This window comes from Rhodothermales bacterium (genome assembly GCA_041391505.1).
In the GTDB taxonomy this organism is placed as follows: domain Bacteria; phylum Bacteroidota; class Rhodothermia; order Rhodothermales; family JAHQVL01; genus JAWKNW01.
Window position 1 is genome coordinate 57672 of the sequence record JAWKNW010000013.1, and the last position, 57671, is coordinate 115342.

50 protein-coding genes and 1 pseudogene (2 of these 51 cut by a window edge) are annotated in these 57671 nt (G+C 64.3%); 28 read left to right on the plus strand and 23 right to left on the minus strand.

The features are described from left to right. Positions 1-499, plus strand: the 3' portion of a protein-coding gene (gene folK, locus R2834_13630; GenBank protein MEZ4701372.1) for a 2-amino-4-hydroxy-6-hydroxymethyldihydropteridine diphosphokinase. Its footprint begins 29 nt before the window's first position; only the last 499 of its 528 coding nucleotides appear in the window; its start codon lies off the left edge, out of view; the stop codon is at positions 497-499. A 45-nt stretch (positions 500-544) separates the two neighbouring features. Beyond that, positions 545-1267, plus strand: coding sequence for a deoxynucleoside kinase (locus tag R2834_13635; protein MEZ4701373.1), 723 nt, complete (start codon positions 545-547; stop codon positions 1265-1267). A 44-nt stretch (positions 1268-1311) separates the two neighbouring features. Here the strand turns inward: R2834_13635 and R2834_13640 are convergent, their stop codons facing one another. Next, positions 1312-1995: an energy transducer TonB gene (locus R2834_13640; GenBank protein ID MEZ4701374.1), complete on the minus strand. Its 684-nt coding sequence runs from the start codon at positions 1993-1995 to the stop codon at positions 1312-1314. A 379-nt stretch (positions 1996-2374) separates the two neighbouring features. Between R2834_13640 and carA the strand changes: the two genes are divergently transcribed. Beyond that, positions 2375-3532, plus strand: coding sequence for a glutamine-hydrolyzing carbamoyl-phosphate synthase small subunit (gene carA, locus R2834_13645; GenBank protein ID MEZ4701375.1), 1158 nt, complete (start codon positions 2375-2377; stop codon positions 3530-3532). A 103-nt stretch (positions 3533-3635) separates the two neighbouring features. Beyond that, positions 3636-6470, plus strand: coding sequence for a carbamoyl-phosphate synthase large subunit (gene carB, locus R2834_13650; GenBank protein ID MEZ4701376.1), 2835 nt, complete (start codon positions 3636-3638; stop codon positions 6468-6470). Between the two features lie 76 nt (positions 6471-6546). Here carB and R2834_13655 read toward each other — a convergent pair whose 3' ends face one another. From R2834_13655 to mtaB, 7 genes are all read right to left on the minus strand, one after another. After that, on the minus strand, positions 6547-6780 hold the full coding sequence (locus tag R2834_13655; GenBank protein MEZ4701377.1) for a hypothetical protein: 234 nt from the start codon (positions 6778-6780) through the stop codon (positions 6547-6549). Positions 6781-6966: 186 nt separating this feature from the next. Beyond that, positions 6967-7254, minus strand: a complete 288-nt coding sequence (locus R2834_13660; GenBank protein ID MEZ4701378.1) for a hypothetical protein — start codon at positions 7252-7254, stop codon at positions 6967-6969. A 230-nt stretch (positions 7255-7484) separates the two neighbouring features. Continuing rightward, entirely contained in the window at positions 7485-10361 is a 2877-nt protein-coding gene (locus R2834_13665) for a carboxypeptidase regulatory-like domain-containing protein (GenBank protein ID MEZ4701379.1), read from the minus strand. Positions 10362-10373: 12 nt separating this feature from the next. Beyond that, a complete protein-coding gene (locus R2834_13670) occupies positions 10374-11633 on the minus strand; it encodes a serpin family protein (protein ID MEZ4701380.1) in 1260 nt (419 codons plus the stop codon). A gap of 28 nt (positions 11634-11661) precedes the next feature. After that, positions 11662-12636: a FecR domain-containing protein gene (locus R2834_13675; protein ID MEZ4701381.1), complete on the minus strand. Its 975-nt coding sequence runs from the start codon at positions 12634-12636 to the stop codon at positions 11662-11664. Further along, a complete protein-coding gene (locus R2834_13680) occupies positions 12623-13225 on the minus strand; it encodes a sigma-70 family RNA polymerase sigma factor (GenBank protein ID MEZ4701382.1) in 603 nt (200 codons plus the stop codon). The genes R2834_13675 and R2834_13680 overlap by 14 nt, the downstream gene beginning before the upstream one ends. A 108-nt stretch (positions 13226-13333) precedes the next feature. Beyond that, positions 13334-14656, minus strand: a complete 1323-nt coding sequence (mtaB, locus tag R2834_13685) for a tRNA (N(6)-L-threonylcarbamoyladenosine(37)-C(2))-methylthiotransferase MtaB (GenBank protein MEZ4701383.1) — start codon at positions 14654-14656, stop codon at positions 13334-13336. Between the two features lie 101 nt (positions 14657-14757). On the opposite strand from mtaB, the gene R2834_13690 reads away from it, so the two are divergent. From R2834_13690 to R2834_13705, 4 genes are read left to right on the plus strand one after another with little or no spacing between them, the layout of a single operon-like run. Then, positions 14758-15465 carry a phosphatidylserine decarboxylase family protein gene (locus R2834_13690; GenBank protein ID MEZ4701384.1) on the plus strand — a complete coding sequence of 236 codons (708 nt, stop codon included), beginning with the start codon at positions 14758-14760 and terminating at the stop codon, positions 15463-15465. A 42-nt stretch (positions 15466-15507) separates the two neighbouring features. Then, positions 15508-16341 carry a CDP-diacylglycerol--serine O-phosphatidyltransferase gene (gene pssA / locus R2834_13695; GenBank protein ID MEZ4701385.1) on the plus strand — a complete coding sequence of 278 codons (834 nt, stop codon included), beginning with the start codon at positions 15508-15510 and terminating at the stop codon, positions 16339-16341. Positions 16342-16346: 5 nt separating this feature from the next. Next, on the plus strand, positions 16347-16601 hold the full coding sequence (purS, locus tag R2834_13700) for a phosphoribosylformylglycinamidine synthase subunit PurS (protein MEZ4701386.1): 255 nt from the start codon (positions 16347-16349) through the stop codon (positions 16599-16601). 42 nt (positions 16602-16643) lie between these two features. Further along, positions 16644-16943 carry an ATP-dependent Clp protease adaptor ClpS gene (locus R2834_13705; GenBank protein ID MEZ4701387.1) on the plus strand — a complete coding sequence of 100 codons (300 nt, stop codon included), beginning with the start codon at positions 16644-16646 and terminating at the stop codon, positions 16941-16943. A 26-nt stretch (positions 16944-16969) separates the two neighbouring features. Here the strand turns inward: R2834_13705 and R2834_13710 are convergent, their stop codons facing one another. Next, positions 16970-17803 (minus strand): ParA family protein, encoded by an 834-nt coding sequence (locus R2834_13710; GenBank protein MEZ4701388.1) that lies wholly within the window; start codon positions 17801-17803, stop codon positions 16970-16972. A gap of 101 nt (positions 17804-17904) precedes the next feature. Further along, positions 17905-19335 (minus strand): chromosomal replication initiator protein DnaA, encoded by a 1431-nt coding sequence (gene dnaA / locus R2834_13715; protein ID MEZ4701389.1) that lies wholly within the window; start codon positions 19333-19335, stop codon positions 17905-17907. A 317-nt stretch (positions 19336-19652) separates the two neighbouring features. Between dnaA and dinB the strand changes: the two genes are divergently transcribed. The 3 genes from dinB (at position 19653) to R2834_13730 (ending at position 22545) form a co-directional block, all read left to right on the plus strand. Beyond that, positions 19653-20714 (plus strand): DNA polymerase IV, encoded by a 1062-nt coding sequence (dinB, locus tag R2834_13720; GenBank protein ID MEZ4701390.1) that lies wholly within the window; start codon positions 19653-19655, stop codon positions 20712-20714. 35 nt (positions 20715-20749) lie between these two features. Next, a complete protein-coding gene (locus R2834_13725) occupies positions 20750-21832 on the plus strand; it encodes a mechanosensitive ion channel family protein (GenBank protein MEZ4701391.1) in 1083 nt (360 codons plus the stop codon). 104 nt (positions 21833-21936) lie between these two features. After that, positions 21937-22545 (plus strand): YigZ family protein, encoded by a 609-nt coding sequence (locus R2834_13730; protein MEZ4701392.1) that lies wholly within the window; start codon positions 21937-21939, stop codon positions 22543-22545. A gap of 32 nt (positions 22546-22577) precedes the next feature. Here the strand turns inward: R2834_13730 and rnhA are convergent, their stop codons facing one another. After that, positions 22578-23012 (minus strand): ribonuclease HI, encoded by a 435-nt coding sequence (gene rnhA / locus R2834_13735; protein ID MEZ4701393.1) that lies wholly within the window; start codon positions 23010-23012, stop codon positions 22578-22580. 96 nt (positions 23013-23108) lie between these two features. Here rnhA and obgE point away from each other — a divergent pair, with 96 nt between their 5' ends. The 9 genes and pseudogenes from obgE to rlmB all read left to right on the plus strand — a co-directional run bounded on the left by obgE (position 23109) and on the right by rlmB (position 31230). Then, a complete protein-coding gene (obgE, locus tag R2834_13740; GenBank protein MEZ4701394.1) occupies positions 23109-24113 on the plus strand; it encodes a GTPase ObgE in 1005 nt (334 codons plus the stop codon). 22 nt (positions 24114-24135) lie between these two features. Continuing rightward, positions 24136-24935, plus strand: a pseudogene (gene dprA, locus R2834_13745) (DNA-processing protein DprA). Positions 24936-25034: 99 nt separating this feature from the next. After that, positions 25035-25244, plus strand: coding sequence for a hypothetical protein (locus tag R2834_13750; protein ID MEZ4701395.1), 210 nt, complete (start codon positions 25035-25037; stop codon positions 25242-25244). A gap of 8 nt (positions 25245-25252) precedes the next feature. Beyond that, the gene (locus R2834_13755; protein MEZ4701396.1) at positions 25253-26383 is read left to right on the plus strand and encodes an aminotransferase class V-fold PLP-dependent enzyme; all 1131 of its coding nucleotides are present in this window, start codon (positions 25253-25255) and stop codon (positions 26381-26383) included. 122 nt (positions 26384-26505) lie between these two features. Further along, positions 26506-27621: an RluA family pseudouridine synthase gene (locus R2834_13760; protein ID MEZ4701397.1), complete on the plus strand. Its 1116-nt coding sequence runs from the start codon at positions 26506-26508 to the stop codon at positions 27619-27621. A gap of 152 nt (positions 27622-27773) precedes the next feature. Continuing rightward, positions 27774-28241: a PTS sugar transporter subunit IIA gene (locus R2834_13765; protein MEZ4701398.1), complete on the plus strand. Its 468-nt coding sequence runs from the start codon at positions 27774-27776 to the stop codon at positions 28239-28241. Next, positions 28238-29545 (plus strand): histidine--tRNA ligase, encoded by a 1308-nt coding sequence (gene hisS, locus R2834_13770; protein ID MEZ4701399.1) that lies wholly within the window; start codon positions 28238-28240, stop codon positions 29543-29545. Before R2834_13765 ends, hisS begins: the two co-directional genes overlap by 4 nt. Positions 29546-29558: 13 nt before the next feature. Beyond that, positions 29559-30542 carry a prolipoprotein diacylglyceryl transferase gene (locus R2834_13775; protein ID MEZ4701400.1) on the plus strand — a complete coding sequence of 328 codons (984 nt, stop codon included), beginning with the start codon at positions 29559-29561 and terminating at the stop codon, positions 30540-30542. Continuing rightward, positions 30457-31230 (plus strand): 23S rRNA (guanosine(2251)-2'-O)-methyltransferase RlmB, encoded by a 774-nt coding sequence (rlmB, locus tag R2834_13780; protein MEZ4701401.1) that lies wholly within the window; start codon positions 30457-30459, stop codon positions 31228-31230. Before R2834_13775 ends, rlmB begins: the two co-directional genes overlap by 86 nt. 3 nt (positions 31231-31233) lie before the next feature. On the opposite strand, the gene R2834_13785 is transcribed toward rlmB, so the two are convergent. The 9 genes from R2834_13785 to R2834_13825 form a co-directional block, all read right to left on the minus strand. After that, complete coding sequence (locus R2834_13785; protein ID MEZ4701402.1) at positions 31234-31473, minus strand: hypothetical protein; 240 nt, start codon at positions 31471-31473, stop codon at positions 31234-31236. A gap of 352 nt (positions 31474-31825) precedes the next feature. Then, positions 31826-34300 carry a M1 family aminopeptidase gene (locus R2834_13790; GenBank protein ID MEZ4701403.1) on the minus strand — a complete coding sequence of 825 codons (2475 nt, stop codon included), beginning with the start codon at positions 34298-34300 and terminating at the stop codon, positions 31826-31828. Between the two features lie 39 nt (positions 34301-34339). After that, positions 34340-35392, minus strand: a complete 1053-nt coding sequence (locus R2834_13795) for a lysylphosphatidylglycerol synthase transmembrane domain-containing protein (GenBank protein MEZ4701404.1) — start codon at positions 35390-35392, stop codon at positions 34340-34342. A 25-nt stretch (positions 35393-35417) separates the two neighbouring features. Beyond that, positions 35418-36077 (minus strand): outer membrane lipoprotein carrier protein LolA, encoded by a 660-nt coding sequence (locus tag R2834_13800; protein ID MEZ4701405.1) that lies wholly within the window; start codon positions 36075-36077, stop codon positions 35418-35420. A gap of 143 nt (positions 36078-36220) precedes the next feature. Next, positions 36221-37402, minus strand: a complete 1182-nt coding sequence (locus tag R2834_13805; GenBank protein ID MEZ4701406.1) for an aminotransferase class V-fold PLP-dependent enzyme — start codon at positions 37400-37402, stop codon at positions 36221-36223. Between the two features lie 96 nt (positions 37403-37498). Then, positions 37499-38269 carry a 3-ketoacyl-ACP reductase gene (locus tag R2834_13810; protein MEZ4701407.1) on the minus strand — a complete coding sequence of 257 codons (771 nt, stop codon included), beginning with the start codon at positions 38267-38269 and terminating at the stop codon, positions 37499-37501. Then, the gene (locus R2834_13815; protein MEZ4701408.1) at positions 38266-39429 is read right to left on the minus strand and encodes a Gfo/Idh/MocA family oxidoreductase; all 1164 of its coding nucleotides are present in this window, start codon (positions 39427-39429) and stop codon (positions 38266-38268) included. Before R2834_13815 ends, R2834_13810 begins: the two co-directional genes overlap by 4 nt. 57 nt (positions 39430-39486) lie before the next feature. Further along, positions 39487-40314: a sugar phosphate isomerase/epimerase family protein gene (locus R2834_13820; GenBank protein MEZ4701409.1), complete on the minus strand. Its 828-nt coding sequence runs from the start codon at positions 40312-40314 to the stop codon at positions 39487-39489. Positions 40315-40367: 53 nt separating this feature from the next. After that, positions 40368-41750: a hypothetical protein gene (locus R2834_13825; GenBank protein ID MEZ4701410.1), complete on the minus strand. Its 1383-nt coding sequence runs from the start codon at positions 41748-41750 to the stop codon at positions 40368-40370. 228 nt (positions 41751-41978) lie between these two features. On the opposite strand from R2834_13825, the gene R2834_13830 reads away from it, so the two are divergent. Beyond that, on the plus strand, positions 41979-45056 hold the full coding sequence (locus R2834_13830) for a c-type cytochrome (GenBank protein ID MEZ4701411.1): 3078 nt from the start codon (positions 41979-41981) through the stop codon (positions 45054-45056). Between the two features lie 189 nt (positions 45057-45245). Here the strand turns inward: R2834_13830 and R2834_13835 are convergent, their stop codons facing one another. Further along, a complete protein-coding gene (locus R2834_13835; protein ID MEZ4701412.1) occupies positions 45246-45905 on the minus strand; it encodes a sugar transferase in 660 nt (219 codons plus the stop codon). A 311-nt stretch (positions 45906-46216) separates the two neighbouring features. On the opposite strand from R2834_13835, the gene R2834_13840 reads away from it, so the two are divergent. From R2834_13840 to R2834_13850, 3 genes are all read left to right on the plus strand, one after another. Further along, positions 46217-46585, plus strand: a complete 369-nt coding sequence (locus R2834_13840; protein MEZ4701413.1) for a hypothetical protein — start codon at positions 46217-46219, stop codon at positions 46583-46585. 145 nt (positions 46586-46730) lie between these two features. After that, a complete protein-coding gene (locus R2834_13845; protein ID MEZ4701414.1) occupies positions 46731-47714 on the plus strand; it encodes a hypothetical protein in 984 nt (327 codons plus the stop codon). Between the two features lie 47 nt (positions 47715-47761). Continuing rightward, positions 47762-48631 (plus strand): sugar phosphate isomerase/epimerase family protein, encoded by an 870-nt coding sequence (locus tag R2834_13850; GenBank protein ID MEZ4701415.1) that lies wholly within the window; start codon positions 47762-47764, stop codon positions 48629-48631. Between the two features lie 156 nt (positions 48632-48787). Here R2834_13850 and xylB read toward each other — a convergent pair whose 3' ends face one another. Together xylB and R2834_13860 are read right to left on the minus strand one after the other, a co-directional pair. After that, on the minus strand, positions 48788-50287 hold the full coding sequence (gene xylB, locus R2834_13855; protein ID MEZ4701416.1) for a xylulokinase: 1500 nt from the start codon (positions 50285-50287) through the stop codon (positions 48788-48790). Between the two features lie 105 nt (positions 50288-50392). Further along, positions 50393-53215 (minus strand): prolyl oligopeptidase family serine peptidase, encoded by a 2823-nt coding sequence (locus R2834_13860; protein ID MEZ4701417.1) that lies wholly within the window; start codon positions 53213-53215, stop codon positions 50393-50395. A 159-nt stretch (positions 53216-53374) separates the two neighbouring features. Between R2834_13860 and R2834_13865 the strand changes: the two genes are divergently transcribed. From R2834_13865 to R2834_13880, 4 genes are all read left to right on the plus strand, one after another. Then, positions 53375-54388 (plus strand): zinc-binding alcohol dehydrogenase family protein, encoded by a 1014-nt coding sequence (locus tag R2834_13865; GenBank protein ID MEZ4701418.1) that lies wholly within the window; start codon positions 53375-53377, stop codon positions 54386-54388. Between the two features lie 205 nt (positions 54389-54593). Continuing rightward, a complete protein-coding gene (locus R2834_13870; protein MEZ4701419.1) occupies positions 54594-55610 on the plus strand; it encodes a deoxyhypusine synthase family protein in 1017 nt (338 codons plus the stop codon). A gap of 13 nt (positions 55611-55623) precedes the next feature. Then, positions 55624-57603 carry a biosynthetic arginine decarboxylase gene (gene speA / locus R2834_13875; protein MEZ4701420.1) on the plus strand — a complete coding sequence of 660 codons (1980 nt, stop codon included), beginning with the start codon at positions 55624-55626 and terminating at the stop codon, positions 57601-57603. A 13-nt stretch (positions 57604-57616) separates the two neighbouring features. Beyond that, positions 57617-57671 carry the start of a carbon-nitrogen hydrolase gene (locus R2834_13880; protein MEZ4701421.1) on the plus strand. The gene runs 845 nt beyond the window's last position, so the window shows 55 of its 900 coding nt (coding positions 1-55); the start codon lies at positions 57617-57619; the stop codon falls past the right edge of the window.

Sequence of the window (57671 nt, forward strand, 5' to 3'; positions counted from 1 at the left end):
CGCGCTTGGCTCCAATCTGGGCGATCGCCTGGAAATGCTGCGTTTTGCGATACGCCGGCTGGTAGACCACCCGCTCATCTGCGTAACCGGTGGATCGCCGGTGTTCGAGTCGCCGGCTATGACGCTCAGCGGGGGGGAGTCGCAGCCGGACTATCTCAATGCGGTCATCCGGATCTGCACGCCGATGGAGCCCGACGAGGTGCTGGCCTTGCTGCTCGACATCGAGCGGGAAGCCGGCCGGGTCCGGAATGGAACGCGCTGGGCTCCGCGACCCCTCGATCTCGACGTGCTTTCGTTCGGGGACCAGGTCGTCCGCTCGGACGCCCTGACGCTGCCGCATCCCCGCCTTGCCGAGCGACGTTTCGTGCTCGAGCCGTGGGCGCGCATCGCGCCGGATTATGTCGTTCCTGGTCCCACGCCGGCACGCGTCGATGCGCTGCTCGCGCAGTGCGAAGATCCGGGTAAGCTTTCTCTTTTCTCGGAAAGCCTGCTTGACTAGGCGCCCCCGAACGGCCTAGTATAACCGGAAATCCACCATCGACGCATGAACGACGCCGACGCACATACCGACGAAACGCAGGACGCGGTCGAGCCGGAACGGTACCCGCTGCGCGACGATCTGCGCTACATCGTGATCGAAGGGGTGATCGGGGCCGGAAAGACCTCGCTGGCGAAACGGCTCGCCGAGCGCTTCAACGGGCAACTCGTGCTCGAAGAGTTCGAGCAAAACCCCTTTCTGGAGCGTTTTTACGAGGACAAGAAGCGGTGGGCTTTTCAAACCCAGCTCAGCTTTCTGGCCAGCCGGTTCCGCCAGCAGAAGGCGCTCCTCGCGCGCGACCTGTTCCACCAGGTCGTCATCAGCGACTATATCTTCGACAAGGACCGCATCTTCGCCCATCTCAACCTCCAGGGGGATGAGCTGCATCTGTACGAAACCCTGTTCAACCAGATGCAGATGACCACGGCGGTGCCGGATCTGGTCGTCTACCTCCAGTCGAACACCGAACGCCTCATGAAAAACATCGACGAGCGGCAGCGCAGCTATGAGGCGCGCATGAGCCGGTCGTACATCGAGTCGTTGAACGAGGCCTACAACTTTTATTTCTTCCGCTTCACCCGCTGCCCGCTTCTCATCATCAAGGCGACCCACATCGACTTTGTCAACAACCCGGCGCATCTGGACGAGCTGATCCGCGTGATCACCACGCTCCGTCATCCGGGGACGACCTATTTCACGCCCGTCGGCGAGGGCGAGGCGCGCGTGTAGTTCGAAGTGTAAGGCGAACACCGGGAACGCCCGATCTCCTTCCTCTAGACCCCGAAGCGGAACGTGAGGGTCGTATAGCTGCGCACGGGCTGACCATCCTTTCTCGCCGGCTGAAACATCCAGCGCCGGGCGGCGGCGAGGGCGGACTCTTCCAGGCCGTAGTTGAGGGCCGGCACCGCCTGCTTTTCGTCGTTCGAGCCGCTCAGCAAAAACCGCTCGAGCACGGATGCCTCCCTGACGCCTCCCTTTTCGTCCACCAGCACCTGGACGACCACTTCCGCCCGAACCCGGTTGCGCCGCGCGTCGCGGGTGTATTCGGGTTCGACGAACCGGAGCGGTTTCGGGCCGACGGAGGGGGCCTGAAACGAGGGGGGGCCGGCGCCGGCCTGTCCCTCGACGGCGTCTTCATCCTCACCGTACTGCTCCAGGACCAGCATCTGGTCTTCGATCAGGAGTTCCGTTTCGAGCACCACATCGTCCGGCACGACGACCGGAATGGTGGGGGGCGGCGGAGGTGGTTTGCGCTGCTGCTGGCGGGTGGGGAGGATTTCCTCCATCTGAATCACTTCCTGGCCCGAGGTGTGATAGAGGGCCTCCGGATCGGTCGACGGCTGGATGGCCGGCCAGAAGCGGAAGAGCGCCCAGAGGACCAGCTGGCTCGCCAGGATGCTGCATAGCACCCTCAGGCGGTAGGCCGTCGTGTCGTCGTATGTCCGATGGAGACGCAAATCGATGGGGCCCTGGAGGCGTTCTGGGCGCTGGAATCCGAACTACAATCCGAACCAAAATCCGAACTCCAGGCGAGCGATCCATGCGCCGGAGGAGGCGTGCCCGGTAGATACTTCAAAGCAAATCAGCAGTTTCTTGACGAAACGGAATGCGGCTGCCCGCGTTTTGTGGTTGATCGCAATTTGGATGGTTCGTACCTTACGATCCGATCATCAAAACCCACTTACTGGCCTCTTGACGCACGTTTTGCCGATACCGCTGGACAAGTTTAAATGGAAAAGCGGCCGTATTTTTGGCTGAGACCTTCTCGTTTTTTCGGGAGGGTTTTTTTGTATCTGTACGTTCTGGCCCTAACCCTGAATGCTGCCTGACAACGACATGCACCAGATCGCCAATCCCACACAACCGAAACCATGCAAGCTCGCGCTCGCCGACGGAACCGTCGTGTCCGGTTACGCCATCGGACATATCGGCGAAACGGGGGGTGAGCTTTGTTTTAATACAAGTATTACCGGCTACCAGGAGATCATGACCGATCCGTCCTACCACGGTCAGGTCATGATGATGACGTACCCGCATATCGGCAACTACGGCGCGCTCGATATCGACATGGAAGCCCGGCGTCCGATGATCGCCGGCCTGGTGGTGCGCTCCTTTACCTACCGCTACGCGAATCCGCTGGCTGACGAATCCCTGGAAGATTTCATGCGCCGGCACGAGCTGGTCGGGATTTCGGGCATCGACACCCGATTCCTGGTGCGCCACATCCGCGACAAGGGTGTGATGAACGCGATCATCTCGTCCGTCGATCTCGACGACGCCAGCCTGGTCCAGCGCGCCCGCGAATGGCCCTCGATGGATGGCCTCGAACTGGCTTCGCGCGTCACCACGGAATCGCCCTACCTCTTCTGTGAAGGCGACGGGCCCCGCATCGCCGTATTCGATTTCGGCGTCAAGCTGAACATCCTGCGCATGTTCAAGGCGCGCGGCTGCGAAGTGCGCGTCTATCCGGCCAATACGCCGCTGAAAGACGTATTAACCTGGCAGCCCGACGGCCTCTTTTTCTCCAACGGGCCCGGCGACCCGCGCGCCATGGAGGACGTGATCGAAACGGTGAAGGAGGCGACCTCGACGGGCATTCCCATGTTCGGCATCTGCCTCGGGCATCAGCTCATGGCGCTGTCGCAGGGCATCGACGTGTTCAAGATGTTCGTGGGGCACCGCGGCGCCAACCATCCGGTGCAGAACCTCGCTACCCGCCGCGTCGAGGTGACCACGCAGAATCACGGATTCTCCGTCCGCGCCGAATCCGTCGCCGAGCGCGTGGCCCATACGACGCACATAAACCTGAACGATCGCACCGTGGAGGGGCTTCGATTCAAGACGTTCACGGGCTTTTCGGTGCAGTACCACCCGGAGGCGTCGCCCGGCCCGCACGACAGCGCCTACCTGTTCGATGAGTTCATGCAGGACATCGCCGCCAGCGGACGCGCCGGCGCGCGCGCTAAATCGATCGGCGTCTACGCGTCGATGTAAGACACGCACGGCGTGACCTCCTGGCCGCCCAGGACGATTCGTGGCTTTCACCAACCCGCCATGTTGATGGCAACGTGTGCCCGCGCGACGGGCCCTGATACCCATGCCTAAAAGAACGGACATAAAAACCATCCTCCTCATCGGCTCGGGCCCGATCGTCATCGGGCAGGCCTGTGAATTCGATTACTCCGGCACCCAGGCCTGCCGCGCCCTCCGCGCCGAAGGATACCGGGTCGTGCTGATCAATTCGAATCCGGCCACGATCATGACCGACCCGATGACGGCCGACGCCGTGTATCTGCGCGACCTCACGCCGGCTTCCATCAAGGCCATCGTCGAAATCGAAAAACCGGATGCGGTGCTGCCGACGATGGGCGGCCAGACCGGGCTGAACCTCGCCCAGCGGCTTCACGAAGAAGGCTACTGGGAGAAGATGGGGATCGATGTGATCGGCGTCGACATCGACGCGATCGAGATCACGGAGGATCGCCAGAAATTCCGCGACCTGATGGAGCGCATCGGTATCGACCAGGCGCGCAGCCGCGTAGCCAAAAGCCTGCTCGAAGCCAAGGAAATCACGCAGGAGCTGGGCGGCTTGCCCGTCGTCATCAGGCCGTCGTTCACGCTCGGCGGCACGGGCGGCGGCATCGTCTGGTCGATGGACGAATTCGACCGCAAGGTGACGCGCGGCCTCGAAATGTCGCCGGTGCACGAGGTGCTCATGGAAGAGTGCCTCTTCGGCTGGAAAGAGTTCGAGCTGGAGCTGCTGCGCGACGCCAACGACAACGTCATCATCGTCTGCTCGATTGAAAACATCGACCCGATGGGCGTGCACACCGGCGACTCGGTCACCGTGGCGCCGGCGCAGACGCTGAGCGACAAACAATTCCAGTACATGCGTGATTCGGCCATCCGCATGATGCGCTCGATCGGGACGTTCGCCGGCGGCTGCAACGTCCAGTTTGCCGTTCAGCCCGAAACGGGCCGGATGGTGGCCATCGAAATCAACCCGCGCGTATCCCGCTCCTCGGCGCTCGCGTCGAAGGCGACCGGGTACCCCATCGCCAAGGTGGCCTCGCGCCTCGCCGTCGGGTATACGCTGGACGAGTTGCCGAACGATGTGACGGGCACGACCAGTGCGTGTTTCGAGCCGTCGATCGACTATGTCGTCACGAAAATCCCGCGCTTCAACTTCGACAAGTTCGAGGGCGTCGACGAAGAACTGACCACCCAGATGAAGGCGGTGGGCGAAGTGATGGCCATCGGCCGCACCTTCCCCGAAAGCCTCCAGAAAGCCTGGCAAAGCCTGGAGATCGGGTACGCCGGCCTCGGCGGCGACCGCGACGACACCACGCGCGCCGATGTGCGCGAGCGCCTCCAGCGGCCTTACTGGGACAGCACGCTCCAGATCCGGAACGCGTTTAAGCTGGGCGCGTCGGTCGAGGAAGTGTCCGACATCACGAGCATCAACCGCTGGTTCCTCTGCCAGATCGAGGACATCGTCCGCATCGAGGATGAGATCAGCGAACGCATGCTGGACGAGATCGACCAGCCGTTCATGCGGCGCGTGAAGCAGTATGGCTTCTCGGACGTCCAGATCGCCTTTCTGGTCAAGGACGACGTCACGGCGGATCAGGTCCGCGTCCATCGCAAGAGCCTCGGCGTGATCCCGACCTACCAGCTCGTCGACACCTGCGCCGGCGAATTTCCCGCCCAGACGCCGTATTACTACTCCAGCTTCGAATCCGCGAACGAGAGCATCGCGACGGATCGCAGGAAGGTCATCATCCTGGGCAGCGGTCCGAACCGGATCGGGCAGGGGATCGAGTTCGATTACTCGTGCGTCCACGGCGTGCTCGGCGCGCGCGAAATGGGCTATGAGGCGATCATGATCAACTGCAACCCGGAGACGGTGTCCACCGACTTCGACATCGCGGACAAGCTGTATTTCGAGCCGGTATTCTGGGAGCGCGTCCACAACATCATCGAGCACGAGCAGGAAGGCCTGGCCGGCGTGATCGTCCAGTTCGGCGGCCAGACGGCCCTCAAGCTGGCGTCGGACCTCGTGCGCAACGACATCCCGATTCTGGGCACGTCCTTCGAGCGGATGGACGACGCGGAGGATCGCGGCAAGTTTTCCGAGATCCTCAAGGAGCTTGAAATCCCCTACCCGCGGTTCGGCACGGCGCGCAACATCGCCCAGGCCATCGAGGTCGCCGAACGCATCGGATACCCGATCCTGGTCCGCCCGAGCTACGTGCTCGGCGGTCAGGGCATGCGCATCGCGATCAACAAGAAGGAGGTGGAGCAGTATGTCGGCCAGATTCTGAAGTTGATGCCCGACAATCAGATCCTGCTCGATGTGTTTCTGGAGAACGGCGTGGAGATCGACGCCGACGCCGTGCGGGATGGCGACGAGGTGTGGATCTCGGGGATCATGCAGCACATCGAGCCGGCCGGCGTGCACTCCGGCGACTCTACGGCCGTGCTGCCGCCCTTCAGCCTGTCCGAGGAAACGATCGCGACCATCCGGCGCTACGTCACCGAGATCGCGAACCGCCTGAACGTGATCGGTCTGATCAACGTGCAGCTGGTCGTGAAGGATGGCGTAGTGTACGTGATCGAAGCGAATCCGCGCGCATCCCGCACCGTGCCCTTCGTGGCGAAGGCGACCGGGATTCCGATCACCAACATCGCGACGCGTGTGATTCTGGGCGAGAAGCTGGCGGATTTCCGCGCGAAAGGCCTGCTCGATTCGAAGCTCAAGGGCTTCGCCATCAAGGAGCCGGTGTTTTCGTGGGATAAATTCCCGGATGTGCCGAAGGAGCTGGGGCCTGAGATGAAGAGCACGGGCGAGGCGATTGCCTTCGTCGATGCGCTGACGGACGAGCACTTCCAGCGTCCGTACGAGATGCGCAATCTCTATCTGTCCCGCTAAGACAGGAAGGTTCAAGGTTTAGCGGACAGGGGCGCCGATGCGGTCCTGCACGCTGAACCTTGAACCTTCAGCCTGTTCAGGCCCAGAACCAGCCGTGGTCGATGGCCGTTTTGGGCAGTCGGCTCCACCGGCCGGCCTGGCGCGTCAGAAACGTGTCGACGCAGCCGGCGTGCAGATGATAGGTGTTGAGGTCGTCGAGGCCGGCTCCTTCGTCCTGAAGAAGCGTCAGGTCCTCGAAGTGGATCGGTTTGCTGCAGCAATCACACTGGATCGTGGGGGGCGCGGTGTGTTTTGCAGGTAAGGTAACCATGGTCTTTCTCGGTTTTGCATCCACGTCGTACAGGCGGCGCTGGAGGGTGAGACGTTGACCGGAAACTGAACAAAACAGTACGGAAACGCTTCGACGAAGGCCGACGCATTCCTGCGATGCTTCCAGGAGAGAATCACGGGCACCGGGGCTGCAGGCCGGTGCCGGTATCAGGGCGCTGCGAAGCGATCAGCTCACTGTCGCCGTTGGCGCATCGAGCGAATCCAGCAGCGGCACCGTACCCTGCAGCCGGCTCATGATCGTTTCCAGGCGGGCCTGGAGATGGAGCAGGTTGCGGTCGATGTCCGTGCCCGAGCGCTTCGGGGCGGCGTCCTGGCGATGCTTTAACACCGTGCGCGTGCGGTCGGCAATGAACCCGATGTGCTCGCACAGGTTGAGCAGCTCTTCCGTATGGGTATCGGGGGAGCTATCCGAGAACTGAAGTGGATGCGTGGTGTTTTCTGTGGTGATGATCATAGGGCAGGGAGGTCGTATGTGAACACACCCGAAAGGAGGCCGGCGGCATGACGTCCGGCACATTCAGGCATGAATGGGGGGAAGGATGCCTGGAGCAAACGGATGTTTTTAAGATCCGTTTCGGCACTGGGTTTTAATTGTCCAAAAAATACAATTGAAAGCCTTACTAAGTAAAGATAATGTTATTAAGGCTTTAAAATATATTGGACTGATCAGCAGTCGGGAGGGAACTACCAGATCCAACGAACGGCGATCGAGAGATTGCGGGGATAGAGGTAGCGGGCCTCTTTCTCGAAGTGATCTGTATCGAAAACGAAACGCCAGTCTACTTCGTTCCTACGATTTGCAATGTTAAGTAATTCTAATCTGGCTTGCAGTCGATGGCGGCCCAGGGTCTGGATGTACGCCGCGCTGAGATCGATCTGCTGGTAGGGTTTCAGGATGTGCCGGTCGGGGGCGCCGAGGTCGTACGGGGGATACCGGTTTAACGTGCGCGACTGGCCAAAATAATCATAATAAGCCTGGCGGAAGGCCCAGCTGCGCCCCCATTCGGCGTTCCACCGGATGGAAAGAATCAGCGGCCGGATGGCGGACGTCGCGAGGGAAGCCGCTACGCGATGCGGCACGACCCAGGGCAGCGTGGTTTTGCGGTCGTCAAAAAGTTGCGGACTGTGCCGGCGCGCATACGTGTAATCATACACGATGCGGGAGCGCCAGTGGTCGTTCGCATAAGAAAGGCCGGCGGACCCGCCGGCATGGACGGCCTTGCCCTCCGCGAGAAACGGCTGCTGGTCGGCCACATTCCGAAAAGCGGACGCGTTCGTCTCGATGTCGCCGATCTGGTCGATGTAGAGGTAGTTCAGCGAGACGCTCTGCGGGAGCCATTTGTAGTACCCGTCGAGCGTGACCGACCAGCCGTTGCGGGCATCCAGCCTGAGCGATTGAGCGAGATGATAGGCCTTGGGGGGCTGCACGGATTGGTCGACCGGAAGCCATACCCGCATCGAGGGAAGCACCGTGCCGGCGTTGAAGGTGCTGACGTCGTATTGCGAGAGGTACTGGCGGTAGAGCCCCGCCGCGCTGCGCCACGCCAGGGCGCCTCCCCCGGCGAGGGGCCAGTCGAAACGAAGCGACACCCGGGGTTCGGCAAAGGCGGTTTCGTGCGCGGGGAGGTAGGAGAGCCGGATGCCGGCGTCGAGCACGCCGTGGTCGCCCAGGTCCATGCGATCGGACAGGAAGGCGGCGTGCGTCCAGGCGCTCGTCGTGGAGGCCACGCGGTTCTTGAGGAGCTGGTCGGTGGGCACGGACGACACAAAATCCAGCGCGCTATCGGCCTGGGCGGACAGCAGGAGGCGCATCTGGCCCTCGTCGTACACCGCGCTGAGGCCGGCCGTCACGAAGTGCCGATCGAACGCGTGTTCGATGCGCGCCTCGAGCCCGGTCTCGAGGATGCGCGAAAGGTCGGCTTCGTTGTGGGTGGGCAGGATGAAATCGGAGGCCCCGGGCGGCGGTATGCCGGCATCGATGACCGGGATGAGTGTCTCCAGGCTGTCCAGCAGGGTGTAGTCGTGGCGCATCTCGTGGTGGCTGAACCGCGCCTGGAGCGACAGAAAGGTGTGGGCGGATAACACGGCGCTGTAGGTCGCCTGGCCGGCGTTCGTGACCGCATCGTACTGATCGACCACCGCGAGGGCGACGGATTCGGCGAAATTTTCGGGCTGGAACGGCGTGGAGTCTTCCTGAACGCGGGCGCTCAGGCGGGAGGGCAGCGCGCCGCCATACTTCATGTGACCGCTGTAGAACGAAACGTGCAGCGCATTGAGCGGACTCGTCCAGATGCGCGTCGCGGCGTGGACGTCGCGAAACGACCAGGTCGGGTTGGGGTCCTGCTCGATGGCCAGGACATCTTCGAAGATCGAGGAGGCGCCCGGGGGGATGGTGCGGAGCGGAGCCAGAATGAGGAAGGCGTCCGGCTGGGCCCAGCTGTTGAGCGTCTCGCGCAGCCAGTACGGCCGGGAGGCCATGTCGATGCTGTTGCGGAAGGCGCCCATGAAGCTGGCCTTCCGCCGGCTGCGGGCCGGCGTGGCCAGGCTCAGGCGCACGTTGAGCGCGAGGGGGTCCAGCTGCGCATCGAAGGTGTTTTCGGTTTCCAGGGTGTGGGTGACCTCGGTGACGCCGGCCAGGTGGCTTCCGGTGGCGGCATCGAAACCGCTCTTGTGGACGACGATCCGGTCGATGGCGATCGAGCTGAAGGGACCCAGGATGCCGGGCAGCGCGCGCGGCAGAAAGATCGGCACGTTGTCCAGCTTGAGTTGATGGTCGCCGGCCTCGCCGCCCTGGATGTGGATGTCCGCCGTCACATCGTTCATCCGCACCCCCGGGAGGGACGCGAGCTGCATGCCGAAGGGCGCTCCGGCCTCGGTGTGGGCGAGGGAGAGCGTGTCGCCGGCGTAGATTTCGGTGCGCAGAAGCCGCTCGGAAGGCAGCGACCGCTGGATGCCGTCTACGATGACCGGCGAAAAGAGCACCGGTTCGGACGCCATCTCGATGCGGGCGTACCCGCCGGCGCCCGGGTGCACGGTGAGCGTATCCTGCCAGTCCTCATACCCGACGTACGACGACATCACGACATACCGACCGGGCAGCAGCGGTGGAAGGATGAACTGCCCGTCGTCGCGCGAGATGGCGCCGATGCGGCCTTCGGCGCTGGCGAGGTACACGTGCGCATCCGCCAGCGGCCGGCCGCTGCGGCGGTCGATCACCATACCCTGCAGCGTTCCGCGTTGCGCCTGGCGCTCGATGGGCGGGACGACGACATACGTGCCGGAAGAGAGGCGGATGTAATCGAGGTCGGCCGCCCGTAGAATGCACGCCAGCACGGCCTCCGCTCCGGCCTGTTCGATGGCGCAGTAGGTCTCGCGGGCATCCACCAGCCTCGGATCGAACGAGACGGCCTGGCCGGTCAGACGTGAGAAATAGGCGAGCGCTTCATCGAGCGGGATCTGGCGCAGGGACACGGAAAATCCACCCTGGCCGCTCTGGGCGTGGGCCGGCAGGACGAGGAACGCAAACGCGAGGGCGGCAGCCAGGTGAAATCGAATGCGCACGCTCAGGCCATCTTACAGAGAATTCAGGGTGCCGATGAACAGGATGGCGCCCGAATGGGCCTCCCGGATCGCGTAGACGAACGGGCGATCGGCCCGAAAGAAGATCTCCTGGCCATCGTTGGGGCCTACGCTGGTCGTCCCGACTTCGACGGCGGTCACCGCGGCGGCTTCGGTGCCCTCTTCGTTGACTTCAACGAACGACTTGTGCAGTACGCGGCTGATAAACAATTCGCGGCCGCGGTCTTTCTCGATGCCGGAGAAATCGGCCACGCCCCCCTCAAACGCGCGTTCCATGCCGAGCGCCTTCAGGGCGTCGTTGAGCGCCTGCTGATACGCGACGCGAAAGCGGGGGAGCACGACATTGACCTCGGCCGGCGCGAAGCCGTCCACGAGCGCGGACCAGGCATCCGCGTCCAGGCCGGCGATCAGCTCGGGCAGCGAGGCGGTGGAAGCCGGCAGCACCACGGTCATGCGATATTGCCCGTTGCCGTACGGGAGGTCGATGGCGTCGAAGGCGTCGCGCGACTGGTACGGCACCTCGGCTTTCATCCGCATGAGCGGCGCGATCGCCTGCGTCCCGTCCCGGTTTGTAAAGGGTTCGTTCAGCGTGGCCTCTTCCTTGAACTGATAGGTCCACGTCCCCTTGAAATAGATCGCGTTGATCAGGTACATGACCGCCTCGGGTGGGATCGCATCGATGATCTCGTCGATCCGGTCGTTGGTCTTGTCCGCCACCCAGTTGTTGATCGTTTGCACGGACTGAGGGGAGGCAAAATCCAGCGCCTTGACCGTCGCGTCGTAATAGGTCCGGTTTGTTTCGATGAACGCCGCTTCGGGCCGGAACGTCGCTTCGTGCCAGATGGAGTTGGCGATCGAGGTCTGCACGAGGGGATCCAGACCCGTCAGAAAGGCGGTGAGGGATTGCGATGCCTGGTTCAGTTCCGGCAGGGTCATGGAGCCGGTGCCCAGCACGGCGACCATTTCGTCCAGCGTTTCCCCGGCGGCTCCGTTCGCGGTCATCCCGAGCGCCTGCGCGACACTCACGGGTGAAATAAACAGATTGTCCTGCGGCGCATCCGCGGAAAGGGTATGGTAGAGGTCGAGCCCGAACGCGTTGCCGGCGGTCACCAGCGATCGTTCGTTCGCGGTGAGGGCGCGGAGGTCGGGGCTGTCGTCTTCCACCGTGTCGCACGCCGGCATCAGCACCGCGAGGGCGCCTGCGAGGGCGACGACGGGAAGTCGACGGATGAGGGAATGCAACGTTGATTTCATGGCAGGAGTGGGGATGGGCCCGTTGCTATCAGGGGCGGTAGATTTCGTAGCCGTTGGCTGTGCGCCGGTAGGCCAGGTTGACGGAGGCGCAGATATCGGTCAGCACCGATTCGAGGGAGGGCGCGGCCGGCTGCATGTAGCCGATGCTCACGTCGTCCAGGTACGGGGTGATGCGTATATGACGGCCATAACGCCGCCCAAGTTCGTCGGCGGCCAGCCGGAGCGGCAACCCCTGAAAGGCGAGGCCGCCGTGACGCCAGGCCAGCGTGACATCGAGCGCGGTCGATGCCGGCGGGCGGGGCGGGGTGGTGTCCGCGACGACCACGGTCTCCTGGGAGGCCGTGAGTTCGACGCCGGCGCTGGATGCGCGCAGGGCATCGACGCGCACGCGCCCTTCCTCTACTGCGACGCGCGTTTCAGGGGCGGCAAGCCCGGGCCGGGTCGACACGTTGAAGCGCGTTCCCAGCACCTGCACGCGGGCGTTGTGCGTCTGGACGATAAAGGGCGATCCGTCCGATACGACCTGGAAAAACGCCTCGCCGTCGAGGGTGACGAGCCGCGCGGTTCGGGCGAAAAAGGGTCGGTACCGCAGGGTGGACCCGCTGTTGAGTTCGACGGTCGAGCCATCGGGCAGGGTGGCGGTGAGCCGTTCGCCGGGCACGGCCTCGACGGTGCGCGGCGTCGTCCACCAGAGGGCGCCGAAGAGCAGCAGGATCAGCAGCGATGCCGCCATCGCCAGCAGCGGGTAGCTGATGGTGGGGCGAACCAGGCGGAGCCCCGGCGCCGGCAGCGCCTCGATGCGCGCCATGACGGCATCGGTAAAACCGGTGGAGAACGTCGTCTGGCCGGCATCGCGGATGGCGTATCGCATACGGGTATAGGTTTCGTGCTCGGTGCGCGCCGCCGGCGAGTCCTGGAGCAGGGTCGCGAGCCGGGCCTGTTCTTCGGGCGTCAGCTCTTCGTCGAGCGAACGCAGGAGTAATGCGTGGTCAAGCTCGTTCATCGTCGTGGAGGTAAGGGTTGAGCAACTCGCGTAGCCGGGACTGCGCCCGGGAAAGCCGGGAGAGCACCGTGCCCAGCGGGACGTCGAGGACGTCGGCCGTTTCCCGGGTTGAAAAGCCCTCGATGAGCCGCAGTACGATCACGGAGCGAAACGCCGGCGGCAGCTGTTCGATGGCGCCCTGGATAAAACGTCGTTTTTCAATCGCGAGGACGGTGCGGTCGGTCTGATCCGTTGCCGACAGGCTCGCCAGTTCGTCGGGCTCGGCCGGAGCCAGCCGCTGCCGGGCGCGTTGCCGGCGTTTCAGCGCATTCAGCGACAAGTTGACCGCGATCCGATGCAGGTAGGTGGCGATCGATGCGTCGCCGCGAAACGAAGCGATCGACCGGTAAAACCGGATAAACGTCTCCTGGCCGATGTCTTCGGCCTCGTCGCCGGGGCCGATCATGCCGATCACCACCGAGGCCACGCGATCCTTGTAGCGATCGACGATGTCTCGAAACGCCTCGCGCTCGCCGGCGCGGATCCGTTCGATCAGCGCCGCCTCATCGGCATACGCCGGCGTCTCTGGCGTGGATTGGGGTTCAGGCAACGGGTTTACCAAGGCAGGGGCCATGACGGCCGTATCGCTGTGCGTTCAACACCTGGAATGTGCTGCTTGGACATCCTCGGGCAGGGGTTTATTCCCGCATCCCGATCCTCAAAGCAAGGAAATAAACGCCGGGTCGCCGGCGACGACGTGGCCGTTTTCGCCGATGGCGCTGAGGAGGACGTCTTCGATGCGGTCGTCGCGGCCGGATGTGTGCGGCGCCTCGACGCGGATGTAGTTGTCGGTGAAGCCGTGCACGAGCCCTCCGTGCCGGGCGTGCTCCCAGAGCACCGGGCGCCGCTGGCCGAGGTGCTCGCGGTAGAAGGCCTGCCGTTTCTTCTCGGAAAGAAGCCGGAGGCGGCGGTTGCGGCGCGTCCGGGTGGGTACGGGCACGGGCGTCTCGCCGATCCGTTCGAGCCGGTCGACCGCGACGGTGTTGGGGCGTTCGGAATAGGTGAAGACGTGCAGATAGGAAACGGGGAGGTCGGTGAGGTACTGGGCCGTCGTTTCGAAATGCGCGTCGGTTTCCGCCGGGAAGCCGACGATCACGTCGGCCCCGATGCCGGCATGCGGCATGGCGGCCTTGATGCGTTCGACGCGTTCGGTATAGACCGAGCGCCGGTACCGCCGGCGCATCCTGCCCAGCACCTCGTCGTCTCCGCTCTGGAGCGGCAGGTGGAAGTGCGGCTGAAACGCGCGCGACGCGGCGACGAAGTCGATGATCGCGTCGGTCAGGAGGTTGGGTTCGATCGACGAGATGCGGTACCGCGCGATGCCGTCGACCGCGTCGAGCCGGCGGAGCAGGTCGAGCAGGTCCTCGCCGCTATCCGCCCCGAAGAGGCCGATGTTGACGCCGCTCAGCACGATCTCCCGAAACCCGCGGCCGGCGATGGCGTGGGCCTGTTCCACGGTGGCTTCGATGGATTGCGAGCGGCTGCGGCCACGGGCCAGGGGGATGGTGCAGAATGCGCAGGCATAATCGCATCCGTCCTGGATCTTGAGGAAGGCGCGCGTCCGCTCGCCGGCATTATAGGCGGGGCCGAATACCTCGATGTCGTCGATGCAGGAGACGTGGATCTGGCTCGTTTCGCCCTTCTCGAAGGAGGAGAGCACGTCGAACAACCGGAATTTTTCGCCGGCGCCCAGGACGGCGTCGACGCCGGGGATGGCGGCGATCGTATCGGGCTGGAGCTGGGCATAACAGCCGGTGACGATGACGAACGTCTCCGGGTTGGCGCGGAGGGCGCGGCGGATTACCTGCCGGCACTTGCGGTCGGCCTCATCCGTGACGGTGCAGGTATTGACGACGGTCACATCCGCCGGCTCTCCGAAGGCCACGGGGGCGAAACCGCGTTCGGCGAAGGCGTCCTGCAACGCGCCCGTTTCGGCGAAATTGAGCTTGCATCCGAGCGTGTAGAAGGTTACGCGCGCCATGGCGTCTCCGTCTTCTTAATCAATAATCGATGCAGCGGAAACGATGAATCCGTATCTTGCCCTGATCGCATTGCGTCGTATCACTACCCGTTTTACAAGCCTTGATAGCAAAAGAAGGATACTTCATCGTAGCCATGGCCGCCCTCCTGGCCCTCGTGTGCTGGGCGATCGGGTTACAAATGGAATCCAAACTCCGTTTGTTCCTTTTTGCGTTCGGCGCCCTCGCGCTGGCGTTCACCCTCTATTTCTTTCGGGACCCGCAGCGTACGCCCCCCCGGCATCCCGACGCCGACCGGATGATCCTGGCGCCGGCGGACGGGAAGGTCGTCGAGATCGTAGAAGAAACGGATTCCCTGTATCTGAACGGTCCGGTCCGGCGGCTCTCGATTTTTCTTTCGCCCCTCAACGTGCATGTCAACCGCGCGCCGGTGAGCGGGGTGGTGGAGTTCGATCGGTATGTGTCGGGCGACTATCTGGTGGCGTGGCATCCGAAGGCGAGCGAACTCAACGAACGCTCGCAGCTGGGTGTGCGCCACGCCAGCGGGGCGCGCGTGCTGTTCAAGCAGATCGCCGGCGCGGTCGCGCGGCGCATCGTGTATCACATCCGGGTGGGGGATACGGTGACGGCCGGCGAACGCTTCGGGATCGTCAAGTTCGGATCCCGGATGGATGTGATCGTCGCGCCCGAAGTGCAGTTTGATGTCGAGATCGGGCAGATGGTCCGGGCCGGCGAAACCATCATCGGGTTTCTGCCGCCCGCCGAGCCGGCTACCGTTGGCGGCGCCGAACGCGCCGCGGAGCGCGACTGAGCCATGCCCCGCCCGGAAGAACGTCCACCCAAGCCCGCGCGCATGGCCAAGCAGCGACGGTTTCGCGAGCGGCTGTCCGCCTACCGGGCCAGCAAGGGCCCGCGGCCTCGCCGGCAGATCCCGCGCGTCGCCGTGCCGTCGTTCTTCACGCTGATGAACCTGCTGTGCGGGTTCGGCGCCATCATCCAGATCCACGAGGGCCGGTTTGATCTGGCCGGGTGGCTGATCGTCTTCGCCGGCTTTTTTGACGCGCTGGATGGCATGATGGCGCGCCTCACGAACGCGACGAGCATCTTTGGCATCGAATTGGACTCGCTGAGCGACATCGTGTCGTTCGGCGTCGCGCCGGCTTTTCTGGTCTATGTGTTCGGTCTCGAGCGGTTTGGACTGCTCGGCCTGATCGTTTCGGCGCTGCCGGCGTTGTGCGGGGCCGTGCGCCTCGCGCGGTTTAACATCAGCGTGGATACCGAGGGCGACAAGCCGGAGTATTTCAGCGGTCTTCCGATCCCGATTCAGGCCGCGGCCATCGTTGCGCTGATCCTGAACATCGAGAATGCCCGCTGGCTGGATCAGTTCAGTTTCAGCTCGATCTCGCTGCTCATCCCGTTTGTCGCCGCGCTGGCCGGCCTGATGGTGTCGACGATTCCCTTCGACGCGCTGCCCAAGCCGACGCTGCGCTACATCCGGAATCACCCGTACAAGTTCGGCGCCTGCGCGCTGGGCCTGCTGCTTACGATCTTCCTGCAGCAGGTCGGCCTCCTGATTTCCATCATGGTGTACCTGCTGGCCGGCCTTACCAACGCGGCGATGCGTGTGGTGCGGGCCATCATGAACACGCCCACCGAAGCCTCCTTCAACAACGAAGAGTATCCCTGAACATCATGTATAAGGCGACTGTCAACATCACGCTGCGTCCATCCATTCTGGACCCCCAGGGCAAGGCCACGCAACGCGCGCTGCACGACCTCGGAGAGGCGAAGGTCGAAAACGTGCGCATCGGCAAGTTCATCGAGTTGTGGATCGATGCGGCGTCCGAAAAGGAGGCCGAAGACATCGCCACGCGGTCGTGCAAGCAACTGCTGGCCAATGCCGTCATGGAAGATTTTCACCTCAGCGTCGAAGCCCTGCCGGCTTGACCCGATCACCAGCAAGCGATCTCGATGTATTCTGAGCTGCTAATGGAACAGCCCCGAGCCGACGTGGCGCCGGACGAGGAGGTGCTGCTCGAAGAGGAAGTCGAGGAGCGTTTCGACACGCCCTGGCGCGTCATCCTGTACAACGACGACATCCACACGTTCGACGAGGTGATCACACAGCTGGTGAAGGCGACGGGGTGCACGACCAGCCAGGCCGAGGCCCATGCCTGGACGGTACACACCCAGGGCAAGGCGGCCGTTTTCGAAGGGACGTTCGAGGAATGCTTCCGTGTCCAGGGCGTGCTGCGCGAAATCCAGCTGGTGACCGAAATCGAGGGCTGAGCCGGTCGGAAGGATTCTCGCGGGCGTCACGCGCTGCGGCGCAGCGGATTGTTTTCCTGCATGACGTGCACGTGCGGATCCTCCGGCGTGCCGGCGTCGGGTTTTTGGCCGGTGAGGATGGGGAGGAGCGTATCGGTGAGCCGGGCGTAGTCCTGGGCGCCGCGTGAATTCAGGTCGAGGTCGAACACGGTGGCGCCGCCCTTGTAGGAGTTGGCGAGGGAGGAGCAGGTGCGGATCTCCACGTCGAGCACCTGGTCGGGGTAGCGCTTGATGAGGTAGTCGCGGTATTTCTCGTGCACGCGCCGGCGGGCGTCGACCTGCGTCAGCACGAAGTAGGGGAGGTGGAGATCCGGGTTGAGCTTGTCGCGCACGACGCGGATCGTTTCCGCCGTCTGCTCGGCGCCCATCACCGGCTGATACTCCGGCGTGACCGGGATGAGGGTGTAGTTCGAGGCGACAAGGGCGTTGAGGCTGTAGACGGTGATCGCGGCGGCCGTGTCGAAGATGACGAGTTCGTAGTCGTTCGTCCGCGCCATGGCTTCCTTGATGAAGAACACATCCGTCGCCTTGTTCAGGTGGCGCATCTTGCTCGTCATCATGGTGGAGCTGGGCAGTACATCGATCGAGCCCACCCGCGTGAGCTGGATGTCCCGCAGGTTGGCCCCGGGTTCGAACAGTTCCAGGCACGAGCCGGCGCTGGGGCGCTGTTGCAGGCCCAGCATACTCGTGAGAAACCCCTGGGGGTCGAGGTCGATCAACAAGGTGCGGTAGCCGGTCAAACCGAGGGCGGCGGCCAGGTTGACGGCCGTCGTGGTTTTTCCGGTGCCTCCCTTGTGGCTGCAGATCGTAAGAATGTGCATACTGCTTTCGTTAATGGGGTCGCGACCCGTGCGCACACGCTATGCAGGGGTTCGGCGCGACCGATATGCGCGAACGGCCAGGGCCGGGTTCGCCGCCCGGGTCAGTGTCCGTTCATTTTCAGCAGGCGCTCGATCCGGTCGACGCGTGCGCTGAACTGGGGATCCGTTTCCATGTATCCCTCGATCGTGCGCAGCGCGTGGATGACCGTGCTGTGGTCGCGGCCGGCGAAATACGAGCCGATCGACTTCAGCGACTGGTGCGTGAGCGCCTTGGCGAAGTACATCACCGTTTGCCGGGCGAGGACCACCTCGCGTTTCCGGGACTTGCCGATGATGTGCTCGCGCGGGATGCCGAATTCTTCCGATACGACCTCCATGATCCGCTCCAGCGTGATGCGGCTCATGGGGGTGCCCCGCTCGCCGAGCACCTCGCAAACGAGCCGGGCGTCGATCTCTTCCTGATGCAGCAGGCTGTGCGCCAGGAGCTTCGTCAGGATGCCTTCGAGGTCCCGGATGTTCGTCGACACCGACCGGGCGATGGTCTCGATGACCTCTGCCGGCAGGTCGAGGTTATAGCGGCGCGCCTTCTGGAGCAGGATCGCGGCGCGGGTCTCGAAATCTGGCGCGCTGATGTCGGCCGTGAGGCCCCACTGGAAGCGCGACACGAGACGCGCGTGGATGCCCTGGATGTCGCGCGGCGGACGGTCGGCGCAGAGCACGATCTGGCCGCCCGACTGGTGGAGCACGTTGAACAGGTGAAAGAACTCCTCCTGGGTGCGCTCCTTGCCGCTGAGGAACTGGATGTCGTCGACGACGAGGACATCCAGCGCCCGGTAAAAGTTGGCGAACTCGTGGCTCCGGTTGTTGCGGATCGCCGAAATAAACTGGTTGGTGAAGTTGTCGCTCGATACGTACACCACGCGCAGGTCGGGGTGGACGCGCATCGCCTGATGGCAGATCGCCTGGGCGAGATGCGTCTTCCCCAGCCCCACGTTGCCGTAGATGAACAGCGGGTTGAAGCTCGTCGAACCCGGGCGGTGCGCAATCGCCAGCGCCGCGTTGCGCGCAAGACGGTTGCCGTCGCATTCCACGAACTCATCGAACGTGTAATGCTCATTCAACTGGGGCGGCGCTACATTTTCTTCCACGACGACCGGAAGCGGTTGCGGTTCTTGGACATGTACCGGCATTCCGTCGCCGGAGGGCAGTACTTCGGGAGCGGGGGGCGTACGCTGGGCCTCGGGCAGTTCGGGCGCCTCGTCCTGGGCGCGGTAGGCGCCGATCGTATAGGCCGCCCGCGCATCCGGGCCGAGGATGCCGCGGATGCTGTCTGACAGGAGATCCCGATAATGCTCTTCGATCCAGCGCTGGTGAAAGGCGTTCGGTACTTCCAGATTAAGGATTTGCTTTTCTTGACCGTCGAGAGACAGCGCCCGAATAGGACGGATCCAGGTCTCGTAGCTATAGGCGGGCACTCTACTCGAAATCTGCGCAAGACAATCGGTCCATACGGCTTGTGCCCTTGCGTTCATGCGAGTCGCTTGTTTTGGGAAGTGCGATAAAAAAGGGTATTAAGAGTACGCCTCGAAGCGGTTCACTTGCAAACGCGCCATGGCGCTATTTTCCCACACTTTTTTGTACCAGTTACCCACAGTATTTGGCCCTCAAACGGTAGGTTTTCAACAGGTTATCCACAGGGATTCGGGTTCCTCGCCGGGGCTGTGAAATCCATGCGTAGAAACCCTCGGCGCGCCGGCTCCCTGTGGCGGGAAATGCGCCGATGGGATGCCGCGGGCCGCTTGCGACGCCCGGCGAAACCCTCCCGCGCGCCGGCCGTGTATGTACCCCGATGGATCGCAAGATCATTCATATCGACATGGATGCGTTCTTCGCCTCGGTGGAGCAGCGCGACGATCCGTCGCTTCGGGGAAAGCCGGTGGTAGTGGGCGGCAGTCCGACCGGCCGCGGCGTCGTGGCGGCCGCCAGCTACGAGGCCCGGGTGTACGGCATCCACTCCGCCATGCCGGCGCGCACCGCCCTGCGGCTGTGCCCGGACCTCGTCTTCGTGCGCGGCGATTTCGCCCGCTACCGCGAGGCGTCGACCCACATGCGCCGGATTTTGACCGAATACACTGCCCTGATCGAGCCGCTGAGTCTGGACGAGTGTTATCTGGACGTGTCCGATCTCCCCGAGGGGTACCCTACGGCCACCGCGGTCGCCCGGGAGATCCGGGCCCGGATTCGGGACGAGCTCAACCTGACCGCCTCCGCCGGCGTGGCGCCGCTCAAGTTCGTCGCCAAGATGGCGTCGGATTATAAAAAGCCGGACGGCCTCACCGTGGTGCCGCCCGAAAAACTGCTGGCGTTCCTGCATCCGCTCAAGGTGGCGAAGCTGCCCGGCGTGGGGCCGGCGACGGAATCGTACCTGAACGAAAACGGCATTTTCACCATCGGCGACCTGGCCGCGCTCACGCCGGAGCGCGTGGACGGCATGTTCGGGAAATACGGCCGGCGTCTGTGGGAGCGCAGCAACGGCATCGACGAGGGGCAGGTCCGCACCTACCGCAAGCGCAAGTCGCGCAGCGCGGAGCGCACGTTTGCGCAGGACCTCGTCCACCGCCCGGAGATGCACCGGATGCTCGAATCGCTCGCGGCCCGCGTGTGCCAGGAAATGACGCGCGACGCCCTCCTGGCGCGCACCGTGCGGATCAAGGTGCGTTATCGCGATTTTACAACCTTTACCCGCGCCACCACCCTGTTCGACGCGACCGCCGACGAGGGGCTCGTGAGCCGCGTCGCGATCGCGCTGCTCGACCTCGTCGCGCCGGCCCAGCCCGTACGGCTGCTCGGCGTCGGCCTCGCCAACCTGGTCTATCCGGATACGCCGAGACAGCTTCGCCTCGCGTTCTGACCCGCCATCCCCCTTAACCCATTCCCCATTTCCCGATGTTTGAACGACTGCAAGAACTGCTGGCCGACTATCAACTTTTTGGCGTACCCCTCTACGAAATCGCCCTCATCGCCGGCGCGTGGCTGGTGCTGACGTTCGTGCTGTTTTTCGTGCGCAAACAGGTGGGCGGCCGGCTGGAGCGCCTCGCTGCGCGCACGACGAACCTCGTCGACGACGTCCTTTCCGTGATCGTCAACCAGACGAAGAACTATTTCCTGATCGCGATCGCGCTGCTGGGGGCGATGCTGGCCGGCACGCTCCCGGATGCGACGGAGACGACGCTCCGCCGTATCGTGCTGCTCGTGAGCCTCGTGCAGATGGTGGCCTGGGGCTCCAGCCTGATCACGCTGTGGCTGGATAATTACCGCAAGCGCCGTTTCGAGGAGGACCCCGCCGCCGTGACCACGATGCAGGCGGCCGCCCTGTTCGGACGCCTGGTGCTGGGGCTCATCGCGGTGCTGCTGGCGCTGGATAATTTCGGGGTGGATGTGACGGCGCTGGTGGCCGGCCTGGGCATCGGTGGCATAGCCGTCGCCCTCGCCGTCCAGAACATCCTGGGCGATCTCTTTGCCTCGCTCTCGATCATCCTCGACAAGCCGTTCGTCGTGGGCGATTTTCTGATCGTGGGCGACTATCTCGGGTCGGTGGAGAAGGTGGGATTAAAGACGACCCGCCTCCGCAGCCTCTCCGGCGAGCAGATCATCGTATCCAATAGCGACCTGTTATCCAGCCGCATCCGCAACTTCAAGCGGATGTACGAACGCCGCATCGCGTTTACGATCGGCGTCACCTACGAGACCCCGCGCGAACACATCGCGCAGATCCCGGACATGCTCAAGGAGATCGTGCTCGCGCAGGAAAACGTCCGCTTCGACCGCGCGCACTTCAAGGGGTTCGGCGATTTTTCGCTCGACTTCGAGATCGTCTATTTCGTGCTCGTGCCGGACTTTGCGGTGTACATGGACATCCAGCAGGCGATGAATCTGGAAATCATGCGTCGCTTCGAGGAGCTGGGCATCGAGTTCGCGTATCCGACGCAGATGCTGTACGTGCAGCAGCAGGCCGCCGCGGCGTCATGAAGTATGCAATTTGGGTGTCATCCCGACCGGATCCCCACTTGCGTGGGGACAACGCGGAGGGATGACATCATAATAATGACGCAGGCCTGGATGACACCGGGATAATGACCGACACGTACCGCATCATCGCCGGCCCGACGCGGGCCGAGATCAAGGTAAAGGGCTCGCGCTTTATCGCGGAGGCCTTGCCGGCGTCCACGCCGGCGGAGGCCGAGGTGCAGGTCGCCGCCATCCGAAAGCGTGAGTACGATGCGACGCACCATTGCTGGGCCTACCGCATCGGGGTGGACGGCGCCCAGTTCCGCTCCAGCGACGACGGCGAGCCCTCCGGCACGGCCGGCGCGCCCATCCTCCGGCAGATCGACGCGAAGGAGGTCACGAATACGCTGGTCGTGGTCACCCGCTACTACGGCGGCACCAAGCTGGGGACGGGCGGGCTCATCCGCGCTTACGGCGACGCCGCCGCCGCGGCGATGGCGGACGCGGTGGTCCGCGAGGAGATCGTCCGGGTCACGCTGAAGATCCGGTTTCCCTACGACGAGACATCGCCGGCGATGCGGCTCATCGAGGAGATGGAGGCGTCGATGACCGGATCGACGTATGGCGACGATACGGAGCTCGAGGTGGCGGTCCGCGCCTCGCGGGTTGAGGCCTTCCGGGAGGCGTTCGTGGAGCGGCTGCGGGGGCGGGGGGTGATCCGGTTAGGCTCCTGAGACATCCCTGGCGCCTGAAAATTTTTGTGGCCCTACAGGTTCTTCCGGGCGGCGACGGCCAGTTCGTCGCACCGGTTGTTCAATTCGTCGTCGGCGTGGCCCTTTACCTTGGACCATTCGACCTGGTGCTTCTTCTCCAGCTCCAGCAGCCGCTGCCAGAGGTCCTGGTTCTCGACGGGTTTTTTGCTCGCGGTTTTCCAGCCGTTCTTCTGCCACTTCTGGAGCCAGCCCTCGGTGAAGGCGCGGAGCATGTAGGCGCTGTCGGTGTGGATCGTGACGCGGCAGGGCTCCTTGAGCGCTTCGAGGCCCCCGATGGCTCCCATCAGCTCCATCCGGTTGTTGGTGGTGTGCTTTTCCCCTCCGGAGAGTTCGCGTCGGTGGCCGCCGTGGATCAGGATGGCGGCCCATCCGCCGGGGCCCGGGTTGCCGCTGCAGGCCCCGTCGGTGTAGAGGATGACGTGCTTCAAAAGGACGTTGAACGTTTTCGCGTTTGGACGTTTAACGAGGTCCGGTCCCGAATGCGAACCGGCCCACCATGATACGGAATCGTCCGTATACGAACGATGAAATTTGTCGATTACGTCACCATCTCGGTCCGCAGCGGTAAGGGCGGCGCCGGCGCCGTCTCGTTCCGCCGCGCCAAGTACGAGCCCAACGGGGGTCCGGATGGTGGCGACGGCGGAGCCGGCGGCTCCGTCCTGCTCGAGGGCGACGCCCACCTGTACACCCTGCTCGATCTCCGGTACAACCGGCACCACTTCGCCGATAACGGCCGGCCGGGCTCCGGCGCCATGAAGCAGGGACGCAGCGGCGACGACATCGTCCTGCGCGTCCCCATCGGGACCATCGCGCGCAACGCGGAGACCGACGAGATCATGGCCGAGATCATCGAGCCGGGCCAGCGTATCGTGCTCGCCCAGGGTGGGCGCGGCGGCAAGGGCAATACCTTCTTCAAGTCCTCGACGCATCAGACGCCGCGCTACGCGCAGCCCGGCGAGCCGGGGCAGGAGATGGACGTCGTGATGGAGCTCAAGCTCCTGGCTGATGTGGGGCTCGTGGGGTTTCCAAACGCCGGCAAGAGCACGCTCGTCGCCTCGCTCTCCGCCGCGCGTCCGAAAATCGCCGATTACCCCTTTACGACGCTGGAGCCGGCGCTGGGCGTCGTGCGGGTCGAGGACTACAAGTCGTTCGTCATCGCCGACATCCCGGGCATCATCGAGGGGGCGCACGAAGGGCGAGGCCTCGGCGTCCAGTTTCTGAAGCATATCGAACGCAACGCCATCCTGCTTTTCGTCATCCCTTCCACCGATGACGACCCCGCCGCATCCTACCGCATCCTGCTGGCCGAACTGGAGGCGTTCAACCCGGATCTCCTCCGCAAGCCGCGCATGGTCGCGCTCAGCAAGATCGATCTGCTGCCCGTCGACGATCTCGACGAGTGGATCGCCATGATCCGGGAAGGTTTTCCCGACGACCTGCACATCGTACCGATCAGCGCCGTTGCACAAAAAGGGCTCGACAGGTTACGAATGGACCTCTGGAATCGTCTAGAGAAGAGTAAGGCGTAGTTTCATCCTCACTCTGCTGTCCATGCCCCCCACCACCGATGATGCGCTCGACGAGCAGCGCGCGCTGATTGCGTTGTCGCTGGTGCCCGGCGTGGGGCCGGGGCGAATTCGGGGGCTGGTGAATCATTTCGGATCGGCCATCGATGCCCTGGAGGCGCCGCGCGCCCGGCTCGCGACGCTCGAGGGGATCGGGGATGTGACGGCGGACGCCATCGCCCGGTTCGACGGCTACGATGCGGTCGAGGCCCAGTGGCAACGCGCCGGCCAGGTCGAAGCCCGCCTCGTCACCGAATGGGATGCCGGCTACCCCGAGGCGCTGCGCACGATCTACGATCCCCCCGTATTTCTCTGGATGCGGGGGGAAACGACGCGGGAGGACGAACAGGCCATCGCGATCGTCGGGACACGTAAGCCGTCGGAGTACGGCAAGCGCATGGCGGAGCGGTTCGCCGGCGAACTCGCCGAACAGGGGTACACCATCGTGAGCGGTCTCGCGTACGGCGTCGATACCATCGCGCACGCCGCGGCGTTGCAGGCCGGCGGCCGCAGCGTCGCCGTGCTGGGCTCGGGGCCGACTGGATCTATCCCGCGCGCAACCATGCGCTGGCGCTCCGCATGATCGGGGCCGGCGCGCTGCTTTCCGAATACCCGCTGGGGGCGAAGCCGGACGCGGTGCACTTTCCCCGGCGCAACCGCATCGTGAGCGGGCTGGCGCGCGGCACCCTCGTCGTCGAGGCCTACGAAAAAGGGGGCGCGCTCATCACGGCCGGCCTCGCGCTGGAGCAAAATCGCGAGGTGTTCGCCCTGCCCAGCGCGGTCACCAACACCGCCGGCGCGGGGTGCAACCAGCTCATCCAGCGCGGCCACGCGAAGCTGGTGCAGACGGTCGACGACGTGCTGGCGGAGATCGAGCCGGCGCGGATGGGCGAGAAGGCCGCGCCCGCGGCGCTGCCCGATCTGAACCCGGCCGAGCAGGCGCTCTACGATGCGCTCGGCGGCGAGCCGGTTTATATCGATGCGCTGTGCGCGCGCACCGGATTGGATCCCTCCACCGCGCTCGTGTATCTTCTCAGCCTCGAATTCAAGGGCCTCGTTTTCCAGATGGCCGGCAAACAGTTTTACAGGGCGTGACCCGACGTATGACGATCGACGAACTCAGACAGCACTTCCCGCACACGCGACACGGGATCTACATGAACCACGCGGCGGTGGCGCCCATGAGCACCCCCGTCGTGGAGGCGCTGCAGGCTTACATCGCCGAGCGCCACGAGACGCATGTCGAGAACTTCTTCGACATGGAGCCCGTTATTGCAAGTGCGCTCGATCGCGCGGCGGCGGCGATCGGGACCGTGGCAGACCGGGTGGCGTTCGTGCCGAATACCTCCTACGCCCTCAACCTCCTCGCACAGGGGCTCGACTGGCAGCAGGGCGATCGCATCGCGATTCCCGGGTGCGAGTTTCCGGCCAACGTCTATCCGTTCGTCAACCTGCGCGATCGCGGCGTGGAGGTCGATTACATTCCGGATCGCGACGGCGTCTTCACGCTCGAGGATGTCGAGGCGATGCTGACGAAGCGCACCCGCTTGCTGACGGTGAGCTGGGTGCAGTTTCTGTCGGGATTCAAGGCGGATTTGCGCGCGCTCGGCGCGCTGTGCCGCGAGCGAGGCATTCTGTTTTGCGTCGACGCCATCCAGGGGCTCGGGGCATTCGGACTCGATGTGGCCTCCTGCGGCATCGATTTCCTGGCCTGCGGCGGGCACAAATGGCTGATGGCCTCGCAGGGCATCGGTTTTTTGTATGTGACGGAGGCGCTCCAGGATCGGCTGAAGTCGATGGCCGGCTGGCTGCACGGTCCGATCGACTGGAGCCGGCTGACCGACTACGAACTGACGTTCCACCCCACCGCGCGGCGGTATCGGCTGGGCACCATGAACATGATGGGGGTGGTGTCGCTGAACGCGGCGCTGGGGCTTCGCGAACAGTGCGGCGTTGACTGGTGCGCCGAGCAGGTGCTGGACCGGGCCGCGCTGTTGCGGGATGGTTTTCTGGACGCCGGCCACGCCCTCTATGGGTCCAGCGACCCCGAAGCGGCTTCCGGTATCGTGACCCTGCGGCACCCGGATGCCGGCAGGCTGTTCCATCAGCTGCAGGACGAGGGAATCCAGATCGCGCTCCGCAACGGGCTGCTGCGGTTTGCGCCCACGTATTACAACACGCGCGAGGAAGCGTTGGCCGTGGTCGACCGCCTGAAGACCGAAGTGCCGGCCTGAGCACGACCCCGCCCTTGCACATGCCTTTTCAAGGTGGGGGGATGGCCTGAAACCTCGCACCTTCACCGTTGAACCTTTCACGCATCCGATTGGATGATCGTGAACGCAATCTGAATACTGGGATGATGATGGAAACGGAGCGACAGGAAACCGAAATCGTTCTGGACGTGCCCTCCGGCTATGCGGAGGGCGAACGGCTCGATGTGTATATCACCGGCTTCGTCGCCAACGCGACGCGGGCCAAGGTGCAGCAGGCGCTGAAAGAGGAGCGGGTCCGCGTCAACGGGCGCGTCGCCACCAAGCCCTCGTACCGCGTGCAGGGAAACGACCGGATCGTGTGCATCGTGCTGCGGCCCCCGCCGATCGAGGCGGCGCCCGAGGCGATTCCGCTGGAGGTGGTCTACGAGGACGAATGGCTATTGGTGGTCAACAAGCGCGCCGGCATGGTGGTGCACCCTGCTTACGGCAATCGCACCGGGACCCTCGTGAATGCGCTGCTCCATCATCTGGGCGCAGGCCCCATTTCGCTGGAGGAGACGGAGGATGAGGATGACGGCGACGAAACGCCGGCGCCGCTGTCCATGTCCAATGCCCAGCCCCGCAGCGCCGAGGGCATCGACCTGCGCCCCGGCATCGTGCACCGGCTCGACAAGGACACCTCCGGGCTGCTCGTCGTGGCCAAGGACGACGTCACCCATGCGAAACTCGCGCGGCAGTTTTTCGATCGGACGACGCGCCGAACGTACGAGGCACTGGTGTGGGGCGAACCCTCGCCGAGGGAGGGCGTGGTCGAGACGGCGCTGTGGCGGGACAGCCGGGACCGCCGGCGGATGGCCGTCGTGCCCGACGACAAGGGAAAGCGCGCGGTGACCCACTACAGCCTCATCGAGTCCTTCGGCTACACGTCGCACGTGGCCTTCCGCCTTGAGACGGGGCGGACCCATCAGATTCGGGTCCATGCCCTCCATCTCAAACACCCCATTCTGGGCGATACCACGTATGGCGGCACGGAAGTGCGGTTCGGCCCCCAGACCTCCAAACGCGTCGCCTATTTTCGCAACCTGTTCGAACGGATGCCGCGTCAGGGCCTGCATGCCCGAACGCTGGGCTTCAAGCACCCGCAGACCGGAGCAGAGATGGATTTCGAGGCCCCGCTGCCGGACGACATGGCGTGGGTGCTGAACCGCCTCCGCGACATCGACGCGGCGCTGTATCAGGGAGAGGGATGGAATGGATGACACGTAGATTTCATCCAAATCGCGTCGGTCCGGCCCCGATGCGTAGGAACGACTCCGCACATGGGTCGTTCTTGCTTGCCGAATAAAGCGCGCCGATACGCTTCCACACGCCAAGACGGCGCGTCCTGCCCTGTAGAACGTTTTGAGTTGACGTGTTCGAGATCGCCCAACTTCTGACACCCCACACGGTGAGCGTCCATCTGCCGGGCGAAACCAAGGGCGACGTGCTCGACCATTTGATGGCGTTGCTGCAGGGCGATGAGCGGGTGCTCGATTTCGAGAGCGTCCGCCGCGCGGTGCTGGCTCGCGAAGCCATCATGTCCACCGGCGTAGGCAAGGGCCTCGCGCTTCCGCATGCCAAGACGTCGGCCGTGTCCGGGATCGTGGCCGCGTTTGCCACGACGGCCTCGCCCGTTCCCTACGACGCCATTGACGACGAACCAGTGCGGCTGCTCTTCCTGCTGGTAGGTCCGGAGCATGCCAAATCGGAGCACATCAAGACCATGAGCCGGGTCTCGCGGCTGATGAACGAGGCCGGCTTCCGGGCGCGGCTCCTGACCGCGAAATCCACGGCGGAAATCATTGCCCTCTTTGTAGAAAGCGAACGAAATCTGGGATGAGTACGTCCATCAAGAATATCACCGGCACCTTCGATATCCTGCCGGCCGGATCCACGCGCGAGGGCGTACATCCCCAGGGTACGGCCGAGTGGCAGTATGTCGAGCGGCAAATCCGGGACGTGTTCGAGCGCTTCCAGTTTTCCGAGATCCGCACGCCGATCCTCGAACCGACCGAACTGATCGCCCGCGGCATCGGGCAGCTGACGGATATCGTCTCGAAAGAGATGTTCGCGTTCGAGCGCGAGGATACGCATTACGTGCTTCGTCCGGAGGTTACGGCCCCGGTCATGCGCGCCTACCTGCAGCATCACATGGACCAGCTGGGCGGCGCCCAGAAGGTGTTCTACATCGGCCCCTGCTTCCGCGCGGAACGCCCGCAGAAGGGGCGTTACCGCCAGTTTCATCAGTTCGGCGCCGAGGTCATCGGCGTGGACCATCCGATGGCGGATGCCGAGACGATCGCAGTGATGATGGCCGTATACGACGCGTTCGGCGTCACCAACCAGACGCTGCGCATCAATACGCTCGGCGATACGGAGAGCCGGCCGCGCTACCGGGAGGCGCTCCGTGCGTATTTCGAACCCTACGCCTCGGAGCTGACAGAGACCAGCCTCGCCCGGCTCGAAAAGAATCCCATGCGGATTCTCGACACAAAAAACGAGCGCGAACGCAAGCTCCTCGCGGATGCGCCGCGCCTTATCGATTATGTGGATGCGGCCAGCCTGGCCCATTACGATGCCGTAAAGGCCTTCCTGGTCGACGTGGGCGTGACGTTCGTGGAAGACCCGTTCCTGGTGCGCGGGCTCGACTATTACACCCGGACGGCATTCGAGCTGGAAAGCGGCGACCTCGGCGCGCAGAGCGCGCTCGCCGGCGGGGGACGTTACGACCTCCTCGCCCGCGAGATCGGCAACGACGACGGCGTGCCGGCTGTGGGCTTCGCGGCCGGCATCGAACGGCTCTTTCTGGCGCTGGAAGCCCTGCAGCATCCCTTCCCGGCCGCGGCTCGGCCGGATGCGGTGCTCATTGCACTCGGCGAGGCGGCCGGCCGGTGGGCATTCCGCGCGGCGCTGGCCCTGCGCAAGGCCGGGCTCCGCGTCAACGTCGACCTCCAGGGCCGCTCCATGAAGGCGCAGATGCGCGACGCGAACCGGGCCGGCGCGCAAAACGTCGTCATCGTCGGCGACAGCGAGCTGGCGCAGGGGGCGGCGCAGGTGAAGCATATGGCAACAGGCAACCAGGAATCGGTTGCGTTGGACGCCCTTGCAACGTATCTAGGTTCGAACGCTACGACCGCATCGTAACCCGAGGTAAAGCATGTACCCCAGACTGAGCGACATCTTCAAGGAACTGTTCGGGATCAACCTGCCGTTTCCGATCTATTCCTTCGGGGCGATGGTGGCCATCGGGGCCATGACGGCCGGCTGGCTCCTCGGCAAGGAGCTGGATCGCTATTATGCCCTGGGCCGGCTGAACGGCGTGATGATGAAGGTGGACGCGAAGGGCAAGAAGGGCCGCTCGGGCATGCAGAAGGTGGCGCCCTCCAACATCGTCTGGGTCGTCACCATGATCGCGCTGGCCTCGGGGTTCGCCGGCGCGAAGCTCTTTCACATCCTCGAAAACCTCGACCAGTTCGCGCGCGCGCCGTTTCAGATGGTGTTTTCCTCCGGCGGCTTTACGTTTTACGGCGGACTCATCGTGGCGGCGGCGGTCGTGTATACGTATGTGCGGAAGAAGGGCCTGGATGCCGCCGTGTTTGCGGACTCGCTGGCGCCCGGGCTCATGATTGCCTACGGCATCGGCCGGCTGGGGTGCCACCTGGCCGGCGATGGGGACTGGGGCATCCCGAGCGACGTCGCCGCGAAGCCGGACTGGCTGCCGATGTGGCTCTGGGCGGAGACCTACAGCAACAACATCCTGGGCATCAACCTGTCGGCCCAGCCGGTGTACCCCACGCCCATCTACGAATTCATTGCGTGTATGCTCATCACGGCCGTCCTGTGGAGCGTGCGCAAGCACCCGTTCCGCGCCGGCTGGCTCTTTTCCGTCTATCTCGTGCTGAACGGGATCGAGCGGTATCTCATCGAACAGATTCGGGTGAACAACACCTTCGAATTATTCGGAATTGTATTCACCCAGGCGGAAATGATCGCGATCGTCCTCATTGGTCTCGGCATCGTCGGGCTCATCCGCTATTCGCGCAAACAACCCACCCATGGCGACGAACGAGACAACGATATCGGTTCTGATCGGGAGAAAGCCGGTAAAAGAAGCCCTGATCAATCAGCCGCGCTCCATTGAAAAGATCCTGCTGACCAAGCGCGGCGGCGGACCCGAAATCGACGCCATCCGCGCGACGGCTTCCCGCCAGGGCGTGCCCGTTCAGTACGCGCCGGAAGTCAGGCTGGACAAGGAGAGCGGACGCGCCAATCATCAGGGGGTCGTGGCGTTCATCAGCGGCATCGAGTACCGCGACCTCGACGACATGCTGCGGGACATAGCCCCCACGCGCGACGAGGTGGCCGAGCGCAGGCCGGTCGTCCTTGCACTGGACCGGGTGGAGGATCCGCACAATCTGGGGGCGATGCTTCGGAGCGCCCTCGCGGCCGGCGTGGCGGGCGTCATCGTCCCCGACCAGCGCATGGCGCCCCTGAACGCAGCCGCCATGAAGGCCAGTGCCGGCGCGGCCATGCGATTGCCTATCGCGCGCGTCGGCAAACTGTCCGAGGCGCTGTATCAGATGAAAGAGCGGGGATACTGGGTTGTCGGGACGGAATCGACGGAAGGGGATACGATCTGGAGCTTTGACTGGCTCAAGCCGGTCGTGATCGTCATGGGGAGTGAGGGGATGGGTTTGCATCCGTCCGTCAAGGAGCAGTGCGACGCTCTCGTTTCGATCCCGCTGTTCGGTCCGGTGGAATCCCTCAACGTGTCTGTCGCCTGCGCCCTCACCGTTTATGCGGCGGCGATGCAGCGCGCCGCGAGCTAGCGCTTATTTCTTCCCGTTGAGCTTGTAGACGATTTTGCGGACGGTATCGAACTGGAGGTAGGGATATTCGTTGCGGAGTTGTTCAATGGCGTCACAGGCCGGCACGTCGTTATCGCGCATCATCCGGAATTTCATGCGAATCTGATAATCACGAATGCCTTTGTCGCTCAAGAGAGAGTGACTCGCCAGCATATCGTACAACTCGTCGCTAATCAATTCGGAGAGCGGATTCTGCGTGTCCACGGTTGTTTCGGATAGCATATACATCGCTTTCTGAATCTGCTAGGTAGTGTCAGAAAATTCGTTCGGATCGTCCCCGGGTGTTCAGAGCGCCCCCAGGACGGCGTTGCATCCTGCATCACATCCAGGATAGGTTCTGCCCGAAAGCATGTTCAGACAGCGCCAGATCGAACAGACGTACTCGGCGCGATGCCCCTTGCCTGGGCACGGGAGGGAATATCGCCTGTACAATCCTAATGGATAGCGGCCGTTGATTCCTTCCCTTTTCCGCCGAACCGTCGATGCCTAACGGCGAACCGTTTGATTGCCGTGGCGAGCGGTCCCTCTGTGCAAAGAAACCGTGAATGGTTCGGGGTCAGTCGAATTGCCGCACCGTCTGGCGCAAATACGGCAGGGAGAGAAGCGTTTCGATGGGTACATCCGGGTCGGTATCCTGCCGGACCGCGCCGGATGCGAGGATGGCGGCACGCCGGACGAGGGGAGAGGTATCTTCGGTCAGTCCGTCGAGCGCCGAAAGCGCCGATTTGTTGCCCATGCCGGCGTAATACGTGAGCAGCCGGAGCGCGCCCAAGCGCAACTCGGTGGGATGGTGTGCCGCCGTGTACGACGTCGCCAGCTGCACGCCCTCTCGCGTGCTGATGCCCACAATCGGTATCGCGCCCAGGCCGGCGAGACGCACGCGTTCCCGGTGGGAAGGCGTGATGAGCGCGGAGCGGACGATGCCTTCGGCGGATGGCGCCTTCACCCGGGCCAGCACGGATACGGCGGATGCCTGGAGAACGTAGCTCATGGCGGTCTCGGCGGTTTCCAGCGCCATGATCGTGACATCCGCCGTCTGGTCGCGGCCCGAAAGCCCCTCTAGGACGATACGCTGGATCCGGGGCGAACCACCCTCAAAGGCATTGAGCAACAGCCGATCCGTCGACTCGGAAGGCGGCAGCGTGGTCAGCAGGGACACCACGGCGGTATACACCGTCTCCGGAGGCTGCGTCTGCACTACCGATTGCAGCCCGATACCCAGTGCCGGATCGTTTTTCCAGGCGCCGAGCGCCTCCACGGCGGCGAGGCGATCGAGGACGTTGGGCGCGTAGCGGAGCTGCGCCACCCAGGCCGTCAGGTTCTGGTCGACGCGGGTTTTCATCAGGTAGCGGTGGTCGGGGTCGACCAGCACGAAGCGCGGTGCCAGCGACAGCGGAAACGCGACGCGCGCCGCGTTCTTGCGCAGCGCGTAGCTGAATCGCTGCGAACTCCCGAGCGAGTGGATCTCGAAATCGAGGTTCAGGTCGAACACGCCTGGCACGAGATACCCTTCCTGGACCTGGCGCAGATCGACATACAGCGACTCGGCCACGGCGTCGTAGCGGTAAGAAACATTCAGCTCGGGGTGGCCGGCGCTGTAGACCCACTGGTCGAAGAAGCGGTCGTACGAGGTTTTCGACCAGGTCGAGAGGGATTGCTTGAGCTGGTCGGAGTTGACCGGCGTAAAGGCGCGCGCGCGACGGAACGCTTCGAGAAGTCCCCAGAACGCGTCATCGCCCAGCTGCTGGTGGATGGCATGGAAGATCCAGGCGGCCTTGGCCCGGCTATGGGCGTCGAGCATATCGACCGGGTGGCGCCATTCGTTCCACACGAGCGGCCGGCGGTACTGCGCGGCTTCGGCGAAGTAGGCGTCGGCGAGCCGGCTCAGGCCGGCGTAAAACGCCTCGTCGCCTTCCCGCTCCCGAACGTACAGCAGACCGATGTAGGTGGAGAGCCCGCTGGCCATCCAGGACTCGGACCAGAAATCGGGCGGCAACATCGCGCCCACCCACTGGTGCGCGAGCGCCGTGGCCAGCGCGAGCACGGGCGACTCGTCCAGCGCGGCGCGCTCGTCGAGCAGGAAGCGGTCGTTGAACAGCGTGAAGCCCGTGAAGTCGAACTGGTCGATCAGCAGGTCGTTCGCCAGCACCTGTGTGTAGCGGGGCCAGGGATAGACGGTCCCGAAACGCGCGGACAGGAAGTTGAGGATCGACCCGGTTTCCTGAAAGGTTCGCGCGACTTCGTCCGTGCGTTCTTCAGGGACCCACTGGGCGAAGGGGACGGTAAAGCCGTTGTAGAGACGGACCGACTGCTCGTATTTGAAGAATCGCCCCACGACGAGGCCGATCGCATACGGCGCGTGCTGCTGGTCCTGCACGTAGTGAAACAGCACCAGACCGTCCTCGGTGGGCATGGTCTCCGTGAGCTGGCCGTTCGACAACGCCTCCATGTCCGGCGGGACGGAGATCAGGACCTCGGAGGTCAGGAGGTCGGACGGGCTGAATGGCAGGGGGAGCCAGAACTGCTGGCTTTCCGGCGCGGCGTCGGTCCATACCAGCGCGGCATCGCGCGACGTGGCGGGGCGGTGGATATACATGCCGCTCGCCGGCGTGGCGGCGTACGTCACCTGCACCTCGATGGGCTCGCGCACCGCCGAAAGGGAATCCAGCGAGACCACGAGGCTGTCGGCGCCCTCGAATGTATAGGTCGAAGCGAATTTTTCGCCGTCGAGTGTGCCGGCCCGGACGCTGAAGACCTCGATGTCCCGGGCGCGCAGCACGATGGCCGGCAGGGAGTCCTCGACGTGGCGGATGCGGTACGTGGCGACGCCATAGATGCGGCCGGCGTCCAGTTCTACACGCAGCGCGAGCCTCAGGTGCTCCAGGTCGTAGTCCTGGTAGGGGATGTCGTGCGGGGCGCCCGTGAAGAGGGGAGACGACAGCGGCTGGGCGTCCTGGGCACGGACAATCTGCAGCGCGCTCGTCAGCAGGAGCGCGAGAATGAGGCGGCGAAGGGCTCCGTTCCGATGCATGGAGGCTGGCTGTATCCGATGAACGTTTCGCCGAGCAGCTTACAGCGCTTTCTGCGGAGTTTCAACCGCATCCTTGCGAAGTACCTGCCAAGATACGCCCTGCATGACGAGGGCAATGGCGCCGATCACCACATAAAAGATGAGCTGGATGCCGTGCGCGAGCACTGCATAGACGATCGCGTCGCCGCCGTCCATGCCGAAAACGTGCACGAGGGCCATCTTCGTGATGTAATGGTACGAGCCGGTGCCCCCGGGAGCCGGCACGGCGATGCCGAGCGAACCGAACACCATGATGGCAAAGGCGTCGAGCAGGCTCAACCCGTATTTCGCGGGGAGGTCGAGCATCAGCAACGGCAGGTACGCCATCAGGACGTAGCCCATCCACATGAGCACCGTCGTCCAGATCATCGCGAACTGGCGGGGTGAGCGGTGGAGGGTGTAGATGCCGTCCCGAAAGGATATGGCGGCTCCGCGGACGCGACGCATCAGGCGGTGGTCGCTGCGCCGAGCCGCGCGGAGGGCCAGCACGCTCGCCACGCCGGCGCTGAGCCCCACCACGGCGACCAGGGCATAGCCGCCGACCGAAAACCGCTTGAGGCCGCTCCATAGCGGTTGAAACACGTGTTCGTCAAAAAAGCCGAACTGATCGATGTACAGCGCGAGCGTCACGCCGATCGCCGCCAGCAGCACGACGGAGTCGAGCAGGCGCTCGATGACGACCGTCCCCATCACACCGCTGATGCGCTTTTTTTCCTGCCGGGCGAGGTTGGCGGAGCGGACCACCTCGCCGAGCCGGGGCGTCGCCAGGTTGACGAGGTACCCGATCAGGACGGAGAGGAAGGCGGTTTTAAACGAGACCGTGGAAGCCCCTGTCTCGACGCCCCGCTCCGGTAGCGCCTCGATCAGCAATTTCCACCGATAGGCGCGCATGGCGTGGCTGAACAGGATCACCGCGATGAGCGGCACGATCCAGACATAGTGCGCATGACGCAGCGCTTCGCCCAGCTCCGCGAGCGGCATGCCTCGCAAGGCAAGATAAAGCAACACCCCGCCAAGGAGGATGCTGATACCATAGGACAAAATGCGCTTCATGGGCGGGTTGCTGCGGGGGTAATCGCTATTCCGACCTCAGGTCGATGAGTTCGGCATCGGCCGGCGGTGCAAAATCGAAGGGGTTGCCGTTGAGTGGCGGATTGAATACCAGGTGCTCCAGGCTGAACTCCAGCTCCGCCTCGTTTACATCGATGACGCGAAGACGTGTGATTGCGCTATCTGTATCTCGCACCCACAGGGTGACCTCTCGGAAAAAGGACTCGTCGCTGCGCGGACGAAGCGCCAGGATTTCATGTTTGATGCCATCGAGATATCCCTCAGACGTCTCAAGGACTTCATAGTTTTCGTCGAAGGCGTAGAGAAAATCGCTCAGCGAAAAGGTCGACGGATCCTCTACGTAGTCATTGACCAGGATCTGGTTTTCGTAGCGGTTGTAAATCCAGGTCGTCTGCCCGTCGGTGACGAAGGTCTGGGCGTCCGTATCCACCCGATACTGATTGCCCCGCAGCAGCAGGCTCCCGCTTACGCCGGGCAGATGTTCTCCGTCGGGGGTCGTAAGATGCTGGCTGAAGTCGGCCTGGAGGGTGGTGGCTTCGTCGTAGCGGGCCTGGAGGCGATCCAGGATGTCCGTCACGGCCGGCTGCGCCGAGGCGGCGAGGTGTACAGAAAAGAGTACAAAGCAGGCGATCAGCGCAGCGCCGGACGAGGCAGGAAGGCGTTTCATGATGATTTCAGGGCCATGTATGGGGATTGAACGTGATGCAGGTAAAAGGTTCAAAGCCCATGCCTGCTATGCGTCAGCCGGCGAAAGGGTTCAGGCCAACCCCCATTCTTCCCGGGTAACATCGCATCGAGGAGGCCGGGCGTCTAGCCGGCCTGCAAGGTCGTCGATAGCGCTTCGGACAGCGCGGCAACATCGGCGGCGTCGTTATACAGGTGGGGGGAGATGCGTATGGCCGTGCCCCGGACCGATACGCTGATCTGACGCGCGCGCAACGTGGCGGCAAAGGCATCCATATCGACCCCGGCCGGCAGCCGCAGTCCGAACAGATGATGGGCGCTCCGGTCGTCCGCCTCCACAAAACACCCCAGGCTGCGCGCGAGCGCGACGAACGGACCCATGAGCCGCGCGTCGTAGGCCTGGATCGCCGCAGGCCCCCAGGCCACGACCTGCTCCAGCGCTACCTTGAGCATCGGCAGCAGGATAAAATTCGAGCGCTCGCCGACGTCATACCGGATGGCGCCGGGCTGATAGGCATCCTGGTAGCGGACCAGTCCGCCGAATTGCTCGCTGTTCTTGCGGCCGATCCAGTTTTCCTCCAGCGGGACGCCGTCGTCGAACCGGGGTCCGAAATAGGCGACGCCGGTGCTGTAGGGACCCATCAGCCATTTGTAGCCGGCGCACACCACCGCGTCGGGCTGGATGCGGGCGACGTCGAACGGGAGCGCGCCAATCGATTGGGTGCCGTCCACCACCAGCGCCGCGCCCACGTCCCGGCAGCGCGCGCCGATGGCCTCGAGGTCGAACAGGGTGCCGTCCGCCCAGTGCACATGGGGGATCGCGACGAGGGCCGTGCGCGCCTCGATCGCCTCGAGCACCCGCTCGTTCCACCGCCGGCCCCGGCCGTCGCCGACAGGCGGGGCATCGACCGTCACCACGCCGGCGCGCCGCTCCGAGGCGAGCCGGCGCCAGCTGTAGATGTTGCTCGGAAATTGCTCCTCCAGCACCACGATCGTCTGTCCCTCGCCGACGGGCAGATTCCGAGCCGCCGTCGCGATCCCGTACGAGGCCGACCCCGCGAGTGCGATGCGCTCCGGCTCGGCGGCGCCGATCAGGCCGGCGAACAGGCCGCGCACGGCCCCCGCCGTTTCAAAAAAATCAGCGGGCTGGACGACGTGCGGCGCACGCTTCATCCGCATACCCGCGATGCCGGCCTCCTCGACGTCCCGCATCAGCGGAGACATGTAGGCGCAGTTCAGGTAATGGATGTCGGCCGGCAGGTTAAAAAGCGACTTCTGGCAGGAGAGCATGGGCGATGGTAGGGGCATCGTGCTAGGGGTGAATCAGGAGCGCGAACCCAAACGGTGGTCCGCTTCCTCTGATGGCCGGTCCACGAGGGGGCTCGGCCGTGGGGGATCCAGCCCTCATAACCGGGGCATCGTGAGTCCGCCGTCGAGGGTGAGGACCTGGCCGCTGGCGTAGGGCAGGTCGCCGCGTACGAGCATGGCGGCGACGCGGCCGATGTCCTCCGGGGTGCCCCATCGGGGCTCGAGCAGGGCGCCCTGTTCGATCATGGCGTCGTACTTCGAGGTCACGCCGGCGGTCATGTCGGTCTTGATCAGTCCGGGGCGCAGTTCGTACACGGGGATGCCGTGCGGCGCGAGGGCCACGGCCCAGAGTTGCGAGGCCATCGCGAGGCCGGCCTTGGAGACGCAGTATTCGCCCCGGTTGATGGATGCGACGGTGGCGGAGATCGAGTTGACGTTGATCACGCAGCCGCTGAACGCCGCATCCGCGGCCCGCTGCGCGATCATCCAGTTGCCCACGGCCTGCGTCAGAAAGTAGGGGCCTTGCAGGTTGACGCGCAGGACTTCCTCGAAGCTCTCCTCCGTGGCATCCAACATCATGCGGCGGTCGCGCGGCGCCATGCCGGCGTTGTTCACCAGCACGTGAAGCGCCCCGAAGGTCTCGCGTGTTTTTTCGAGCAGCGCGCTGCGCTCCGCGGCGTTCGCCATGTCGGCGATCTGGTAGGCGGCGCGGATGCCCCGGGCGCCGAGTTCGGTCAGGGTGGGGACGACCTCCGCGGCGGGCCGGCGACCGCACAGCATGAGGTCGTACCCCTCCGCGGCGAGCGCGTGGGCTATCCCCAGCCCGATCCCGCGCGTGCCGCCCGTGATCAATGCCACCCGGCTCATGCGTATTCCTCGTTCAGGTTCGGAATGTCGACCCAGGCCCGCTTCTTCCACGACTCCATCGCTTTCTCCGCCAGCTGGACGCCCTTGGCGCCCTCAAGCAGGTCGAGCCGGTAGGGCGCGTCGGTGACGATGTAGCGCAGGAAGAGCTCCCACTGGGCGCGGAAGGCGTTCGGGTAGGGTTTGTGATCGGGCACGGTGGTCCAGCCGGCGTAAAAGTCGATCGGGTTCGGGATATCCGGATTCCACGTATGCCGGGGCGTGGCGCCGTAGGGCTGCATCCAGCATTGCTGGAGGCCGGCCACCGCCGAGCCTTTCGTGCCGTCCACCTGCACCGTCAGCAAGTCGTCCCGGCGCGGTCGCACGCACCACGACGAATTGAAGTGGGCGATGATGTCGCCCTCCAGTTCGAACGTGGCGTACGCCGCATCGTCGGCGGTGGCGGCGTACGGTTTGCCGTGCTCGTCCCAGCGGCGCTTGATGTGCGTGGCGCCGAGGCACGACACCGACTTGACGCCGCCGAAGATATTGTCCAGCACGTAGCGCCAGTGGCACAGCATGTCGACGAGGATGCCGCCCCCGTCCTCCAGCCGGTAGTTCCAGGACGGCCGCTGCGCCGGCACGATGTCGCCCTCGAACACCCAGTACCCGAATTCGCCGCGGACCGAGAGGATCTCGCCGAAAAAGCCGCTGTCGATCAGGGTCTTGAGCTTGACGAGTCCGGGCAGATAGAGCTTGTCCTGCACCACGCCGTGTTTGACGCCGGCCTCCTTCGCGTAGAGATACAGCTCGTACGCCTCTTTCGCCGTCATGGCCGTCGGTTTTTCGCAATAGATGTGCTTGCCGGCCGCGATCGCCATCCGCACCGCCTCGACACGCCGGGTGGTGGTCTGGGCGTCGAAGTAGACCGGGTAGTTCGGGTCGCTCAGCGTGCTGGCGACGTCGGTGCTCCATGCCGAGATGCCGGCCTGGCGGGCGAGGTTCTCCAGCTTGACGCTGTTGCGGCCCACGAGCAGCGGCTCCGGCATGATGACGTCGGTCTCATTGATCGGGATGCCGCCGTCGCGCCGGATGGCCACCAGCGATCGCATCAGGTGCTGGTTGGTGCCCATCCGACCGGTGACGCCGTTCATGATGATGCCGACTTTATGGACGTTTGACATGGCGTTGAGGTTGGTTTGGATGCGGGTAATGGCTAGGGAGTGCGTGAGGGGCTGCCGTCACACGTGCTGGCGATATGCCTCGACGATGTGGTCGAGAAACTGCTGCTGGTCCATCGCCCAGTAGGCGGTGGAGAAGATCTCGACTTCGATGAATCCGTCAAAGCCGGTCTCTTCCACCCAGCCGCGGATCGGGCGGATCGGGATGCAGCCTTCGCCCATCAGGCCGCGGTCGTTGAGCATGTCGCGCGTCGGCGAGCGCCAGTCGCAGACGTGGAAGGCATGCAGGTGACCCTGCGCGCCGCACCGGGCGATTTCTTGCTGAAGATGGTTATCCCACCAGAGGTGGTAGACATCGACCGCCACGCCGACATGGTCGTCGCCGATGGCCTCGGCGAGGTCGTTGGCCTGCTCAAGGGTCACCACGGCAGAGCGCGTATCGGCGTACATCGGATGGAGCGGCTCGATCGCCAGCTTCACGCCGGCCGCGCGCGCGTGGGGCAGCACCGCCTCGATCCCCTCCTGAATCTGCCGGCGCGACGCGTCGAGGGACTGCCCGATGGCCGCGCCGCACACGAGCACCACGAGCGGCGCCCCGAGCGCGGCGGCCTCGTCGACGATGCGCCGGTTCTCGTCGATGGCGCGTTCCCGGTCCGCCGCATCCAGCGCGGGGAAAAACCCGCCTCGGACGAGCGATACGATCGACAGCCCGGCCTCCCGGATGCGCCGGCCCGTATCGGTCGCCGATCGCCCGTCGAGCGCGTCGCGCCAGACCGAGATGCCGCCGACGCCCGCCCGGGCATAGGCGTCCATCGCCGTTTCAATGGGCCACGGTTTGGTCGTGATGGTATGGATGCAAAGCCGGCTGAGTGCGGGGGCGTCGGACATGTCTCGGAGGAACTAGTCAGGGGCGATTCAACAAACGGGGCGCGCGACGCGCATCATGCCGATATCCGGAAAAACGTCAGATACGGTTTCTTTTCGGCCAGGCGCTGGACGTAAAGCGCGAGTTCTCGCAGGTGGTAGTCGCCCCACATGCACGATTCGCCCCGGGGCACGCCGTCGGCATCGGGCGCATGATCCCAGCCGTTCGGGCGGTGGTACACGGCGTGCAGGAGCAGGCCTTCGTGACGGGCGTCTTCGCTGAGGTAGGGCGCCTGCATGAGGGTCTTGAGCACGGTGAGGCCGGCCTGGAGGTACCGATCGCCGGCGCCGGCGTCCTTGCCGTTGAGGTAGGCGCCGAGCCGAAGCAGACCCTGCGCCGTGATCGCGGCGGCCGAACTGTCGACCGGCTCCTGGTGGTTGAACGGATCGGCCGGCCGGCTCAGGTAGTCGCCCAGGCGCTCCAGGCCAGGGGCCCCGGTATCCCAGTACGGCACCCCGCAGGTGGGGGTATGCTCGAGGTAGAAGTCGGCCGTGGCGCGGGCGGTACGCAGCATGAGAGCCTCGACCTCGGCGCGGCCGCCGTAGGGCGCCAGCGCGTCGTCCGGCAGGGTCGCGAAATACTCGAGCTGTTCGGCGTAGCCGCAGACGATCCAGGCGAGGCCGCGCGTCCAGGTGGAAAAGGGCGTATAGCCCTGCTGGGTGCTCGCGCAGCGGTACCGGTGGTCGTTGAGGTTAAAGATGCTTTCGTGGACGACTCGGCCGGGGATATCGTAATGATCGCGGCCTTCGCCGAAGTAGACGTTGTAGCGCGACGTGCTCCGTAAGTGCCCGATCGCGCGCCCCAACAGGCTGATCTTCCCGTCGTTTTCGCCCATGAGCGCGTGCCCGAGCCGGTCCGCCAGCACGAGCGCGCGGAGGGAGCGGACGGTATCGGAAAACAGGGAATGGGGGCCGTTGAAGGAGTAGATGTAGCCGCCGGTGTCCGGCAGGGTCGTCCATCGCGCCGCCTGGACGGCTCCGGAGCATTTGAGTGCGAGTTCGTAGAAACGGCGCTCCCACGCGTCGGCCGGCAGCCGGGATTCGCTCATCAGGCGGAGCAGGTTGCCGTAGGTGCTGACGTTGTTGAACCCGTGATCGTGCACCCCGATATGGGTCACGTGCGAGGCCATGTGGTCGACGGTCTGCCGCCGGCCCATCTCCAGAAAGCGCTCCTCGCCCGTCGCATCGAACTGCAGAATGGCGCCGCCAAACTGAAAGCCCTGCGTCCACTCCGTCCAGCCGCGCGCCGTGTAGCGTCCGTTGATGGTGAAGACGGGTGCGCCGCGGGACACGTCGAACGAGGCGGCGATACGGTCGATTTTGTCGGCGGAGAGGGCCCACATGCGCTGGATGGCCGGCAGCAGCGCGGAGGGCGTCAGGGCGTCGTCTATCTGGATCACGGCGTGGCGTTGGGAGGGTTGGGGAGGGGGATGCGGGATGCAGGATGCAGGATGCGGGATGCTGGGTACGTCCCAATGACCAGTGACGGATGACCGATGCCCAGTGACCGATGCCCAGTGACCGATGCCCATCTCCCACCACTTCTTGCGGCCGCGAATATACATAATATTGGCCGGTGTTTCTTAAGTTGGCGTTTCCGTCGGATTAAACCTTAGCGAAGATCAGCCATGCGCCCCCGTACCGTGTTAACCGTTATTGCAATAGGCCTTATCGGATTCTCGTGCAAGAAGCCGGAAGTCGTCAACGAATATGGCCTCGTCGTCAAGACAGTCGGGGAGACCCTGACGCCGGAACAGCACCGTGAAATCCAGCATGCCCTCGATGGCCTCGAAGTGGCGCCCGGTCTCGAGGCGACGCTGTTTGCCGCGGAGCCGATGCTGGCGAATCCGACGAATATCGACATCGACGCGCGCGGCAGGGTATGGGTCTGCGAAGGGATCAACTACCGGCCCCATCTGAATCCCCAGAATCCCGTGCGCGAGGAAAAAGAGCGCATCCTCATCCTTGAGGACACGGACGGAGACGGCGTGGCCGATTCGCGCAAGGTCTTTTATGAAGGCACCGACATCAACGCCGCGATCGGAATCGCCGTGTTCGGCAACCGGGTGTTCGTTTCGGTGAGTCCGAACGTTTTTGTGTTTACCGATGAAGATGGGGACGATCGGGCGGACAAGAAGGAGGTGCTGTTCTCCGGCATCAAGGGCGTCCAGCACGACCACGGCGTCCATGCGTTCACGTTCGGACCGGACGGCCGGCTCTATTTTAATTTCGGCAACGCCGGCGAGCAGCTACTCGATGCCGACGGGAAGCCCATCGTGGATGCCTCCGGCGAGGAGGTCGTGGGCGACGGCAATCCGTATCGCCAGGGCATGGTGTTCCGGATGAATCCGGACGGGTCGGACTTCGAGGTGGTTGGCCATAACTTCCGCAACAACTACGAGGTGGTGGTCGACGCCTTCGGTACGTTGTGGCAGTCGGACAACGACGACGACGGCAACCGGGGCACGCGGATCAACTTTGTGATGGAGTACGGGAATTACGGCTTCCGGGATGAGATGACCGGCGCCGACTGGCGGCAGCGGCGCACGGGATGGGAAGACGAGATTCCGCTGCGCCACTGGCACCTGAACGATCCGGGCGTGGTGCCGAACCTGTTGCAGACCGGCGCCGGCTCGCCGACCGGCATGGCGATGTACGAGGGGCGGCTCCTGCCGGAGGTCTTCTGGGATCAGATGATCCACACCGACGCCGGCCCGAACGTCGTGCGTTCGTACCCGGTCAAAAAATCCGGCGCCGGTTACTCCGCCGAGATCGTCAACATCCTGAAGGGAACGCACGATCAATGGTTCAGGCCATCGGATGTCGCCGTGGCGCCCGACGGGTCGCTGATCGTGGCCGACTGGTACGACCCGGGTGTCGGAGGGCACCACGTGGGCGACCTCGAAAAAGGCCGGCTCTACCGCATTGCGCCCCCGGGCTCCCGGTACGCGGTCCCGAAGGTCGACCTGATCACGCCCGAGTCAGCCGTTATTGCATTAAAAAGTCCTAATGTGGCCACGCGGTATCTGGCGTGGAACGCGCTCCACGACATGGGCGCGGCGGCCGAACCCGCGCTGACGCGGATGCTCGACGACCCGAATCCGCGCATGCAGGCCCGCGCTCTGTGGCTCCTCGGGCAGATCGACAATCAGGGGTCGGCGACCGTCGAACGCGCGCTGGCGGATGAGAACGAAGACATCCGTATCGCCGGTCTGCGGCTCGCGCGGCAGCTGGATCTCGATCTCATCCCCTATATCCGCCAGCTGGCGGACGACCCATCCGCCCAGATCCGTCGGGAAGCGGCGATCGCGTTGCGGCACAATACCTCGCCCGAGGCGCCGGCGCTCTGGGCCCGTCTGGCCTCGCACCACGACGGTGCGGATCGGTGGTATCTGGAGGCGCTCGGGATTGCGGCGGACCGCCAGTGGGATGCCTTTTTTGGCGCCTGGCGCGAGCAGAATCTCGAAAACTGGGATACGCCCGCCGGCCGCGACATCGTCTGGCGTTCCCGCGCCGAAGCCGCGCTGCCGATGCTGTCGGAGTTGATCCTCTCGCCCAAAACATCGGACACCGAGCGGCTCCGTTATTTCCGCGCGCTCGATTTCCACCCGGACAGTCCGGCCAAGTCGGGGCTGCTCACCGGGCTTCTGGCCGCGAATCATGCCGATCAGCTCGGGATTCGCGTGCTCGCGCTCCAGCATCTCGCCGGCGACGACGCCCTGAAGCAGCCGGCGACGCGGAAGGCCATCTATGCCACACTCGATGAGGTGCGCGGCACGCGCGCGTTCCTCGATATGGTCGATCGCTTTAAGCTCGCGGATCAGGGTGAGACGCTGTTCGCCATGGCGCTGGACAATCCGGGAGAGGAACTCGGCAAGGATGCCGGCCGCATCCTGATCGATCTGGGCGGCCGTGAACGGATCCTTTCTGCGATCGCAACGGCGGATGCGGAGCGGGCTTCCGCCATTATCGCCATGCTGGGCGGCGTGGGCTCGGGCGGATCGCGCGGCACGCTCGAGGCCATCTTCATGGACAAAAAACTGCCGCTTGATGTACGCCGGCGCGCACTGGAACGGTTCGGGCCGGGCTGGCAGGGAGAAAACCGCATGCTGGCCCTGCTCGAGGCGGGCACGTTTCCGGAAGAACTCAACGCGACGGCCTCCAGCATCCTGTTCGCCTCGAACGACAGCCGTCGGCGCGTCGGGGCCGAAAAGTACTTTACCCCGCCGGCCGGGACGGGCGGCGAGCCGCTGCCGGCCATCGACGAACTGGTCGACCTGCAGGGCGATGCCGCCGCCGGGGCGGACGTGTTCGCCACGATGTGCAGCACCTGCCACGTCGTCCATGGCGAGGGCGTCGATTTCGGCCCAGGTCTCTCCGAAATCGGCGACAAACTCACGCCGGAGGCGCTCTACACGGCCATCCTCTTCCCCGACGCCGGCATCGGCTTCGGCTACGAGGGGTATGTTTTGAAACTCAAAGACGGGAGCGAAGCGGCGGGATACATCCTGAACCAGTCGGGAGACGAAATCCGGCTTCGGGAAGTCGGCGGGCGGACGAACAGCTACTCCGTGACCGATGTAGCGAGCAAGGAGGCCATGGGCCAGTCCCTGATGCCGGCGCTCGGACGCACGCTGTCACGCGAGCAACTGGTGAACCTGGTCGCCTATCTGGGTACGCTGAAAGCGATGGGGGAAAGTGATTAGCGATTATAGAACAAGGATTAGCGATTGGTGAGGGGAAGCGTTTTGCGATTCCCTGGTCGCTGCTCAATGATCTGGCGATTAGCGATTATAGAACAAGGATTAGCGATTGGTGAGGGGAGGCGTTTTGCGATGATCGATTTTGCCTTTTGCGATAATTCCCCTCTCTATTCTTTAATCGCTAATCGCTAATCAATACGCTCCCTGGCGGGTGAGCACGACGCCGATGGTGCGGACGATGATCTGCAGGTCGAGCGAGAGCGACCAGTTGCGCACGTAGTAGGGATCCCACTGCTTCATGCCTTCGATGCCTGAGTCGCTGCGGCCCGACACCTGCCAGAGCCCGGTGATGCCCGGCTTGACGGCTTTGCGCAGCTCGCGGACTTCCGTGGGGAGCGCATCCTGGTGGTACGCCGGCAGCGGACGCGGACCGACCATGACCATGTCGCCGATGAGCACGTTGACGAGCTGCGGCAGCTCGTCCAGGCTCGTACGGCGCAGCAGCGCGCCGATGCGGGTGATGCGCGGGTCCTTGCGGAGCTTGAAGAACGTTTCCCACTCTTCACGGAGCGCCGCATCGTTTTCCAGGGCCTGTTTCAATACGGCTTCGGCGTTCGGCACCATGGTGCGGAACTTGAAGGTGCGGAATACACGGCCGTCCTTGCCCACCCGCTCCTGCAGAAAAATGGGATTCTTGCGGTCTTCGATCAGGATCGCGAAGTAGATCGCCGCGCAGATGGGAAGCCAGAAAGGCATCGAAACCAGCACGACGACGACGTCGATGAGCTGCTTGAGCGCCTGCTTGGCTTTGGAGTGGCGTACGGTAAGCGCGGTGCGTTCGGAAGTGGACATCGGGGCAGAGGGGGGTTGTTGCCGTTGACGTGGGTAAATTACCTCAACGGCCGGCCCCGCCGGTGCGTCTGCCGCGCAGCCGCTATGGTCGAATGCGCGCCGCCATGGGGCCCTGTTGGCGCACCCCCTGCGTCCTCTGGCGTGCGCCACGGCGCCGGATGGCGCATTTCCTCCGAGTGCGCTTAATTACCTGCGACGGAAGAAGGGAACCGGGGAACGCGAAACGCGCTCAAGCCGCCCATTTTTCGACAGGACATCCCGCCGCCCACATCCCCTTCTTTATGATGCGCTAACCCAGCCGCTCCATCCACTTGAACGTCCATCAGCGCCATACCCTGCTCGCCGGCTTCCTGATCGCTATCGGGATGCTCCTTTTTCCTCCGCAACGCATCGCGACGGTATCGAACAGCGCTTACACAGACGACGCCGAGCCGGGAGCCGGCGTCTCGCTGACGTACCGGTTTCTTTTCGCTGAATCGTTCCGGTTCGACGAACACAGTACGGCCGAGTCCATCGGCATCGAATGGCCGGTTCTCCGCTTGCAGCTTCAGTGGCTTGCGCTGATTACGTTGCTTTTGCTGGTCTATTTTCGCAACCGCAACCGGGGAGGCGGCGACGACAGCGAAGACCGCCCGGCCGAACCCGCGCCGGCGCCGGAAGCCGATCTGATTGCCGGATAAATCCATCGCCAGCCCGGGCCGCAAAGCCTCCACGCGGTTTGTTGCGACGCAGGGGGCACTGGCGGCCCAGATTTGCGCATGGGGATATATCTGGCATGTCGGTAACGACTGCGTGCATTGCTGTGGAACGAACGCCTTAACGCATATGGAACGCCTGGCCATCTTTTACATCGTTATCCTCTTCTTTGCGCCTCATGACTCGATCGCCCAATCGCGGTACGATCCGCTGGCGCGTCCTGCAGGCGCCGATCCTTCGTTCGTCGATCTGATGATCCGCGACGACGCGCGCAGCCGGGATATCCCGATGCGGGTCTACCTCCCGGCCGACCGCCAGCCCGCCCCCGTGGTGCTGTTCAGCCACGGCCTCGGCGGATCGCGTGAAAATGGCGCCTATCTGGGCGAGCACTGGGCGGCGCGAGGGTATGTCGTCGTCTTTATGCAGCATGCGGGGAGCGACGAGGGCGTGTGGAAGGGAAAGCGTGCGAGGCAGGCCTTGAAGGACGCGCGAAAGGCTGCCAACGCCGAAAACCTGAAGCTCCGCATTCAGGATGTACACCGCGTGCTGGACCAGCTGCATGCCTGGCAGCGTGTGCCCGAGCATCCACTCGCCGGCCGGCTGGATCTGGAGCATGTCGCCATGTCCGGCCATTCGTTCGGCGCCATCACCACCCAGGCCGTGAGCGGGCAGGCCTTCCCGGGGCAGTCTCTGGACGCCCGAGATGCCCGGATCGATGCGGCGGTCATTTTCAGTCCGAGCGCCCCCCGGCGCGGGAGTCCGGAGGCCGCGTTCGGAGCGGTTCAGACGCCCTGGATGTTGATGACGGGGACCGAAGATACCGCGCCGATCGGCGACATCGAGCTCGGCGACCGGCTGGCCGTGTACCCGGCGCTGCCCCCGGGCGATAAATACGAGGTCGTGCTCGACGGCGCGGCGCATTCCGCCTTCTCGAGCAGCGCGCGGCTTCGCGATCGGGCTTCGCGCAATCCGAATCACCACCGGGTCATCCTCGCCCTCAGCACGGCGTTTCTGGACACGTATCTCAAGGGGGATGCGGCGGCACGGGCATGGCTGATCGGATCGGGGCCCGCCGGCGTGCTGGAGCCGAAAGATCGCTGGCAACACAAATAGATGCGTATTATCCGGTCGATCTTCCATCCGTCATTCCGTCCCGATCCATGAACGCCCCTGCCATCCAACCTGAACTTCGCATCTCGCTGGCCGAATGGTCGCTGCATCGCACGATCTTTTCCGGAGCGCTGCACCCGCTCGACTTCCCCGTTGTCGCCCGACGCGATTTCGGCATCGATGCCGTCGAATACGTCAACCAGTTTTTTCTGCCGTCGGACCTATTCGTCGCCGAACTCAAACGGCGTGCTGACGGCGAAGGCGTGCAGAGCCTGTTGATCATGGTGGATGTATGCGGCCGGCTCGGCGACGCCGATGCGCGTCTCCAGGCCGATGCCGTCGACCGGCACCTCCGCTGGCTGGACGTCGCCGCCGCGCTCGGGTGCTACGCCATCCGTATCAACGCCCGCAGCGACGGCTCCGCCGAGGAACAGACGCAGCGCATGACCGACGGCCTCCGCCGTCTCGGCGCAGAGGCGGCCGGGCGGGGCCTGTCCGTACTCGTCGAGAACCATGGCGGTTTTTCGAGCCACGGCGACTGGCTCGCTGGCCTCATGACATCGGTCGATCTCCCCAACGTCGGGACGCTACCGGATTTCGGCAACTGGTACCCGGCCGATGAATACGGCGGCCCCACGCCCGTCGGCAAGGCCGGGCTGTATTACGACCGGTATCTCGGGGTCGGAGAGATGATGCCGTTTGCGCTGCGCAGCGTCAGCGCGAAGTCGTACGCCTTCGACGAGGCCGGCAACGAGACGAGCATCGACTATGCACGGATGGCCGGCGTGATCGCGCACCACGGTTTTTCAGGCTGGGTGGGCATCGAATACGAAGGCACCGCCCTGCCCGAAACCGAGGGAATCCGCGCCACGAAACGCCTCCTCGAGCGCGTCATCGGCCGGCAGGAACGCGGGATGTAGGGGGGTGGGGGGATGCAAGATTTAGGGGGATGCAAGATGCAGGATGCAGGATGTACTCGAGATATCTCCAATATCCTGCATCCAACATCCTGCATCCAACTTCCTGCATCCCACTTCCCGCTTCCTGCATCCAACATCCCGCATCCCCCCATCCCTTCACGCCATACCGGACAGCGTGTCGTTGATTGGTTTCAGCGCGGGATACAGCGCCCGGTACTGGTCGTAGTAGAGCGCGTAGGCGGCCACGGATTCTTCGCGGCAGGGGGTGCTTCCGGTGATCCGGATGCATGACCGGGCGGCGGTGTCGACATCCGGCCACGCGCCGGCGCCCACGCCGGCCAGCAGCGCCGCCCCGTAGGCCGCGCCTTCGGTCGTGTTCACCGTCACCAGCTCTGCCCCGAGGATGTCGGCCAGGATCTGACGCCAGACGGCGGACTTTGCGCCGCCGCCCGAGATGCGTACCTGACGCGGCGCCGGCAACCCCGAGGTACGTAGCAGCTCGAAGCTGTCCTTCAGCCCGAAACCGACGCCTTCCAGCACCGAACGCGTCATGTGGTTTCGGGTGTGTCGGACGGTCAGCCCGACGTAGGCGCCCCGCGCGTACGGGTCGGGATGCGGGGTGCGTTCCCCCGTCAGATAGGGCAGGAAGAGCAGGCCTTCGCTTCCCTCCGGGATGTCGGCTGCCGCGGTGACCAGTTCCTCGAAATCGATGCCCGGGGCGATGGTGTCGCGATGCCAGCGCAGGCTGCCCGCCGCCGAGAGCATCACGCCCATCATGTGCCATCTGCCGGGAACGGCGTGGCAGAAACCATGCAGCCGGCCCTCCGGCTCGATCGCCGGCTGGTTCGCGCTGGCGAACACCACGCCGGACGTCCCCAGCGTCAGCGCCACGATGCCTTCCTCGACCGCCCCGACGCCGACGGCCTGCGCCGCCTGGTCGCCGCCCCCGCCCACGACGGGGATGCCGGCGGGAATCCCGAGCACCGCCGCCGCGTCGGCGGAAACGCGGCCGGTGATCTCCGGACCCTCATGCGTGTCCGGCAGCCAGTGGCGCGGGATGTCGAGTGCTTCCAGGACGTCGGGCGACCAGTCGCGGCTGCGGACATCGAGCAGGAGCGTGCCTGCGGCGCCGGCGCGGTCGGTGGCGTAGTCGCCTGTGAGCCGGTAGCGGACATAGTCTTTCGGCAGCAGCATCTGGGCGATGCGGCTGTAATGCTCCGGCTCGTTGTTGCGCACCCAGAGCACCTTGGGGGCGGTGAAGCCGGTCAGGGCGTCGTTTCCGGTGAGCTGGATCAGCCGTTCTTTGCCCACGCGCTCGCGGATTTCGTCGCACTCAGCGCCGGTGCGCTGATCGTTCCAGAGCAGCGCCGGCCGGATCACCTCGCCGTGCGCATCCAGCAGCACCAGGCCGTGCATCTGTCCCGTCAAGCCGATGCCGGCGATCTCCTTCGGGTCGATGCCTGTCTTTCCGATCACCGCGCGCACGCTGTCGACCGTACCCTTCCACCAGTAATGCGGGTCCTGCTCGCTCCAGAGCGGGCGAGGCGTATCGTACGGGTATTCGGACGAGGCGACGCCGGCCACTGCGCCGGATTCGTCCATGATCAGGGCCTTGGTGGCCGTCGTCGAGCTGTCGATACCGATGAAGTAGGGCATGGAGGGCAGGTTGCAGGTTACGGGTGAGAATAGCACTTCTTTTCCTTTCGTCATCCCCAACCTGATCGGGGATGACGAGCCACGAGGCAACAGGCAAGGCTCAAACTACTTCGCGGTCTCCAGTTCGAGACCGAGCGTTTTTCCCTTCATGGTGGCGGGTATGCCCTCGCTCATCCAGGCTGGCTCCGGGGCGTCCAGGAGGTAATGATCGAAAAACTGCTGCATCCGGATCGCGAAGTCGCGTTTGTTCGGGTATTTCTGGAGGCCGTGCGGTTCGCCGTTGTAGTTGAGCATCCAGACCGGCTTCCCGAGCCGGCGGAGGGCGACAAAAAACTCGATGCCCTGGTACCACGGCACGGCGCCGTCGGCGTCGTTGTGCATCATCAGCAGGGGTGTCTCGATCTTGTCCGCCTGAAACAGGGGCGAGTTGTCGATGTAGCGGAGCGGGTAGTCCCAGAGCGTCCCGCCGATCCGGCTCTGGGTGCGCTCGTACTGGAACATGCGGCTCATGCCTGTCTCCCACCGGATGCCGCCATAGGCGCTCGTCATGTTGGACACGGGCGCGCCGGCCTCGGCGGCTCGGAAGATGTTGGTTTCCGTGATCATGTAGGCGATCTGGTACCCGCCCCAGCTGTGCCCCTGGACGCCGATCCGCTCCGGATCGACAAAGCCGGCCGCGATGAGGCTCGTCACGCCCGGGATCACCGCGTTCAGTGCACTCTCGCCGGGGTATCCGATCCGGTAGACGATGTCCGGCACGAACACCAGGTACCCGCGGCTCGCGTAGAACGTAAAGTTGATGGACGAGCGGCTGGTGGCCGGCGCGTTGTGGGCGTTGAGGTTGTCCGACATCCGCTCATAAAAATAGACCATCATCGGGTATTTCTTCGAGGGATCGAAATCCTCTGGTTTGTAGAGGATGCCTTCGAGCGGCAGACCGTCATTCGAGGTCCAGGAAACCAGTTCCGCCGTGCCCCAGCGATAGCCGGCCTGCTGCGGATTGGCGTCGCTGACCTTGCGCGGGTCGCCGAGGCTGAGATTGCTCGCCCACAGGTCGGGGAATTCGCCGAAGTTCTCGCGGGAATACAGCAACCGTTCCGCGTCGCGCGCCTTCACCGGCGTGCCGAAGCGCCATCCTCCCATGACGAGCGGCGCCGGCCGCTGGCTTTTGCGGGCGTCGAGCCGGTAGAAGCCGCCGTCCTTCGTCGTTTCGTCGAATGCACTCAGCAGGATAGGCGCGGCGAGATCGACGGCCGGCATGTCGGGGTCCAGCCGGATGGCGCGCAAGCGCAGGTGCGCTTCCCGCCCGAGGCCGGCGGTGAGGTTTACCGGTGCGTCCTGGCCGTCGGGGTCGACGGACCAGACATCGTTTTTGTCGTACACGAGGAATGCCGCGTCGTCCGTCGACCAGCCCGCCGAGCCGTAAGGGGAGGGCGCCATCGGACGATCGTTCGTCTCGTCGTCGACCGGAAAGGGGATGCCGGCCGTCAGGTTCACGACACGACCGCCCTCGACGCTCCGGCCAAACCAGTGCCGGGCCTTTCCATCCCACCAGTAGACATACTTCGCAGCCGGCGACAGCGCGGCGCGCGACCCGATTTGCATCGCCACCATCTCGCGGCGGCCGGTGCCGACATCGATGAGGTAGGCATCGTAATAGGAATCGTCCCACGAAACCAGCTGGCGGTACGGGATATCCGACAGGCCGATCGCCACGTCCGCATCGCCCCGGTCACCAACCGTGACATCCGGCACGACGGCGGTGCCCAGCTGGACGATACGGCGCGCTTCCAATAGCACGACCGCTGTGTAGGCGCGTTTGAGTTCTCGATCCCGCTGAACCAGCTGCATCGGCTGGAGGAGCGGGTCCCGCCAGTTCCATACGTCGAGCCGGGGCTGCTCTTCATCGAGCGGCTCTTCTTCAGGTTCGGGCGCGGGGCGGGGGGCAGTGCCAAAGAGAAGGCGGGAGCCCGATTCGGAAAACGCCGGCTCCCGATCCACGCTCACCCACCAGTCCGCCGGCATCCCCGCGGAGTCCGCCGCCGCCAGCGCCTCGACGCCGCCGGCGGGTGTCCACCGGTAGAGCGTGAAGCCGGGCTGATCGGCGTCGAAGTCGTCGCGGTTCGACAAAAACGCGAGCTGCTCGCCGGCCTTGTCGAACACCGGTTTTTCGTAGTCGCCGGGGCCGGCCAGGATGGGCGTCACGACGCCCGTGGCCGTTTCTATCACCGACAGGCCGTCGTGCGAGCCGTCTTTCGTCTCGGTGGCCGCGGCCAACCAGCGGCCGTCCGGAGAAAAGGCATAGGCGAGCACATCGTCGATCACGGTTTCGTCCGCCGTTTCCAGACGGCGAAGCACGAGGGGCTTGCCGGCCTGGCGCTCCTTTTTACTGGACGAAGGCTTCGCCGCGGTCGTGTCGGTTTTCGCCGAATCCGGGCTGGCCTCGGGGGCGTCGGCCAGGAGGTACGCGACCCAGCCGGCGGCTTTTTCGGGCAGCTTATAGGACGTCACGCCCGGGATGCGCACGACCGCGCCGGTCGCGGTGTCCAGCAGGCCGAGATCGTCTCGAGGGAGGTCATCCCCCTTTTTGCCGGCGCGTTTGGCGGCGCGGACGGAATCGAGCGGCGGTTTGATGAGGAAGGCCACGTACTGCGCGTCCTCCGTGAACGCGGCGTTGTCCGCGAACGGGATCGTATGCGAGGCGTTGCCGTCGAGCGCGTCCACGACGAGGCGGGAATCGCCGTCCTCCGGCGCCAGCGTATGCAGTGCCCATCTGCCGTCGTTCGAGAGCGCCCGCGAGGTGATGCGGTTCCAGACGTCGTAGGCGTCGTGGTCGAGCGGCCGGCGGTCGGACTGGCCAAAAAGTACGGTAGGATGCGCGAGCGCGAGCACAAAAAGCCCGATGGCGGCGCCTCTAAAAAAACGCATGCTATAAGCGGGTTGGGTGGGATCGGGATGCGAGCAGGAATATATCGCGCCGTGCCGATTAATGCGCGCCCCGTGCGCCAAACGGGCCGGCTTCGATTGCACTTCAAAAGATCCTATATTGGAGGCCGATCACCCTGTATCCGCATCCCCTGCTACCCGATGAAATCGATCGTCCTCGAGGCCCCCGGTCAGTTTCGGTTTGATGAACGTCCCGATCCGAGCCCGAAAGGGAGCGGCGACGCGCTCGTCCGGGTGCGACGGATCGGGGTGTGCGGCACCGACCTGCACGCCTATCGGGGTGATCAGCCGTTTTTCGCGTATCCGCGGGTGCTGGGTCACGAACTCGGCGTCGAAGTCGTCGCAAGCGCCAGCGATCGGGTTCGGCCGGGCGACTACGGCGCGGTGGAGCCCTACCTGCATTGCGGCGTATGCCGGCCCTGCCGCGAGGGCCGCACCAACTGCTGTTCGAAGCTTTCCGTGCTGGGCGTCCACCAGGACGGCGGCCTGTGCGATTACCTCGTGGTCCCGGCGTCCAAGCTCCACGTCTCCGCCATGTTGCCGCTGGAGCATCTTGCGCTGGTGGAGATGCTGGGCATCGGGGCGCACGCGGTGGCGCGCGCCGGCATCACCGCGCAGGATCAGGTGCTGGTGATCGGGGCCGGTCCCATCGGGCTCTCCGCCATCCAGTTTGCCCGCCTGGTCGGCGCCGATGTCGTGGTGATGGAGACGAACCCGGACCGCATGGCGTTCTGCAAGCGGTTCATGGACGTGCGCGGCTGCGTCGCCGCCGGCGACGACGCCGAGCGGTGCCTCCGCGAACAGTTCGACGGCGACCTGCCCGGCGTCGTCCTCGACGCCACCGGAAACCGGCATGCCATGGCGAACGCGTTTTCGCTGGTCGACTCGGGCGGGAGACTCGTCTTGATCGGCCTCTTCATCGGCGAGCTGGCGTTCTACGATCCCGAATTTCATCGCAAGGAGCTCACGCTCCTCAGCAGCCGCAACGCCACCGCCGCCGACTTCGCCTATGTGATCCGGATGCTCGAATCGGGCAAGATCAACCTGAACCCGTGGATCACGCACCGCGTGGGGTTCGACGACGTCATCGACGCCTTTCCCACGTTTGTCGATCCGGCGGAAGGCGTGATCAAGGCCATGATCGACCTCGATTGAGCCACGCCGCGTTCCGGCCTTTTCCCGCCGGCTCCGGCAGGGGGCGGCGACCCCCGGGCCGGCACACCGAACCTCGACCGGGTCCGCAAAATTCTGAAATCGCGGGCGAAACTAAAGCGACCGCGTTCCGTTTTTAGCCGCGCTCTCACCCACTTCGTTCCAACCCAAAGGCGGGGGAACACTCCGCGCTTCAGGTGTCTGCCCGATGCAAACGTCTATCGCCCATTTTCTCGAGCATCACTACCGCCATTTCAACGCCGCGGCGCTGGTCGACGCCGCCAAGGCCTACGTCGACCATGTCGACCAGGGTGGGGCGATGATGGTGACGCTGGCCGGCGCCATGAGCACGGCCGAACTCGGGCTTTCGCTCGCCGAAATGATCCGGAAGGATCTCGTCCACATCATCTGCTGCACCGGCGCGAACCTGGAGGAAGACCTGTTCAACCTGGTCGCGCACGACTACTACGTGCGCATTCCGAACTACCGCGACCTGACGCCGGCCGATGAGGAAAAACTGCTCGATCGCCACCTGAACCGCGTCACGGACACCTGTATCCCGGAAGAAGAGGCCATCCGGCGTCTGGAGAAGGCGGTCCTGAAGGAATGGCAGGACGCCGACCGCAAGGGCGAGCAGTACTTCCCGCACGAGTTCATGTACCGCGTCATACGGAGCGGCGCGCTCGAACAGTATCACCAGATCGACGTCAAGGACAGCTGGCTCGTCGCGGCCTGCGAAAAGAACCTGCCGATCATCGTCCCCGGATGGGAGGACTCGACGCTGGGCAACATCTACGCCGCGCATTGCATCGAGGGCGACGTCAAGAACGTGCATACCGTACGTTCGGGCATCGAATATATGATGATGCTCGCCTCCCTCTACCAGAAAGAAACGAAGGAACGGACGGTCGGCTTCTTCCAGATCGGCGGCGGCATCGCCGGCGACTTCCCGATCTGCGTCGTGCCCATGCTCCATCAGGACCTGCAGCGCACCGAGGTGCCGCTCTGGGGGTACTTCTGCCAGATCAGCGACTCCACGACCAGCTACGGGTCGTATTCGGGCGCTGTCCCGAACGAAAAGATCACCTGGGGCAAGCTGGGCGTCGATACGCCCCGCTTCGTCATCGAATCCGATGCGACGGTCGTCGCCCCGTTGATCTTCGCCTACGTGCTCGAACGCTCGTCGGTCGCTGCGGCGGCCGCGGGCATCTCGCTCTCCGCTTAACCCACAAACGAGATTGGGAAACAAAGACAACGTTGCATCGCAGGGCGCCGACATCGCCGAAGAAGTCGGCTGGACGCCCCGCGACGCCGAAGAATTGTATCACATGGCCTTCTGGTCGGATGACTTCTTTCATGTCAACGACCAGGGTCACGTGGGTGTCCGCCCCGTTCAGGGCAGCAAACAGTCGGTGGATCTGAAAAAGGTGGTGAGGGAGCTGGAGCGGCGCGGCACGCGGTTTCCGGTGGTCATCCGTTTTCAGGACATCCTGCACGCCCGCGTCGTCCGCATCAATGAGGCGTTCATCGATGCCTGCCGCGAGCTGGGATACAAGAACCGCTACAACGGCATCTATCCGATCAAGGTGAACCAGCTCCACGAGGTGGTGGAGGAAATCCTCGACGCCGGCCGGCCCTACGGCCTCGGCCTGGAATGCGGGTCAAAGGCGGAGCTGGTCGCCGCCCTGGCGCATCTCGAGGATGACAAGACGCTGCTGATCTGCAACGGCTACAAGGACGAGGTCATGCTCCGCATGATCCTCTCCGCGCAGAAGCTCGGCAAGCAGGTGATCCCCGTCATCGAAAAGTACTCCGAGTTCACGCGGCTCCTCAAGCTGGCGGAAGAGATGGGCATCCGTCCCCGGATGGGTGTGCGCGTGCGCCTCTCGACGCCGGGCGTGGGCAAGTGGGCCGAATCGGGCGGCGAGCGCTCGAAGTTCGGGATCACCATCCCCGAGCTGGTTCGCGCCATCGACGAACTCAAGGCGCGCGGCAATGCCGACGGCCTCGAGCTGCTGCATTTCCACCTCGGCAGCCAGCTGACGGACATCCAGACGCTCAAGAAGGCGATCAAGGAATTCACCCAGATCTACGTCCAGCTCTGGCAGCGGGAGGTCGGCGTGAAGTACCTCGACATCGGCGGTGGCCTCGGGGTCAACTACGGGCTGGGGTACGGATCCACGACCGACAGCATCAACTACACGCTGATCGAATACGCCCGCAGCGCCGTGTATGCCGTCCAGGAGGTGTGCGACAGCACGAACACGCCGCATCCGATCATCCTGTCCGAAAGCGGTCGCGCCCTGTCGGCCCATCACTCGGTGCTGGTGGTGGACATCCTCGGGATCCACCGCAAGGAGGGAATGGACCCCGATTTCAAACCGGGCAAGGGCGATCACGCGATCATCCGCGAGATGGAAGAGATCTGGCGGCTCGCGCGCGCCGACAAGACGCAGCGCCTCCCCGTCCTGCTCGAAGCCTACCACGACGCGGTCGAAAAACGGCTGCAGTCGGAATCGCTGTTTTCGTTCGGCTACCTGCCGCTCGAACAGAAAGCCATCGCCGAGAAGCTGTACTGGAGCATCTGCTATACGATCAACGAGAAGGTCAAGCAGAGCAACGCCGAATGGCTGCCGGACGAGCTGACCCATCTGGACGATGTGCTGATCGATCAGTACCAGTGCGATTTTTCGGTCTTCCAGTCCATGCTGGATTACTGGGCGATCGGGCAGTGTTTCCCGGTCATGCCCATCCACCGGCTCGAAGAACGGCCGGACCGGCGCGCGATCCTGGTCGACCTCACGTGTGACTCCGACGGCAAGGTGTGCACCTTCATCTCGCCGTACGCCGACAAGGACTATCTGGAAGTGCACGACCTCAAGGGCGACGACCCGTATTACCTCGGGTTCTTCATGATGGGGGCGTACCAGGATATCATGGGCGACATGCACAACCTCTTCGGCCGCGTGTCGGAAGTGCACGTGTACGCCAGCGAGGAGGAGCCGGAAGGCTTCTACATCGAGAAGGTCATCCAGGGCGCGACGGTGGAGGAGATGCTCGCCCAGGTGCAGTATTTCCCGAACGATCTGCTGCGCCGTATGAACAAGCTCGTGCGCGACAAGGTGCAGGCCGGCGTCATCCAGCCCAGCGCCGGCTACGCGATGCTCGAAGAATACGAGCACATCATGAAAGAGACCACCTACTTCCGAAACACCTGATCTCGACGGATACATGACCAACGACAAGGTGAAGGTGGGTATCGTCCAGATGCGATGCTCGGCCGACC

What these genes read in the sequence shown, in the direction of transcription:
- R2834_13670 (MEZ4701380.1), bottom strand. Translation starts at nt 11,633, where the DNA reads ATGAAATCAACGTTGCATTCCCTCATCCGTCGACTTCCCGTCGTCGCC.
- xylB (MEZ4701416.1), bottom strand. Translation starts at nt 50,287, where the DNA reads ATGCCCTACTTCATCGGTATCGACAGCTCGACGACGGCCACCAAGGCC.
- R2834_13725 (MEZ4701391.1), top strand. Translation starts at nt 20,750, where the DNA reads ATGTTTGAACGACTGCAAGAACTGCTGGCCGACTATCAACTTTTTGGC.
- R2834_13705 (MEZ4701387.1), top strand. Translation starts at nt 16,644, where the DNA reads ATGGAACAGCCCCGAGCCGACGTGGCGCCGGACGAGGAGGTGCTGCTC.
- R2834_13850 (MEZ4701415.1), top strand. Translation starts at nt 47,762, where the DNA reads ATGAACGCCCCTGCCATCCAACCTGAACTTCGCATCTCGCTGGCCGAA.
- R2834_13710 (MEZ4701388.1), bottom strand. Translation starts at nt 17,803, where the DNA reads ATGCACATTCTTACGATCTGCAGCCACAAGGGAGGCACCGGAAAAACC.
- R2834_13635 (MEZ4701373.1), top strand. Translation starts at nt 545, where the DNA reads ATGAACGACGCCGACGCACATACCGACGAAACGCAGGACGCGGTCGAG.
- R2834_13660 (MEZ4701378.1), bottom strand. Translation starts at nt 7,254, where the DNA reads ATGATCATCACCACAGAAAACACCACGCATCCACTTCAGTTCTCGGAT.
- obgE (MEZ4701394.1), top strand. Translation starts at nt 23,109, where the DNA reads ATGAAATTTGTCGATTACGTCACCATCTCGGTCCGCAGCGGTAAGGGC.
- R2834_13805 (MEZ4701406.1), bottom strand. Translation starts at nt 37,402, where the DNA reads ATGCCCCTACCATCGCCCATGCTCTCCTGCCAGAAGTCGCTTTTTAAC.
- R2834_13845 (MEZ4701414.1), top strand. Translation starts at nt 46,731, where the DNA reads ATGGAACGCCTGGCCATCTTTTACATCGTTATCCTCTTCTTTGCGCCT.
- hisS (MEZ4701399.1), top strand. Translation starts at nt 28,238, where the DNA reads ATGAGTACGTCCATCAAGAATATCACCGGCACCTTCGATATCCTGCCG.
- carB (MEZ4701376.1), top strand. Translation starts at nt 3,636, where the DNA reads ATGCCTAAAAGAACGGACATAAAAACCATCCTCCTCATCGGCTCGGGC.
- mtaB (MEZ4701383.1), bottom strand. Translation starts at nt 14,656, where the DNA reads ATGGCGCGCGTAACCTTCTACACGCTCGGATGCAAGCTCAATTTCGCC.
- R2834_13760 (MEZ4701397.1), top strand. Translation starts at nt 26,506, where the DNA reads ATGATGATGGAAACGGAGCGACAGGAAACCGAAATCGTTCTGGACGTG.
- R2834_13815 (MEZ4701408.1), bottom strand. Translation starts at nt 39,429, where the DNA reads ATGTCAAACGTCCATAAAGTCGGCATCATCATGAACGGCGTCACCGGT.
- R2834_13655 (MEZ4701377.1), bottom strand. Translation starts at nt 6,780, where the DNA reads ATGGTTACCTTACCTGCAAAACACACCGCGCCCCCCACGATCCAGTGT.
- R2834_13820 (MEZ4701409.1), bottom strand. Translation starts at nt 40,314, where the DNA reads ATGTCCGACGCCCCCGCACTCAGCCGGCTTTGCATCCATACCATCACG.
- dnaA (MEZ4701389.1), bottom strand. Translation starts at nt 19,335, where the DNA reads ATGAACGCAAGGGCACAAGCCGTATGGACCGATTGTCTTGCGCAGATT.
- R2834_13870 (MEZ4701419.1), top strand. Translation starts at nt 54,594, where the DNA reads ATGCAAACGTCTATCGCCCATTTTCTCGAGCATCACTACCGCCATTTC.
- R2834_13795 (MEZ4701404.1), bottom strand. Translation starts at nt 35,392, where the DNA reads ATGAAGCGCATTTTGTCCTATGGTATCAGCATCCTCCTTGGCGGGGTG.
- purS (MEZ4701386.1), top strand. Translation starts at nt 16,347, where the DNA reads ATGTATAAGGCGACTGTCAACATCACGCTGCGTCCATCCATTCTGGAC.
- R2834_13675 (MEZ4701381.1), bottom strand. Translation starts at nt 12,636, where the DNA reads ATGAACGAGCTTGACCACGCATTACTCCTGCGTTCGCTCGACGAAGAG.
- R2834_13800 (MEZ4701405.1), bottom strand. Translation starts at nt 36,077, where the DNA reads ATGAAACGCCTTCCTGCCTCGTCCGGCGCTGCGCTGATCGCCTGCTTT.
- R2834_13730 (MEZ4701392.1), top strand. Translation starts at nt 21,937, where the DNA reads ATGACCGACACGTACCGCATCATCGCCGGCCCGACGCGGGCCGAGATC.
- R2834_13865 (MEZ4701418.1), top strand. Translation starts at nt 53,375, where the DNA reads ATGAAATCGATCGTCCTCGAGGCCCCCGGTCAGTTTCGGTTTGATGAA.
- dinB (MEZ4701390.1), top strand. Translation starts at nt 19,653, where the DNA reads ATGGATCGCAAGATCATTCATATCGACATGGATGCGTTCTTCGCCTCG.
- carA (MEZ4701375.1), top strand. Translation starts at nt 2,375, where the DNA reads ATGCACCAGATCGCCAATCCCACACAACCGAAACCATGCAAGCTCGCG.
- rlmB (MEZ4701401.1), top strand. Translation starts at nt 30,457, where the DNA reads ATGGCGACGAACGAGACAACGATATCGGTTCTGATCGGGAGAAAGCCG.
- R2834_13775 (MEZ4701400.1), top strand. Translation starts at nt 29,559, where the DNA reads ATGTACCCCAGACTGAGCGACATCTTCAAGGAACTGTTCGGGATCAAC.
- pssA (MEZ4701385.1), top strand. Translation starts at nt 15,508, where the DNA reads ATGGCCAAGCAGCGACGGTTTCGCGAGCGGCTGTCCGCCTACCGGGCC.
- R2834_13810 (MEZ4701407.1), bottom strand. Translation starts at nt 38,269, where the DNA reads ATGAGCCGGGTGGCATTGATCACGGGCGGCACGCGCGGGATCGGGCTG.
- R2834_13755 (MEZ4701396.1), top strand. Translation starts at nt 25,253, where the DNA reads ATGACGATCGACGAACTCAGACAGCACTTCCCGCACACGCGACACGGG.
- R2834_13750 (MEZ4701395.1), top strand. Translation starts at nt 25,035, where the DNA reads ATGGGCGAGAAGGCCGCGCCCGCGGCGCTGCCCGATCTGAACCCGGCC.
- R2834_13830 (MEZ4701411.1), top strand. Translation starts at nt 41,979, where the DNA reads ATGCGCCCCCGTACCGTGTTAACCGTTATTGCAATAGGCCTTATCGGA.
- R2834_13860 (MEZ4701417.1), bottom strand. Translation starts at nt 53,215, where the DNA reads ATGCGTTTTTTTAGAGGCGCCGCCATCGGGCTTTTTGTGCTCGCGCTC.
- R2834_13790 (MEZ4701403.1), bottom strand. Translation starts at nt 34,300, where the DNA reads ATGCATCGGAACGGAGCCCTTCGCCGCCTCATTCTCGCGCTCCTGCTG.
- R2834_13835 (MEZ4701412.1), bottom strand. Translation starts at nt 45,905, where the DNA reads ATGTCCACTTCCGAACGCACCGCGCTTACCGTACGCCACTCCAAAGCC.